46 protein-coding genes and 4 pseudogenes (1 of these 50 running past the window's edge) are annotated in these 57,671 nt (G+C 65.2%); 28 read left to right on the top strand and 22 right to left on the bottom strand.

The window, feature by feature from the left end; translation table 11 throughout:
- Positions 1-376, top strand: the 3' portion of a protein-coding gene (locus tag QOH60_RS11995) for a Zn-ribbon domain-containing OB-fold protein (protein ID WP_526420477.1). The gene continues 56 nt to the left of window position 1, outside the view; the window shows 376 of its 432 coding nt (coding positions 57-432); the start codon falls outside the window, past its left edge; the stop codon is at positions 374-376.
- A 3-nt stretch (positions 377-379) separates the two neighbouring features.
- Here the strand turns inward: QOH60_RS11995 and QOH60_RS11990 are convergent, their stop codons facing one another.
- Both QOH60_RS11990 and QOH60_RS11985 read right to left on the bottom strand, forming a co-directional pair.
- Positions 380-847, bottom strand: a complete 468-nt coding sequence (locus QOH60_RS11990; protein WP_526420475.1) for a Zn-ribbon domain-containing OB-fold protein — start codon at positions 845-847, stop codon at positions 380-382.
- Positions 848-869: 22 nt separating this feature from the next.
- Positions 870-1,691: an SDR family NAD(P)-dependent oxidoreductase gene (locus tag QOH60_RS11985; protein ID WP_526420473.1), complete on the bottom strand. Its 822-nt coding sequence runs from the start codon at positions 1,689-1,691 to the stop codon at positions 870-872.
- Between the two features lie 142 nt (positions 1,692-1,833).
- On the opposite strand from QOH60_RS11985, the gene QOH60_RS11980 reads away from it, so the two are divergent.
- Positions 1,834-3,273 carry a class I adenylate-forming enzyme family protein gene (locus QOH60_RS11980; protein WP_526420471.1) on the top strand — a complete coding sequence of 480 codons (1,440 nt, stop codon included), beginning with the start codon at positions 1,834-1,836 and terminating at the stop codon, positions 3,271-3,273.
- A gap of 30 nt (positions 3,274-3,303) precedes the next feature.
- On the opposite strand, the gene QOH60_RS11975 is transcribed toward QOH60_RS11980, so the two are convergent.
- From QOH60_RS11975 to QOH60_RS11965, 3 genes are read right to left on the bottom strand one after another with little or no spacing between them, the layout of a single operon-like run.
- Positions 3,304-4,764, bottom strand: a complete 1,461-nt coding sequence (locus QOH60_RS11975; protein WP_526420469.1) for an alpha,alpha-trehalose-phosphate synthase (UDP-forming) — start codon at positions 4,762-4,764, stop codon at positions 3,304-3,306.
- On the bottom strand, positions 4,765-4,929 hold the full coding sequence (locus tag QOH60_RS11970) for a hypothetical protein (RefSeq protein ID WP_526420467.1): 165 nt from the start codon (positions 4,927-4,929) through the stop codon (positions 4,765-4,767).
- Between the two features lie 45 nt (positions 4,930-4,974).
- Entirely contained in the window at positions 4,975-5,301 is a 327-nt protein-coding gene (locus QOH60_RS11965; protein WP_526420465.1) for an intersectin-EH binding protein Ibp1, read from the bottom strand.
- Positions 5,302-5,456: 155 nt separating this feature from the next.
- Between QOH60_RS11965 and QOH60_RS11960 the strand changes: the two genes are divergently transcribed.
- Positions 5,457-6,296: an SDR family oxidoreductase gene (locus tag QOH60_RS11960; protein ID WP_526420463.1), complete on the top strand. Its 840-nt coding sequence runs from the start codon at positions 5,457-5,459 to the stop codon at positions 6,294-6,296.
- 8 nt (positions 6,297-6,304) lie between these two features.
- Complete coding sequence (locus QOH60_RS11955) at positions 6,305-7,123, top strand: enoyl-CoA hydratase/isomerase family protein (protein ID WP_526420461.1); 819 nt, start codon at positions 6,305-6,307, stop codon at positions 7,121-7,123.
- Positions 7,124-7,125: 2 nt separating this feature from the next.
- Here QOH60_RS11955 and QOH60_RS11950 read toward each other — a convergent pair whose 3' ends face one another.
- Complete coding sequence (locus QOH60_RS11950; protein ID WP_526420459.1) at positions 7,126-7,398, bottom strand: DUF6295 family protein; 273 nt, start codon at positions 7,396-7,398, stop codon at positions 7,126-7,128.
- A gap of 2 nt (positions 7,399-7,400) precedes the next feature.
- Positions 7,401-8,195 carry a dienelactone hydrolase family protein gene (locus QOH60_RS11945; protein ID WP_526420457.1) on the bottom strand — a complete coding sequence of 265 codons (795 nt, stop codon included), beginning with the start codon at positions 8,193-8,195 and terminating at the stop codon, positions 7,401-7,403.
- 63 nt (positions 8,196-8,258) lie between these two features.
- Between QOH60_RS11945 and QOH60_RS11940 the strand changes: the two genes are divergently transcribed.
- The 3 genes from QOH60_RS11940 (at position 8,259) to QOH60_RS11930 (ending at position 10,918) form a co-directional block, all read left to right on the top strand.
- Entirely contained in the window at positions 8,259-9,041 is a 783-nt protein-coding gene (locus QOH60_RS11940) for an enoyl-CoA hydratase/isomerase family protein (protein ID WP_526420455.1), read from the top strand.
- Between the two features lie 51 nt (positions 9,042-9,092).
- Entirely contained in the window at positions 9,093-9,830 is a 738-nt protein-coding gene (locus tag QOH60_RS11935) for an Rv3717 family N-acetylmuramoyl-L-alanine amidase (protein ID WP_526420485.1), read from the top strand.
- A 137-nt stretch (positions 9,831-9,967) separates the two neighbouring features.
- Positions 9,968-10,918 carry a serine hydrolase gene (locus tag QOH60_RS11930; protein WP_526420453.1) on the top strand — a complete coding sequence of 317 codons (951 nt, stop codon included), beginning with the start codon at positions 9,968-9,970 and terminating at the stop codon, positions 10,916-10,918.
- On the opposite strand, the gene QOH60_RS11925 is transcribed toward QOH60_RS11930, so the two are convergent.
- Entirely contained in the window at positions 10,915-12,618 is a 1,704-nt protein-coding gene (locus tag QOH60_RS11925) for a serine/threonine-protein kinase (protein WP_526420451.1), read from the bottom strand. The two genes, QOH60_RS11930 and QOH60_RS11925, sit on opposite strands and share 4 nt — an antisense overlap.
- A gap of 204 nt (positions 12,619-12,822) precedes the next feature.
- Here QOH60_RS11925 and QOH60_RS11920 point away from each other — a divergent pair, with 204 nt between their 5' ends.
- Positions 12,823-14,313, top strand: a complete 1,491-nt coding sequence (locus QOH60_RS11920; protein WP_526420449.1) for a neutral zinc metallopeptidase — start codon at positions 12,823-12,825, stop codon at positions 14,311-14,313.
- A 34-nt stretch (positions 14,314-14,347) separates the two neighbouring features.
- The gene (locus QOH60_RS11915) at positions 14,348-15,115 is read left to right on the top strand and encodes a DUF4333 domain-containing protein (protein WP_526420447.1); all 768 of its coding nucleotides are present in this window, start codon (positions 14,348-14,350) and stop codon (positions 15,113-15,115) included.
- Positions 15,116-15,143: 28 nt separating this feature from the next.
- Here QOH60_RS11915 and QOH60_RS11910 read toward each other — a convergent pair whose 3' ends face one another.
- Positions 15,144-15,461 carry a hypothetical protein gene (locus tag QOH60_RS11910; RefSeq protein WP_526420445.1) on the bottom strand — a complete coding sequence of 106 codons (318 nt, stop codon included), beginning with the start codon at positions 15,459-15,461 and terminating at the stop codon, positions 15,144-15,146.
- A gap of 248 nt (positions 15,462-15,709) precedes the next feature.
- A complete protein-coding gene (locus QOH60_RS11905; protein WP_526420443.1) occupies positions 15,710-16,021 on the bottom strand; it encodes a hypothetical protein in 312 nt (103 codons plus the stop codon).
- 67 nt (positions 16,022-16,088) lie between these two features.
- On the opposite strand from QOH60_RS11905, the gene QOH60_RS11900 reads away from it, so the two are divergent.
- The 4 genes from QOH60_RS11900 to QOH60_RS11885 all read left to right on the top strand — a co-directional run bounded on the left by QOH60_RS11900 (position 16,089) and on the right by QOH60_RS11885 (position 20,295).
- A complete protein-coding gene (locus tag QOH60_RS11900) occupies positions 16,089-17,975 on the top strand; it encodes a DUF4185 domain-containing protein (protein ID WP_526420441.1) in 1,887 nt (628 codons plus the stop codon).
- 11 nt (positions 17,976-17,986) lie between these two features.
- A complete protein-coding gene (locus tag QOH60_RS11895; protein WP_526420439.1) occupies positions 17,987-18,487 on the top strand; it encodes a hypothetical protein in 501 nt (166 codons plus the stop codon).
- Positions 18,488-18,503: 16 nt separating this feature from the next.
- On the top strand, positions 18,504-18,863 hold the full coding sequence (locus QOH60_RS11890; RefSeq protein WP_526420437.1) for a hypothetical protein: 360 nt from the start codon (positions 18,504-18,506) through the stop codon (positions 18,861-18,863).
- Positions 18,864-18,987: 124 nt separating this feature from the next.
- On the top strand, positions 18,988-20,295 hold the full coding sequence (locus QOH60_RS11885; RefSeq protein ID WP_526420435.1) for an ammonium transporter: 1,308 nt from the start codon (positions 18,988-18,990) through the stop codon (positions 20,293-20,295).
- A 20-nt stretch (positions 20,296-20,315) separates the two neighbouring features.
- Here the strand turns inward: QOH60_RS11885 and QOH60_RS11880 are convergent, their stop codons facing one another.
- Together QOH60_RS11880 and QOH60_RS11875 are read right to left on the bottom strand one after the other, a co-directional pair.
- Positions 20,316-21,272: an SDR family NAD(P)-dependent oxidoreductase gene (locus QOH60_RS11880; protein WP_526420483.1), complete on the bottom strand. Its 957-nt coding sequence runs from the start codon at positions 21,270-21,272 to the stop codon at positions 20,316-20,318.
- 11 nt (positions 21,273-21,283) lie between these two features.
- A complete protein-coding gene (locus tag QOH60_RS11875) occupies positions 21,284-22,504 on the bottom strand; it encodes a cytochrome P450 (protein ID WP_526420432.1) in 1,221 nt (406 codons plus the stop codon).
- Between the two features lie 91 nt (positions 22,505-22,595).
- Here QOH60_RS11875 and QOH60_RS11870 point away from each other — a divergent pair, with 91 nt between their 5' ends.
- Positions 22,596-23,222 (top strand): TetR/AcrR family transcriptional regulator, encoded by a 627-nt coding sequence (locus tag QOH60_RS11870; RefSeq protein WP_526420430.1) that lies wholly within the window; start codon positions 22,596-22,598, stop codon positions 23,220-23,222.
- 86 nt (positions 23,223-23,308) lie between these two features.
- Positions 23,309-24,325: an aldo/keto reductase gene (locus QOH60_RS11865; protein ID WP_526420428.1), complete on the top strand. Its 1,017-nt coding sequence runs from the start codon at positions 23,309-23,311 to the stop codon at positions 24,323-24,325.
- A gap of 56 nt (positions 24,326-24,381) precedes the next feature.
- On the opposite strand, the gene QOH60_RS11860 is transcribed toward QOH60_RS11865, so the two are convergent.
- Positions 24,382-24,675 carry a nickel-binding protein gene (locus QOH60_RS11860; RefSeq protein WP_526420426.1) on the bottom strand — a complete coding sequence of 98 codons (294 nt, stop codon included), beginning with the start codon at positions 24,673-24,675 and terminating at the stop codon, positions 24,382-24,384.
- Positions 24,676-24,837: 162 nt separating this feature from the next.
- On the opposite strand from QOH60_RS11860, the pseudogene QOH60_RS11855 reads away from it, so the two are divergent.
- From QOH60_RS11855 to QOH60_RS11845, 3 genes and pseudogenes are all read left to right on the top strand, one after another.
- Positions 24,838-25,563, top strand: a pseudogene (locus tag QOH60_RS11855) (AfsR/SARP family transcriptional regulator); the annotation flags it as partial.
- Positions 25,564-25,677: 114 nt separating this feature from the next.
- Positions 25,678-25,998 (top strand): annotated as a pseudogene (locus QOH60_RS11850) (methyltransferase domain-containing protein); the annotation flags it as partial.
- Positions 25,999-26,121: 123 nt separating this feature from the next.
- Positions 26,122-26,694 carry a DJ-1/PfpI family protein gene (locus tag QOH60_RS11845; protein ID WP_526420424.1) on the top strand — a complete coding sequence of 191 codons (573 nt, stop codon included), beginning with the start codon at positions 26,122-26,124 and terminating at the stop codon, positions 26,692-26,694.
- Between the two features lie 50 nt (positions 26,695-26,744).
- Here the strand turns inward: QOH60_RS11845 and QOH60_RS11840 are convergent, their stop codons facing one another.
- Positions 26,745-27,137 (bottom strand): DUF4189 domain-containing protein, encoded by a 393-nt coding sequence (locus QOH60_RS11840; RefSeq protein WP_526420422.1) that lies wholly within the window; start codon positions 27,135-27,137, stop codon positions 26,745-26,747.
- 360 nt (positions 27,138-27,497) lie between these two features.
- Here QOH60_RS11840 and QOH60_RS11835 point away from each other — a divergent pair, with 360 nt between their 5' ends.
- The 6 genes and pseudogenes from QOH60_RS11835 (at position 27,498) to QOH60_RS11810 (ending at position 36,160) form a co-directional block, all read left to right on the top strand.
- Complete coding sequence (locus QOH60_RS11835; protein WP_526420420.1) at positions 27,498-28,634, top strand: BTAD domain-containing putative transcriptional regulator; 1,137 nt, start codon at positions 27,498-27,500, stop codon at positions 28,632-28,634.
- Between the two features lie 115 nt (positions 28,635-28,749).
- On the top strand, positions 28,750-30,585 hold the full coding sequence (locus QOH60_RS11830; RefSeq protein ID WP_526420418.1) for a serine/threonine-protein kinase: 1,836 nt from the start codon (positions 28,750-28,752) through the stop codon (positions 30,583-30,585).
- Between the two features lie 35 nt (positions 30,586-30,620).
- Positions 30,621-32,507 (top strand): serine/threonine-protein kinase, encoded by a 1,887-nt coding sequence (locus QOH60_RS11825; RefSeq protein ID WP_526420416.1) that lies wholly within the window; start codon positions 30,621-30,623, stop codon positions 32,505-32,507.
- Between the two features lie 130 nt (positions 32,508-32,637).
- Positions 32,638-33,525, top strand: a pseudogene (locus QOH60_RS11820) (alpha/beta hydrolase-fold protein); the annotation flags it as partial.
- A 193-nt stretch (positions 33,526-33,718) separates the two neighbouring features.
- Positions 33,719-35,167: a DUF4185 domain-containing protein gene (locus QOH60_RS11815; RefSeq protein ID WP_526420414.1), complete on the top strand. Its 1,449-nt coding sequence runs from the start codon at positions 33,719-33,721 to the stop codon at positions 35,165-35,167.
- Positions 35,168-35,308: 141 nt separating this feature from the next.
- A complete protein-coding gene (locus QOH60_RS11810; protein ID WP_526420412.1) occupies positions 35,309-36,160 on the top strand; it encodes a DUF6159 family protein in 852 nt (283 codons plus the stop codon).
- On the opposite strand, the gene QOH60_RS11805 is transcribed toward QOH60_RS11810, so the two are convergent.
- Genes QOH60_RS11805 through QOH60_RS11795 form a run of 3 tightly spaced genes read right to left on the bottom strand, consistent with a single transcriptional unit; the run spans position 36,093 to position 39,649 of the window.
- Positions 36,093-37,019: a maleylpyruvate isomerase N-terminal domain-containing protein gene (locus QOH60_RS11805; RefSeq protein WP_526420410.1), complete on the bottom strand. Its 927-nt coding sequence runs from the start codon at positions 37,017-37,019 to the stop codon at positions 36,093-36,095. The genes QOH60_RS11810 and QOH60_RS11805 overlap by 68 nt on opposite strands.
- A 58-nt stretch (positions 37,020-37,077) precedes the next feature.
- The gene (locus QOH60_RS11800; RefSeq protein ID WP_526420408.1) at positions 37,078-39,030 is read right to left on the bottom strand and encodes a M48 family metallopeptidase; all 1,953 of its coding nucleotides are present in this window, start codon (positions 39,028-39,030) and stop codon (positions 37,078-37,080) included.
- 13 nt (positions 39,031-39,043) lie between these two features.
- Positions 39,044-39,649, bottom strand: a complete 606-nt coding sequence (locus QOH60_RS11795) for a LemA family protein (protein ID WP_526420406.1) — start codon at positions 39,647-39,649, stop codon at positions 39,044-39,046.
- Positions 39,650-40,155: 506 nt separating this feature from the next.
- Here QOH60_RS11795 and QOH60_RS11790 point away from each other — a divergent pair.
- Together QOH60_RS11790 and helR are read left to right on the top strand one after the other, a co-directional pair.
- A complete protein-coding gene (locus QOH60_RS11790; RefSeq protein ID WP_526420404.1) occupies positions 40,156-41,430 on the top strand; it encodes a glycosyltransferase in 1,275 nt (424 codons plus the stop codon).
- Entirely contained in the window at positions 41,411-43,609 is a 2,199-nt protein-coding gene (gene helR, locus QOH60_RS11785) for an RNA polymerase recycling motor ATPase HelR (RefSeq protein ID WP_526420402.1), read from the top strand. The genes QOH60_RS11790 and helR overlap by 20 nt, the downstream gene beginning before the upstream one ends.
- Here the strand turns inward: helR and QOH60_RS11780 are convergent, their stop codons facing one another.
- The 3 genes and pseudogenes from QOH60_RS11780 to QOH60_RS11770 form a co-directional block, all read right to left on the bottom strand.
- Positions 43,610-45,217 carry an NAD(P)/FAD-dependent oxidoreductase gene (locus QOH60_RS11780; protein ID WP_526420400.1) on the bottom strand — a complete coding sequence of 536 codons (1,608 nt, stop codon included), beginning with the start codon at positions 45,215-45,217 and terminating at the stop codon, positions 43,610-43,612.
- A 43-nt stretch (positions 45,218-45,260) separates the two neighbouring features.
- A complete protein-coding gene (locus QOH60_RS11775; protein ID WP_526420481.1) occupies positions 45,261-48,302 on the bottom strand; it encodes an ATP-binding protein in 3,042 nt (1,013 codons plus the stop codon).
- A gap of 102 nt (positions 48,303-48,404) precedes the next feature.
- Positions 48,405-48,530 (bottom strand): annotated as a pseudogene (locus QOH60_RS11770) (double zinc ribbon domain-containing protein); the annotation flags it as partial.
- Between the two features lie 138 nt (positions 48,531-48,668).
- Between QOH60_RS11770 and QOH60_RS11765 the strand changes: the two are divergent.
- A complete protein-coding gene (locus QOH60_RS11765) occupies positions 48,669-50,024 on the top strand; it encodes a pyridoxal phosphate-dependent decarboxylase family protein (RefSeq protein ID WP_526420398.1) in 1,356 nt (451 codons plus the stop codon).
- A gap of 17 nt (positions 50,025-50,041) precedes the next feature.
- Here the strand turns inward: QOH60_RS11765 and QOH60_RS11760 are convergent, their stop codons facing one another.
- Positions 50,042-52,066, bottom strand: coding sequence for a hypothetical protein (locus tag QOH60_RS11760; protein WP_526420396.1), 2,025 nt, complete (start codon positions 52,064-52,066; stop codon positions 50,042-50,044).
- A 438-nt stretch (positions 52,067-52,504) separates the two neighbouring features.
- Here QOH60_RS11760 and QOH60_RS11755 point away from each other — a divergent pair, with 438 nt between their 5' ends.
- Positions 52,505-54,217 carry a PE-PPE domain-containing protein gene (locus QOH60_RS11755; protein ID WP_526420394.1) on the top strand — a complete coding sequence of 571 codons (1,713 nt, stop codon included), beginning with the start codon at positions 52,505-52,507 and terminating at the stop codon, positions 54,215-54,217.
- Between the two features lie 11 nt (positions 54,218-54,228).
- Here QOH60_RS11755 and QOH60_RS11750 read toward each other — a convergent pair whose 3' ends face one another.
- Positions 54,229-57,402: an ATP-binding protein gene (locus QOH60_RS11750; protein WP_526420392.1), complete on the bottom strand. Its 3,174-nt coding sequence runs from the start codon at positions 57,400-57,402 to the stop codon at positions 54,229-54,231.
- Positions 57,403-57,671 lie beyond the last annotated feature (269 nt).

Here is a 57,671-nt window from a genome sequence, read left to right as displayed (position 1 = left end):
TCCCGACACCGCGCCGTATTGGGAGGGCCTCAAGAACGGCAAGCTGATGCTGTGCCGCTGTGACGACACCGGCAAGTGGATTCATCCGCCACTGGAGCGCAGCCGATTCACCGGCGGTCCAGTGCATTTCGAGGAAGTCAGCGGCGAAGGCACGCTCTTCAGCTACATCGTGGTCCGCCAGGCGCTGGTGCCTGGTCGGATTCCGCCCTACGTCGTCGGGCTCATCGAACTCGCCGAGCAATCCGGGTTGCGGATCAACGCCGTCGTCGACGCGGATCCAGCGGACGTCCGCATCGGGCAGCAGGTCGAACTGCGCGTCGTCGACCTTGGGGAAAGCGGTTACCGGATACCGGAATTCGTCATCAAGCCAAGATAGAACTCAGCTTTGCGGAACTGGGCGGAACAGGGGGAGCCAGACGCGGGTGTCCTCGTCGCCCGACACGTCGGTCCAGTCCTCGAAGAACACCTCGACCCGCATGCCGACCCGGACGTCGTCTGCCGGCACTCCAACGAGGTTCGTGATGAGCCGCACGTCGCGTTCGTCGTCCAACTCGACCATCGCCACGATGTATGGAGGCTCGAAACCGGGGATCCACTTCTGCCGGTTGACCGTATACGCCGCGACCGTCGCGAGGCCCGACACCGACTCCGGTGCTACGTCAGTGCTACGGCAACGCCAACACGCCGGTCCCGGGGGATGGAAGAAGTGCCCGCACCCGTGGCAACGATTGATCAGCAACTCACCGCGTTGGCCGCCGGTCCAGAAGGCGTGCGACTCTGCAGTGGGATCGGGTGCCAAGCGGAATTGGGGCCGTTGGTATTCCGTGGAATCGACCTCGGCCGTCATGTCGTGCCTCCTGCGCCATTGATCACGGCTGCCTGCCTTGCCACTCGCACCCGGTGAGCTCGGCGGAGAGCTCCCACAGTCGTCGCGCATTGTCGGCGGCTCGTGCTTTGGCCATGAGCTTGCTGGACTTGGGCTTACCCCACTGGTGGAACAGGCCCCGCGGCGCGAGGTAGCTTCCGTTCGGCAGGGTCGTGGTGATCGCCTGGATGGTGGAGCGGGCGCCATCGGCCGGGCTCTGGGCGATGTGCGGCGAGAGCACTCGGCCCGCCCACTGCAGTGCGCCCGACCCGTTGCGAGTGATCGCGGTGTCGGTCATCCCGGGATCCGAGGCGTACGCGGTCACGCCTCGGGCAACCAACTCGCGCACGAAAAGCATGTTCGCCAGCTTCGACTCACCGTATGCGGCCCACGGGCTGTAGCGGCGCCGCTCCCAGTTGAGATCGTCGAAGTGGACGCGCGCCGTGGCGTAGTTGGTGCTTGCCACGGCGACGACGCGGTCTCGGATCCGGTCACCCAGGAGGCAAGTCAGCGCGAAGTGACCCAAGTGATTGGTGCCCATATGCGCCTCGAAGCCATCTGCCGTGCGCGTCAGGGGCAGGCCCAGTACGCCGGCGTTGTTGACCAGCACATCGACGTAATCGACGGTGTCGGCGAACTTGCGCACGCTGGTCAGGTCGGCCAGGTCCAACTCATGCACCCCGACGTGGCCGGACATCGCTGCAGCGGCTTCGCGCGATTTGCTCAGGGTTCGGCAGGCGATGATCACCTCGTGGCCGGCAGCCGCCATCGCAGTCGCCGTCGCCTTCCCGACGCCGCTGTTGCCGCCGGTGACGATGATGCGCACGTCCCGTGCCCTCCTTCACGTCGATGTCTCTAAAGAGTAAACCCTTTATCGTTTTCCCAAAATGGCGCGGCCGCCGTTACGATCGGGTGCCGGCCCCACGGCGAGCGCCGGTGGAGACCAACAGAGGTGGGCTGTCGCTCAGATGACCTGGCTGGAGCGGATTTCCGCCATCCACGAGCGCAGTCGACGGCCCGCGGTCATCGACGAATCAGGTACCGTCACGGGCCGCGAACTCCTCGGCAAGGCCGTCGGGGCATCCGAGCTGCTCGTCGGACTCGACGTCCACGCGGGTTGCCCAGTTCCGGCGTTGCTCACCACTAACGCCGATGCGCTGGCATTGCTGTTGGGTGGTGCTGCCGCTGACCGACCACTCGCCCCGCTGGGCCCTCGACAGACGCCGGCGGAGTTGGCTGAGCCGGTGCGCCGGAGTGGATCTTCTGTGATCCTTGCCGAGGCGCCGTTCATGGAGACTGCCCGCCAAGTTGCCGACCTGGCCGGAATTCGCGCAATGACGGTGCCGTCATTGCCGATATCGCATCGCCGGTTGCAGGAAGAAGGCGGTCCGACAGCGATCTACTTGCACACTGCCGGAACGACCGGGGTGCCCAAACGAATCTCGTTGAGTGAGCACGTTCTCGATGTCCGCGCCGAGCTTCTGCGCGGCCTGATCGAGCTGAACCCCGACGATCGTTACGCAACCGGGTCGCCGTTGCATCACATTGGCGGCCTTGGCAACATCATGGTGGCTCTGACCGTCGGCGCGGCCGTCATCCCCACCAACAAATTCTCCTTTGATTGGTGGGGAGCCCTGAGCCACCTGAACGCAACCCACTGTCTACTCGTTCCCACGATGATCGAAATGCTGCTAGACCGAGGGCTTCTCGATACGGTTCGGTTGAAGACACTCGTCTACGGCGCATCGCCGATCACCGTTGCGACCTTGCGGCGAGTCCTTGACGTACTTCCCGATGTCGCGATGGTCAATCTCTACGGCCAAACCGAGGGCAGCCCGATCACCAGCCTGGGTCCGGACGAGCACAGGTGGGCCACCAAAGAAGATCCAAATCTTCTGGCCACCGTTGGCCGACCCGTGCCGGGACTTCAGCTGAAGATCGATGACCCGGACGGCGCAGGCGTCGGCGAGGTGCTTGCTGCGGCTGAACATTTGTCGAATCAGGCGGCCGACGGATGGTTGCACACCGGCGATTTGGGCGTCGTGGACGGCGATGGTTACCTGCGTTTGTGCGGTCGTCGGCACGACATGGTCGTTCGTGGCGGAGAGAACATCTATCCCCTCGAAGTCGAGAACGTGCTCACCGCGCACCCGGAGATAGCAGCTGCCGGAGTCGTCGGTGTGCCGGACGCGCGACTCGGGGAGACCCTCGCCGCGTTCGTCGTGCCGACGGACTGGGCGCATCCGCCGCGGTCAGAGGAGCTGCGTTCCTTCGCCCGCGCCACGCTGGCCGGCTTCAAAGTTCCGCAGTACTGGTACACAGTCGAGGAACTACCCCTCAACAGTGCGGGCAAGGTGCTCCGCGCCGCGCTGCGCTCTATGCACGCCGACCGCCAGCGCAGTGGCTGAAATATGCAGCGGGACGGGCGTCAAGGTCATCTAGTTTATGGACGTTGCGGCCAGCGCATCGAGGAATGACCGCGCCCACTGGTCGACGTCATGGGTCAGCACCTGACGACGCAGTGCGCGCATCCGTCGGCGACCTGCGTCTGGGGTCTGGTTCATGGCCGCCTCGATGGCATCTTTGACGCCTTCCAGATCATGCGGATTGACCAGGAAGGCTTGGTTCAATTCGTATGCGGCGCCAGTGAATTCGCTGAGCACGAGTGCGCCACCCAAGTCGCTTCGGCAGGCCACGTATTCCTTTGCGACGAGGTTCATCCCGTCACGGAGCGGGGTGACCAGCATGATGTCGCTGGCGACGTAGAACGCGACCAGCTCGTCACGCGGCATCGGCCGGTGGATGTAGTGCACGACAGGATGCCCGACCTCGCCGTACTCGCCGTTGATGTGGCCGACCTCGCGCTCGATGTCCTCGCGAAGTTCCTTGTAGCTTTCGACGCGCTCCCGGCTGGGCGTGGCGAGCTGGACGAGCACGGTGTCGTCACGCTTGGCACGTCCCTCGGCCAGCAGCTCTGAAAACGCTTTCAGCCGAACGTCGATCCCCTTGGTGTAGTCGAGGCGGTCGACGCCGAGCAGAATCTTGCGGGGATTGCCCAACTCGGCGCGGATCTCACGGGCTCGATGGCGGGTGCTTCTCTGACGGCCTTTGCGGTCGAGATCGGCAGAGTCGATCGAGATCGGAAACGCACCGACACGCACTGTGCGCCCTTCGTATTCGACCTCGCCGAACCGGGAACGGATCCCCACGCTGCCCCGCGACGTGTTGGCGCCCACCAGCTTACGGGCGAGTATCAGGAAATTCTGTGCGCCACCGGGCAAATGGAAGCCGACCAGATCTGCCCCGAGCAATCCCTCGACAATTGCTGTGCGCCAGGGCAATTGCATGAATAGCTCGACAGGGGGAAACGGGATGTGCAGGAAGAAGCCGATCGTCAGGTCCGGCCGCAATTCCCGCAGCATCTTCGGTACAAGCTGTAGTTGGTAGTCCTGTACCCATATGGTCGCGTTCGGTGCCGCGGCGTGGGAAGTGGCTTCTGCGAAGCGACGATTCACGTCGACGTATCGGTCCCACCACTCGCGGTGGTAGATCGGCTTGACGATCACGTCGTGATAGAGCGGCCATAGCGTCGCGTTCGAGAACCCCTCGTAGTAGTCGGCGACGTCGTCGGCACTCAGCCGGACGGGATACAGACGCAGATCGTCCTCGACGATGACATCCTCATCGGTGTCGGGAACGCCGGGCCATCCGATCCAGGCGCCCTTGCGACGACGAAGAAGTGGTTCGAGTGCGGTGACGAGCCCGCCGGGGCTGCGCTTCCAAGTGGTGGTCCCATCGGGCAGCCGTTCCAGGTCGACGGGGAGCCGGTTGGCGACGACGACGAAGTCGCTGCCCTTTCCGCGGTCGGGTACATCAGTTTGGTCCGCGGACGGACACATCTAGGACTCGTTCTTCGCGGGTCCAATGCCGAGCATCGAAAGGAAGATCCGGCACTCGTCGGCATCGGTCGCGTAGGCCGCGACCACCCGACGAGCTTGTCGAGCGGTGCTGTCGGCCAGCGGTTCGACGTCGCCGAGCTCGGCGGGGTCAGATTTTGCGGGCATGCCTCAACTGTAGGTGAAGGCCACCGCCCAGCACACCGGCCCGAGCTACGGGCTTTGGTGCACCGTGGTGTCGGGCTTGGGGACGTCGCCGCCGGGCGAACCGTAATAGTCCTGCTCGAGGCAATTCGCCTGGTCACGGCCGCTGCACTGGGTGAGCTGCTGCTCGGTGGGTGCACCGCCGCCGCCGTTGGGAACCAGCTCGGGCACGCATGCGTAGGTGTAGGGGTCCTCGCTCTCACCCGAGGGGCACGCGGCCACCGGCTTGACCGGTGTCGGGTGGGCGAAAACGGCGATCGCCGGCGATAGAGCGATCGCCGCTGCAAAGGCGCCTGCGAAAACGAGCCGACGAGCTGGTAGATCGAGAATCGCCATGTGTTTCCTGTCTTGAGTGCCAGTTCACAGAGTCTATGAAGATTAGGAGAAGTCTGCACAACTTCGACACGCGGCAATTCGCGTCAACCAGCGTGGTTCGATTGTCACCGGCGCGTGTCAGCGGATGTGGGTCAGCGTGGACGTTAGGGGCTGTGGTGGAGCTGTCATTGACCGACCGGACGTATCTCGTGACCGGTGGCGGGAGCGGGATTGGTAAAGGTGTGGCCGTCACGTTGGTGAACGCCGGTGCGCGAGTGATGATCGTGGGTCGCAACGCCGACCGGCTCGCCGCGGCGGTGAGCGACATCGAGGCCGGTGCAGGCGACAGCGGAGGTGAGGTCCGCTACGAACCGGCCGATGTCACCAATGAAGAAGAGACGGCGCGCGCTGTCGACGCCGCGACGGCATGGAGCGGGCGTCTGCACGGTGGCGTCCACTGTGCGGGCGGCTCACTCAGCGTCGGTCCGATCACACATCTCGACTCGGAGGCGTGGCGCCAGACGGTCGACCTGAACGTCAACGGCACGATGTACGTCCTCAAGCACGTAGCGCGTGAGATGGTCCGCGGCGGCGGCGGGTCTTTCGTCGGGATCTCGTCGTGGGCGGCGAGCAACACCCACCGCTGGTTCGGGGCCTACGGCCCGACGAAGTCTGCGATCGACCACATGATGATGGTGGCCGCCGACGAGCTCGGGCCATCGTCGGTGAGGGTCAACGGAATACGACCCGGACTCATCCGCACCGAGATGGTCGAGCCGATCTTCCAGACGGACGCCGTTCGGGACGACTACCTGATCAACACGCCGCTCGCGCGGGCCGGCGAAGTCGAAGACATCGCGATGATGGCACTGTTCCTCCTCAGCGATGCCGCCGGCTTCATCACCGGACAGGTCATCAACGTCGACGGCGGGATCTCGCTACGGCGCGGACCGGATTTCAGCGGGTTGTTCGAGCCGATGTTCGGCGCGGAGGGCCTGCGCGGCGTCGTCAGCTGAGGCGGAACATGAAAGCTGATCTGACGGTTGAGGTGTCGCGAGGCGTTGCGGTGCTGACGCTCAATCGTCCCGAGCGCCTCAACGCCTACACCGGCGAGATGGGCCGGTTGCTCGGCGAGGCCTATCAGTCTTGCGACGATGACGACGACGTCCGCGCGCTCGTCCTGACCGGTGCGGGATCGGCCTTCTGTGTGGGCGCCGACTTCGGCGGCGATCAAGACCCGTTCGCGTCCCCGCGCGACGACGCGGAATTTACTGCTTCGCCAATCCGCCCGGCGGCCTTCGAGATCCGCAAACCTGTGATCGCGGCCTGCAACGGACACGCAATCGGAATCGGCCTGACGATTGCGCTGCAAGCCGACATCCGCATCTTCGCCGAAAACGCGAAATACGGTGTCGTGCAGGTGCGTCGCGGCGTGTTAGGCGACTGTATGTCGCACTGGACAATTGCGCACCTGGCCGGTCTCACCGCGGCCGCGGACATCCTGCTGACCGGCCGCAGCTTCCTCGGCACCGAGGCGCAGGCCCTCGGCGTTGCAACGCGCGCGGTCCCAACGGATTCCGTACTGCCGCAGGCGATCGCGGTCGCCACCGACATCGCCGAGAACGTGGCGCCGATGTCGGCCGCGGTGTCCAAGCGGCTGCTGTGGGACACCGTCATCAACGGCTACACCCCGCGACAAGTCGCGTCGCTCGAGACGGCGCTGCATCACCGGGTGATGGGAAGCGCGGACGCCCGCGAAGGGGTGTCGGCATTCGTCGAGAAACGGCCGCCACGATGGTCGGCGTCCGTGTCAGCCGAGTGGACCGACCTGCCAGACCCGTAGGGTCACTGCTCTTTCGACGCGATCCCGGCGGGCGCGCTGCCGATCGCCCGCCGGATCGCCTCGGCCAGCGCGAGTGCCGACTCCTCCGTGAGTTCGAGTGCAACACGCGCCGACGGCCCCCGAGACGGGTTGAGCAGGTCGATGTTGACCGTGTGCCCATACGGCGCATGCACGGGATGGTCGACGTAGACGGTCGCCTCAGTAGCGGTGAACCAGCCCGTGGCGCTCTTGCCACTGCCGTCGACGGCGATCTTCTCGGTGAGGTATGTGCACATGATCAGCCCGCCAGGTGCTTGCCGAAAAAGTCATCGATCCGCCGCCAGCCGTCCACGGCAGCCTGCACTCGGTAGGCGGGCCGGTCGACGGAGAAGAACGAGTGGCCCGCTCCGTCGTAGGAGTAGAAGTCGTGGTCCTTGCCCGCCTTGGTCAACGCCGCGTCGAGCGTGGCCACCGATTCCGGTGAGGGGTAAATGTCCTCCTTGCCGAACAGGCCGAGCAGCGGACAGCTGAGGTTTCCGACCAGCTCGAGGATCGGCTGCATCGCTTTCGGCATGCCCTCCGGCGGATCCTCGACGACGAACGCGCCGTAACAGTCGACAGCGGCGTCCACTTGCAGCGAGCATGCGGCCAAGACGGTGTGCCGCCCTCCGGAGCAGTGGCCGATGATGCCGATTTTTCCGTTGGCGCCGTCGAGCCCCCTCAGGTAGTCAGCTGCCCCGGCGACGTCGCCGACGAGTCGATGGTCGGGAACGCCACCGGCGGCGCGCACCGTCGCCGCCGCATCGTCGGGCTCGGCACCAGGGGCCTCTCGCCAGTACAGGTTCGGCGCGATGGTGGGGTAGCCCGCGACGGCCAGACGGCGAACGAATTCCTTTGTCTCCCTGTCGTACCCGGGCATGTGGTGGATCCATACGATGCCACCGCGCGATCCGGGACTCAACGGAAGCGCCTGGTATGCCTCGACCTCGTCACCGTCGTGTCCGGTGAACATGACGGTCTCTGCGCGAATCGCATCTGGGCTCACGGACGGCATGTAGAGGTCCCTTCTGTCGTGGACGGTTCTCGATGTCATCGGACACCCGCGACCCCGTCATCAGCAAGCCGGCAGCATTTTCCCACCGGTTAGTGTGATCCGGTGAGCGATTACGAGGCCATCGCCTTTGAGCAATCCGGTCCGATCACCCGCATCACGCTCGACCGGCCGGACGCGGCGAACGCGATGAACGACACCCTGACGCGCGAACTCGCCCACGCCGCAATGCGCTGCGACGTCGAGGGGACCAAGGTCGTCATCCTGTCCGGCGCGGGGCGTTTCTTCAGCGCAGGCGGCGACCTCCGGGCGATCGCGTCGTCATCCGGGCCGGCCGGCCACTACGTGAAGACCATTGCTGACGACCTCCACCGGGCCATTTCCACGTTCGCGCGAATGGATGCGGTGCTGATCACCGTGGTCAACGGCGTTGCGGCCGGGGCGGGGTTCAGCCTCGCGGTCACGGGTGACCTCGTGATCGCGGCCGACTCCGCGTCGTTCACGATGGCCTACACGGCCGCGGGCCTGTGTCCCGACGGCAGCTCGTCGTACTTCCTGCCGCGGCTCATCGGCATCCGCAAAACGCAGGAGCTGATGCTGACCAATCGGAAACTGTCAGCCGCTGAGGCATTTGAGTGGGGGTTGGTGACCGAGGTCGTCGACGCCACCGGGTTGGACGCCCGGGTCGAAGCGTTGGCGCAGCAAATCGCCTCGGGGGCAAGGCAATCCGGCTCGGCAGTCAAAAAGCTGTTGTTGTCGTCGTTCACAAGCGGGCTCGAAGAGCAGATGGAGGCCGAAGGCCGGCTGATCGCTGCATGCGCCGACGCCGCCGACGGCGACGAGGGCATCAACGCATTCCTGGAGAAGCGCAGGCCCGAATTCGCGTGAGGCGAGCAGCCGCCACATTGCTACCCTGGCGCAGTGACGTCAGGCAAGGTGATGGCCGCGGCTGTGGTCGTGACGGCCTGTTGCTCCCTCGTCTCCGTCGCCAGCGCCACGCAGGCGGTGGCACAGTCAGATATCGCAGGCAAGGCGGTCTTTCTGGATCCGGGTCACGGCGGCGCCGGGGGCGCCGCGTTGTCGCGTCAGGTCACCAACGGCCGGAACGGCACAAAGGACTGCGGCACAACCGGCACATCCACCTCCGACGGCTTCCCTGAGCACACGTTCACATGGGACGTGGTGCAACTTGTCAACGCGAACCTGCAGGCGCGCGGGGTGCGCACCGAACTGTCGCGTAACGACGACAGCGGATCGGCCCCGTGCGTCGACGAGCGCGCAAGGATGGCCAACGCCATGCACCCGGACGCGATCGTCAGCATCCACGCCGACGGCGGACCCGCGGGGGGCCGTGGCTTTCACGTGAACTATTCCAGCCCGCCGCTGAACGACGCTCAGCGCGGTCCGGCCATGCAGTTGGCTTCCGTCATGCGCAATGCCCTTGTCGCAGGGCAGTTTCAGCCGTCGACGTATATCGGCACCGACGGCATGTACGGCCGTGCGGATCTCGCCGGTCTGAACCTTGCCGACTATCCGGCGATACTCGTCGAACTCGGCAACATGAAGAACAACGGCGAGGCGGCACAGATGGAATCGCCCGACGGGCGTGCCCGCTATGCGGCCGCAGTGACGCAGGGCATCGTCGACTATCTCAGTGCGACCTCAGCCCCCGGCTAGCACCCGCAGCGCACTGCTCGCGCTTCGACGGCGTCCGACTCGTCACAAATCAGCGACATGTTCGCTCGTTCGGTCCCAAAGTCCCCGGCGGTGCCGCATCGTCTATTCGATGCCTGTCTCCCGACATCCCGAAACGCGTGTCTAGGCACGCCGCGCCCGAGGCCCAGCGATGGCGGGACCGCACCTGGCTAGTGCGGACGATCGTCGGCGTCGTGATCGTGTTGTCGGTCGCGTCGATCGTCGGCGGCGTGATCAGCCTCAATCGTCACGATGCGAAGACTGCGGTCCGCGCCGCGGAGACAAGCACGCAGACGAGCGCATTGGCCACTCCGCCCGCCACGTTGTCGGCGAGCACGGAACCACAGCCGACGCCGATCGTTCCGGCGGCACTCGAGTCGGAATTCGAGGAGCTTGAGAAGTCTCTCGACGCGAAGGTCGGGCTCGTGGTCACCGGCGTCGGTGCGGGCGGACGCTCTGTGCCGCTTGGGAACTGGGAGACTGGGGCGGCGTGGTCGACCATCAAGGTCGCCCTGGCGCTCGCGGTCTTGCGCGAGCAAGGGGATGTCACCGGTCCGATGCGCGCCGCGATCATCAACTCCGACAACGATGCTGCCGAATCGCTATGGGAGAGTCTGGGCCCCCCGGAGACGGCGGCAGCCAAAGTCGGGGACGTGCTTCGCGGCTACGGCGACCCGACGATCGTCGAATCGCAAAGAACCTATCCGCCATTCAGTGCGTTCGGCCAGACGGACTGGTCGCTGCACAACGCCGCGACGTTCGTCGCCAGCGCGGTGTGCGACGGACGAAACGACCCGATCTTTGACCTGATGCGACAGATCGCACCGGACCAACAGTGGGGGCTGGGAACACTTCCGGACACCCAGTACAAGGGTGGGTGGGGACCATCGAGGTCGGGTGGTTATCTGGTGCGCCAAATCGGGGTGCTCGAAACCCCTGGCGGGCGCGTCGCGGTCGCGATGGCGGCGCAGCCGGCGTCTGGCTCATTCGCCGAGGGAACCAGTGACCTCAACAAAATCGCCCGCTGGCTGAACGACCACACGGACGCGTTGCCGTTCAGCCAGTGCTAGTAGAGATAGACCTTCGCCTCGACACCGCCGACGCAGGTGATCCAGTCGGGCGACTCGTTGGCTGAGCACAGCATGAGGAAGTTCCGGCGATTGGCCGGATCGCATCGCGCGCCATCGGCTTCTCTCTGCGTGCACGAGACGGCCCCAGGCGCCGACACTTCTCGAAGTGAAGGCGCCGTGGGTCCCATCCTCAAATAGGCGTCGAGGACGTTGGCAGCGAAGGTGCACGACGTCGTGTTAGATCCCCGACCGGCATGGCTCACCCACGCGGTACTGCTGTAATTCGGATAGTTCAGTCCACAGGTCGTGTTGTTGGTGTCGGGTCCATCCAGCAGCGGAGGCGGCACACGCGGTTTCGTCGTCGTCGGTGTCGGCGGTGTGAACGACCGCGTCGAGTTGCCCGAAGACCCGTTCTGCGAACTCTTCTGCGATGACTTACTGGAACCGTTTGCTTGCGACGTGGAGTCCGACTTGTCGCGGTCGAGAAGCAGCCACACACCGACGCCGATCCCTGCCAGAAGCAACACCACCGCGAGGATGACCATCGCGCGGCCCACGCCGCTGCTCCCCGGGGGCGGCCCCTGCGGAGGCATTCCCATCGGCGGACCCATGGGTGGACCGGGCGGCCATGGCGGCGGCTCGGCGGCCGGCCCATAGCCCGGCTGCCCCTGCGGCGGGTACATCGGCGGAGCCGCTGAGCCCCAGGGCTGCTCGGTGAATTCCGCAGGATAGGAGCCCGTCGGCGGATACGCCTGCGGGCCTGAGTGCCCCAGCGAGCTCGGGCGCAGCATCTCAGTTTGGGCCATCTCCGGGCCGGGCTCGCCGAGTATCGGCAAGGCCACTTGGGCGGTGATGTTCGGGCCCGTGCCGGTGGACCGGCCCCCCTGAAGCGCTCTTTCCGCGGCGCGGCCCAATGCGCCCGCAGATCCGTACCGGTCGTCGGGCTCCTTGGCCATCCCGCGGGCGATGACTTCGTCGAACGACGCAGGGACACGGGAATTCACAGCGCTCGGCTGCGGCGGTGGCAGCGAAAGGTGAGCTGCGATCTCCTGCTGCGTCGTGTTGGTCGGAAATGGAGTTTCCCCGGTGAGGGCCTCGTGGAGCACGCAGGTCAGTGAGTAAACATCGACAGCCGGTGTCTCCGGAGAATTGCTGAACCGCTCCGGCGCCATGTATGCGAGGGATCCGACGCGAAACCCGTCCGAAGTGAATCGTGAGTCGCCTTTGCCCTCCGCGATACCGAAGTCGACCAGATAGGCGAAGTCTGCGGGGGTGACGATGATGTTCGCGGGCTTGACATCGCGGTGTATCAGACCTTCAGCGTGGGCTGCATCAAGTGCAGAGGCGATCTGGTTGATGACGGCGACCGCACGCTCGGGAGCGAGCGGGCCTTGCGCGATCATCTGCTGCAGATCTGCCCCCTGAACCAAGCGCATGTCGATGTAGAACTCGCCGTTGATCTCTCCCCAATCGTGAATGGGGATGACATGTGGCTCTTGAAGTTTGGCGGCGGCGTGCGATTCCCGCTGAAAACGGTTGAGGAACTCCTGGTCTTGGGAAAACTGATCGGCGAGCACCTTCAGAGCGACAGACCGGTCCTTGGTCGTGTCGTAGGCCTCGTATACGTGGCCCATGCCGCCCTTTCCGAGCAGGGCCACGATCCTGTATTTGCCGAACATCGTGCCGACGCGCGAGTCCACCCAGCCACCTTCGTCTTGAGCGAGTACTGAAGCAGTATCCGCTGCGGGGTGCAATTTTGCGGACCGTTTCGACCGGCCGAGCACCCCAGCGCCGGCCGGCGGCATGCGTTCGCGCAGCTCCACGGAAGCATCACCGAATCGCCCCTATTCTGGATTAGTTGGTTGCGGTGAGGATGCCGCACTGAGTCGAGACGAGGTTGGCGCATGCAGCACCGACGCGTCGGCCGACGTCACGTGGGGGGTGGCGGCCGGTCCATCCGTTGCGGCATCGCCGCCGTGTGCTTGGCGCTGCTGATCGTCGGCTGCGGCAACTCCACCGTGATCGGGGGCCGTGCCCTGTCGATGGCATACGACCCGTACCGGGCAGGCGGACTGCCCGCCGCGGACGGTCCGAGTGGGGTACGCCCTAATGCGCCCCGGGTGACCGGCACAGTCAGCAACACCGACAACGGCCCCATCGACCAGCTCGCCCAGTTGGGGATCAACGACATCGAAGACTTCTGGGGCAAGAAGTTCCCAGAAGCTTTCCACGCCAAGTTCAAGCCGGTTTCCAAACTGATCTCCTACGACTCCGAGAGCCGCAGTGGTCCATCTGTGTGCGGGGGCCAGTCGTATGGCCGGGTAAACGCGAGCTATTGCATCAACGACGATGTAATGGCTTGGGACCGCGGGGTTTTGATGCCTGTCGTGAAGGAGTACTTCGAGGACATGGCCGTGATCGCCGTACTCGCCCACGAGTACGGCCACGCGGTGCAGTGGTCGGCGAAGCTAGTCAACAAGCGGACTCCCACCGTGGTGGACGAACAACAGGCTGATTGCTTCGCGGGCGTTTACCTGCGGTGGGTGGCAGAAGGAAAGTCACCACGTTTCGCCCTGAGTACGGGCGACGGGCTCAACTATGTTCTTGCCGGGGTGGTGGCCTCGCGCGACCCGGTCTTGACGCCGGACGATTCCGACCTTCTCGAAGAGGGCCACGGCACCGCTCTGGACCGCGTGGGCGCGTTCCAAATCGGCTTCGACGAGGGTGCGGAGCGGTGCGCCAAGATCGACATGAACGACATCAAGACCCGCCGCGGCGACCTGCCGATGTCATTGCAGGTCGACTCTCAGGGCAGGGTGCAGTCCGGCGATGTCCCGATCACCGCCGACCTGTTGTCCGAGGTGATGAAGGCCATGGACCGCATCTTCGCTCCGGCTAACCCGCCGACCTTGACGATGGATCCGGCCCAGTGCGCAGACGCCCGTGCCAGCGACCCCGTCTCGTACTGCCCGTCCACGAACACCATCAGCGCGAACCTGCCTGCGTTGCAAGAGTTGGGCAGGGCCGCCAACGAAGTCGAGGACGAGGTATTGGTGAAGGGAGACAACTCGGCGATCTCGCTGCTGATGTCTCGATACACGTTGGCCGTTCAGCGTGAGAGAAACGTTGCACTGACCTCGGGGAGCGCTGCGCTGCGCACTGCATGCCTCACGGCGGTGGCGCAGCGCAAGTTGGCTGATTCCAACGGTTCGGGCCAAAGCTCATTGACGCCATCGGCCGGTGACGTCGATGAGGCGGTATCAGGGTTGCTCACCAACGGCCTGGTGGCCAGCGATGTCAACGGCGAAACGGTGCCTGCCGGCTTCACCAGGATCCTTGCCTACCGGCTGGGCCTTTCAGGAGAGGCCGACGCATGCTTCGTCAGATTCGCCTGAGCACCGCGATGGTCACCTGCACGGTTGAGGCGCCGTGAGCGAGCCTGTGAACTCAGATCAGAGGGCCTGGGCGCCCCCGGGGGCGGCCTCCCAAGGCCGGTCCGGTGACCAGACGATCGAGGCCCCAGCCCGGTACCAGCAACAGCGCCGGCCGTTGCCTCCCCGAACCGGCACACCACCGCGGCGCCAACCGCCGAGGACGCCCGCACCGGCGTACCAACCGCCGACCGCGCCTGCACCGGCGTACCAACCGCCGACGACGCCCGCACCGACGGCGTACCAGCAGCGTCCGCCGCAACTGCAACGACCGATTTATCAGCAGCGACTGCAATACCCGCAACCGGGACCTGCCCCGTATCACTCGTACCGCGTGCCGTATCACCAGGCGCTGTACTACCCCCCGGTGCTGCAATATCCTTCCGCCCCAACGCAATATGCGTCTGGGGCCAAGGGGCGCAGTCAAAGCAACCGCTCGACGGTCGTCCTGCTCGTTGGCGGTGGAGTGGTCGCCGTGCTCATTGCCGTGGCGCTGGGGTTGGGATTGGCAAAGTTCGTGCATTCCAACGGAAATCAGCTCGATGTCCACCAGGTCGAGGATGGGGTGAGGAAAATCCTCACCGAATCCGGGTATGGCTATGGCGTCGAGAACGTCGGGGCCATCACGTGCAACAACGGGACGAATCCACACGCGGCAACGGGCGAGGGTTTCACGTGCAACGTGGTGGTCGACGGCGCCAATCGCCGCGTGGCAGTGGTGGTTGTCGACGACCAGGGAAGCTACGAGGTAGACCGTCCGAGGTGAGTTCGCGCGGCCAAGTCACTCGTGGCCATTACCGGACGTAGATCAAGTTCCACGTTTCCAAGCGGGGATCCCAGACCATCCTGAGGCCCAGGGCGTCGGCCCACGGCGGGGCCGGTGGTGGAGGGGGTGCCCACGCCGGCGCCCACGACTGAGCGTAGGACGGGGCGGCCTGATACCACGCCGGCGCCGCCGGCGGCGGGTCACACATGACGGTCTGGGGATTCCACGTCCGACCGTCAGGGCATTCCTCTGCGCTACTGACTGCGGGAGTCGCGATCATCATGGCGGCAGCCGGTGCCAGTGCGACAGCGACCGGGGCTGCCAGCCGGCGAAGTAGCATCCTCATCGCGAAGCTCCTCTCCGCTGGCACCGACTCGTAGGGCGCCAGTTTATGCCGTGCGGCAATGCAATTTCTCTGTCTATCAATACACGGTCGATTTGAGAATAAGTGTCGCCGACATTTTTCATTTTGCCCATACGGTGAGATTTCATCGGACACAATGCGAAGTGGTGCGCGCGTCGCGTTTGTGCGCGTCCGAAGTGAACCACCAGGGTTGCCGCGGGGTCTATGCCCGTTGGTGGGTTGGGGGGTGGTCACGTAACCCGTAGACGGTCGGTCGTGTGCAGGGGAGTGAATGCAGTGGGTGCGGCAGCGTGGGTAGGCAGGGTCGGTGCATTGGCCGTCGCGTTGGGCGTCGGCGTCGCGGTGACGACGGGGGTGTCGTGGGCCGATCCCGCTGGCGCGGGACCCTCCGGCCCGGACGCCAATTCGGCCAATTCGGCTGACACGCCATCATCGGACAAGACGTCGTCGGAAAAGAATTCGAGTCCGTCGGCGCCGGAGGCGGCCAGTCCGAAAGATTCCTCTCCGTCGGTCCAGACCGGACCGGCGCCGAGCACTGGCACGCCAGTCTCCGGTACCAAGTCCACCTCAACAGGGCCGGATGTCGGGACGGCAGGAACCGGTGCAGTGGTGAGCACCGGAGGCGCGCAGCTCAGCACGAAGACCGGCGACACCGGGTCGCCGCCCGCGCTGCCCGTCGCCCAGCTCCCGAACTTGCCGCTGAAGACATCGCACACCGACGTCGATCCGTCGTCGCCCACGCACGAGAAGCTGCCCGAAATCAAGAAGCGTCAGCCGCTGACGGCACCGGCCAAACCGGCGCTCGAATCCGGTGACGCGGTAAGCACCTTGTCGCCGAGCCTGAAAGCAGCGGACCGCCAGATCACCGCCGCCGTGCTCCGTCCGACCGCATTGGCCGGGCTCACACCGACTGCGTCGACGAAGTCCGCCCTGAGCGAAGCAGACGCGGTGCCGACGGCGGCCGTGGCCGAACGTGCCGCCCTGGCGTCGCCCGTGACGCTGACGCCCGCGTCGGTGACACCGACAGTTGGCGTGCCTGGCATCGTGACCACGGTGCTGTCGGCGTTGGGCCTTGCGCCGCTTGCCACCAACAGCCCGGTAGCACCGGCTCAGTCGACGGGGCTGTGGGCGTTGTTGGCCTGGGTGCGCAGGGAATCCGAACAGGGTTTCGCCAACCTGTTCAAGCCGGCGGCGACAGGGAACTCAGCGCTACCGACCGAAACGGTCAGCGAAACATCCGGCGCAGTCACGCTGGCGGCAGCGGCTCCCGCCGCCCTCGCAGCTGCTGCCGCGTCGCCCGGCTTCCCGGTACCGGGTGCCCAGTTGAGCCCGTCGACAACGTTCGTCAACTGGGTGACCGGAAACTACCCGGTGAACAACACGATGGACCGGTTCGGCATCTCCGGCACCGACGTCGGGATCATCTGGGACAACGGCATTAAGGACAATCCGAACACACCCGTGAACGAGCACCAGGTGCTCATCGCTTTCGGTGACACCTTCGGCAATCACGCGGTCCCGGGCGAGGAATGGCGCAGCAACACACTGTTCCGAAGCTCGGATATGGTTCTCTCCGATGGCATCTCGGTGGCTAACGGGGTGTTCGTCGGAACCGGACCGGAGAGCAGCAATGTGTTCGGCGGCTCGCCGCTGGATAGGACGCAGTGGCTTCAGTTCGGTCGGCCGTTCTCGAAGAACCTGCTCGTCAACCCCAACCTGGGATCGGCTGTCACGCTGATTCCCACGGCGGCCATCTCGGTGCCGACCCCTGGAACACCCTATGGTGCAACGCAATACATGAGCTTCATGGCCGTTCAGCAATGGGGAAGCGCAGGGCAGTGGACCACGAGCTACTCGGCGCTCGCGTCATCGATCGACAACGGAGAGTCGTGGCAGGTCGCGCCGCAGACGGTGCGCTACAACCAGTGGGGTACCGGGAATCAGAACTTCCAGCAGATGGCTTTCGTCCGACCTGGTGACGGCTACGTGTATGCCTATGGCACGCCGAATGGGCGGCAGGGCTCTGCGTACGTCGCACGAGTCCCTGAGGCCTCCGTGCTGGACCTCTCGAAATACGATTACTGGAGCGCCGGGTCGCAGGGCTTCTTCGGGTTCGGAGCCACGCCCGCAGGGTGGGTGAAGAACAATCCGGCGGCCGCTTCGCCCGTCATGCCGCCTGCGGGTGCCTGCCCAGGCGCGGGGGCCGGCAACACTGTCAGCGAGATGTCGGTCCAGTACAACGCCTATCTCAAGAAGTACGTCGCCGTGTACACCGACCAAAACAACAGCGTGGTGATGCGGACGTCCAGCTCGCCGCAGGGCACCTGGTCGGATGCCAAGGTGCTTCTGTCACAGCAACAGGGCGGTATCTACGCGCCGATGCTGCATCCGTGGTCGCCGTCGACGTTGGGCACAGGAAGCGACCTGTACTGGAACCTGTCACTGTCGTCGGAGTACAACGTGATGCTGATGAAGACCGACCTCAGCAAGGTGTAGACAGAGATCAGATGAAGGCGAAGTTGGCGCTCGTCGCCGCACTGGTCGCGCTGGCGAGTGTCTGCTCTCCACCTGTTCTCGCGTGGGCGGATCTTGCGGTGCCGCAGGCGGATACGCCGTGTCCGTCGGCCTTGGCCGATGCCATGACGTCGCTACCGGATGCCAAGGTGCCTCTGGTGTGCGCCGCGCAGCCGAGCGGGGGCTACGAGTGGAAGACCGTCACGACGCCGTATCCCGTCAGCGACCGGTGGCTGAGCTACGGACCCGAACTGAAGCTGCACGGCGAGGGACTGCGGGACGGCCGTATCAAATCAGGGGATTGGGTTGCGACCCCGCAGGATGCCGACGCGGTATGCCGCGCAGAGCAGATCGCTGTGGTCGACGCCGGAGTTGTGGGTCCCCCGCAGATCGACGCTGGCGCCAAAGGCAAGCCGCTGGTGTTTCGGATTGTGCCGCAACTGTTCTCGATACAGATGACTGGCTATTGCCTGTGGACGAAGGTGGCCGGGTAGGCCCGAAGGAGGAGCAATGGCGGAAGCCGGCCTGTGGGTGGTCTGGGGAGTCCCGGCGCGCGGCCGCGAGCGGGAGGCTCTGCAGCTGCTCAGGGACACGATGCATCAATACCTGGAGGGCCTGCGCCGCGACGGGCGGATCGAGCGCTTCGACGTCGCAGTCCTCAAGCCGCAAATTACGGACCTTGGTGGGTTCATCCTGATCCAGGGCACGCGGCGGCAGATCGAGCAGCTTCGTGGTGACGACGATTTCCAGATCTGGGCGAACCAGGTCCAGATGGTGGCCGACAAGATGGGCCTCATCGACGCATGGGTCGATCAGGGGCTGTCGCACGCATTCGGTCTCTACGAGGAAGCGATCAGACGGCAGAGCTGACTCAGAAGAGCGTGAGGTTTCGGCAACGCCGCCGAAACACGAAACATGCCGGAAATATGTTCGTCGCGCAGCTGAAACGTGCCACCGACATCCTCGTCGGGATCATCGAAGGAGCTGAGTCGCCATGATCGATGCCGCCGCCACCGCGTGGCTGCTTGCCAGCACCGCCCTTGTTCTGCTGATGACCCCGGGGCTCGCCATCTTCTACGGCGGCATGGTCCGCGCCACCGGCGTCCTCAACATGATCATGATGAGCCTCATCTCGATCCCGCTGGTCACGATTGCCTGGCTGTTGATCGGCTACACGCTGGCATTCTCTGAGGACGGCGGCGGGGGACTCATCGGGAACCTCGCCCACATCGGGATGCTGGGTATCGACCCGGGCACCGCCCACGGCAGGGTCCCCGAGCTGCTTTTCGCCACCTTCCAACTCGGGTTCGCGATCGTGACCGCGGCGTTGGTCAGCGGTGCGATCGCGGACCGGGCCAAATTCGCTGCCTGGTTGATTTTCGTCCCGGTGTGGACGATTGCGGTGTATGCGGTTGTGGCGCACTGGGTCTGGGGCCGAGGCGGCTGGCTGTCGAAACTCGGGGTGCTGGACTACGCGGGCGGCCTTGTCGTCGAGATCGTCTCAGGTATGTCGGCATTTGCGCTGGCGCTGGTGTTGGGCCCACGCATCGGCTTCGGAAAGGAAGCCATGCGCCCGCACAATCTGCCGTTCGTGCTGCTCGGTGTCGGATTACTGTGGTTCGGCTGGTTCGGGTTCAACGCCGGATCGGCACTTGCTGCCGACGGAATGGCGGCCGCGGTATTCCTGAACACTCTCGTCGCCGGGTGCCTCGGCATGCTGGGCTGGCTCACGGTGGAGCGGATCCGCGACGGCAAGCCGACGACATTCGGCGCGGCATCGGGTGTCGTGGCAGGGCTTGTCGCGATCACGCCGTCGTGTGGGACCGTGAATACTCTCGGCGCCGCGGTCGTCGGACTGGCGGCTGGTGTCGTCTGTTCGTTCGCCGTCGGGGCGAAGTTCCGGTTCGGCTACGACGACTCGCTGGACGTGGTCGGTGTGCACTTCGTGGGCGGGATCGTCGGCGTGCTGTTGATCGGGTTGCTCGCCACCCAAGTCATGACCGGTGGGGCCAATGGATTGTTCTATCATGGCGGCTTCGGGCAGCTGGGTAAGCAGGCGCTGGCGGCAATAGTCGTGGGCGCGTATGCCTTTGGGGTGTCGTATGTAATCGCCAAGGTGATCAACATGGTGGTTGGCTTCCGGGTCAGCGCGGACGACGAGACGGCCGGCATCGACTTCACCCAGCATGCCGAGACCGCCTACGCCGAGGGTGTGCACGGGCATCAGCCGCTGCGCCGGCCCGTGCCCTTCGGTGATCTCGGTGCCACGCGTCCCCGGCCCGGGGCTTCTGAAGAAGGCTGAGCCGCTGGCGGAACGACACTCTAGTCGCTTTGGCTCGCAAGGATCGTCGAGAACAGCTCGCCCATCTCGTCGGCGGTCCCGCCAGGCACGGTGTAGCCGGCTTCGTCGCGGATCTCGTCGAGATGATCACGCACATCCTCGACCGACAGCGCAGGGTTGTAGAAGCCCTTCGTCCTACCGATGAACAACCGTGCGACGTGTCCAGCGCCGACGGTGTAGATCTCACCGGAGACGGGGCAGTCTCGATGCGTGAGGAAGGCGACGACGGGAGCGACGAGCGCCGGGTCGAGCTTCTTGAGGTAGGTATTCATGAGGTCGTCGAGCACCGCTTTCGCGGCCGGGTCGTCCTGGGCGCCGGCGCCGTCGATCGAGTGAGACAACATGCGTGTCAGGGCAATTGGCGCGACAGCGTTGACCTTGATGTTGTGCGCGGCTCCTTCGGCGGCCAGCACGCGCGTCATGCCGATCAGCCCGGTCTTGGCCGAGCCGTAATTACTCATGTTCTCATTGCCGAGGATTCCGGCGGCCGACGAGGTGTTCAGGATGCGGCCATACCCGTTCTCCTGCATCACTTTCCACGCTGGCCGCGTCACGTGGAACGCACCTTTCAGGTGCACATCCAGCAGCTGGTCGAGCCGGGCGGCGGTCATGTCCTCGAAAGGGGCGTCGCCGACGATGCCCGCGTTGTTGACCACGATGTCCACGCGCCCCCACGCGTTAAGTGCGGTGTCGACGATCGCCTGGCCGCCCTCTGGGGTGGTCACGCTATGGCAGTCGGCGACGGCCTCGCCGCCTCGGTCGCGGATCTCGTCTGCGACGATGTTCGCCGCGTCGTCACTCGAGCCGTCCCCGGTCACCGATCCACCGATGTCGTTGACCACGACACGTGCGCCCCTCGACGCGAGAAGCAAGGCGTGCTCCCTGCCGAGGCCGCCGCCTGCGCCGGTGACGACGGCGACCTGTCCGTCGAATCGCATTGTCATCGACGTCACCAGCTGACCGGCAGCTCTTGCATGCCGTAGATGCCCGATGCGTCTTTGAATTTCATCTGCTCAGGTGCAACGCCCAATTCAAGGCCGGGCAGCCGCCGCGCCAGTGTGGAAAAAGCGACCTGCATCTCCACGCGGGCGAGGTTTTGCCCGATGCACTGGTGTACGCCATAGCCGAAGCCCAAGTGCCCGCGGACGTTTCGGGTCGCGTCGAACGCTTCAGGACAGTCGACGAACTGCGGGTCCCAGTTTCCGGCCGGGAGATTCATCAGGAAGAAATCGCCGGCGTTGATCGACTCGCCGGCGAACGTCATGTCCTCGGTGGCTACGCGATCCACTTGGCTGTGCACAATCGAGAGATAGCGCATCAGCTCTTCAACGAGGTTGGCGATCTCAGCACGGTCCTCGGTTCGCCCGAGCCGCTCGTAAACCTCCCGATGCTCCAGCAGCGCAACGGTTCCCAGCGCGATCATATTGGCCGTCGTCTCGTGACCAGCCTGCATCATGATCACGGCCGTCATCGCCGCGGTTGCCTTGTTGAGCTGTCCCGTCGCAACGTATTCGGTGACGAGGTGACTGATCAGATCGTCACCGGGTTCGTGCTCTTTGCGATCCACCAGTTCGACGATGTAGAGATACATCGCACCGAAGGCGTTCGCCTTCACGTCGTCGGGAGACCTCTGGTCGAGTCCGACTGACGTGTGGTACTGGAACAGCGCGAGATCTTCGGACGGAACGCCGAGCATAAGCGAGATCACTAGCGAGGGCACCGGGAGCGCGTAATCGCGTACGAGGTCGGCGGGCGACCCGTTCGCGATCATGCGGTCGAGGTGATCGTCGACGAGCTTTTGAATCTGTGGCCGCGCAGCTTCGGCGCGCCGGAACGTGAACCTGCTCGTCAGCATCCGTCGCAGTCGGTGATGTTCGGGATCGTCGACTCGTGCGAACATCACCGGAATGTTGTCATCGGTGCCCTTCGGCGTGACCGTGTCGGGAATGGTCTCGGCGCTGAGTCGCGGATCGACCAGCGCGGCCCTGATGTCCTGGTAGCGGCTCACTATCCAGGTCGGCTTGCCCTGGTACATCGCTCGGCGAAGACCTGGCTCGTCGCGCCAGCCTGCGAATTCAGCGGGCGGCTTCAGCGGGCAATGCGCTGCGCGCGGAGCCGGGATGACGGGAAGGTCGGTTTCGGAGCTGGGATCGGAAGTTGTTGGTATCACCAGAGTTTCCAATTAAGTGTCAGATGTCTGCCAGTTGCCACGAGCCTAGAGGCGACAGGAGTGGCAGTCAACTGTCGTTTAGACTGTGACGATGACTGCGGTCGCTGACCGGCCGTTGCGGGCCGATGCCGCGCGCAACGCCGAGCGCATTCTGCGTGCCGCGCGTGAGGTGTACGGCGAGGTGGGGCCCGAAGCATCTATCGAGGCCATCGCCCGGCGCGCAGGTGTGGGCGAACGCACGCTGTATCGCAGGTTTCCGACGAAGGCTGATCTGGTCCGGGCTGCCCTGGATCAGAGCATCGCCGAGGATCTGCTGCCCGCGATCGAGCACGCGCGTCGCGCCAAGGACCCGCTGCGTGGCGTCGTCGAACTCATCGAGGCGGCCCTCTCGCTCGCGGTCCGCGAACACCACCTCCTGACCGCGGCGCGCAAGGCGGGTTCGCTCACGTGGGATATCTCTGCCCCGTTGGATGAAGCGCTGAATGATCTAGTCCGGCGCGGCCAGCAGGCGGGTCTCGTTCGCGCCGACTTGGTCGACGACGACCTCCCTCGCCTCATTGCGATGCTGCACAGCGTGCTGTTCACGATGGAGACGACCGGTGACGGCTGGCGTCGGTACCTGGCACTGATCCTCGACGCGATCTCGACCGGCGACCGGCAGTCACTTCCTCCGGCGGTACCTCTGGAGTTCGCGCCGGCATCAAGCACCTGGATGTGAATTACCCCGAATCCCGGATCGGGGCATAGCCACGGCGGTGCGCCGGTTGTTACGAAGCGTTGGTCATATACGACAAGGAGAACAACATGGCGACTGCGGTTCCCGCGGTAGACCTTGGTGACGGCCTTAACGTCAGCGCGATCGGGTACGGCGCGATGTCGCTCGCGCCCGTGTACGGCGACGTTGACGACGCTAATTCGCTTGCGCTACTCAATCATTGCCTCGACGTCGGCGTCACCTTCATCGACACCGCGAACGTGTACGGCGCAGGAAACAGTGAGCGGCTGATCGGCCAGATATTGAAGAATCGGCGTGATGAGGTGAAGCTGGCGACGAAATTTGGCATCGTCGGCAATCCCGCAGACCGCAGTGCGGGGCAGCGGCCCTCAGCCCGCGGGGACGCCGCCTTCGTGCACCAATGCGTCGACGAGAGCCTGGAGCGGCTGAACACCGACGTCATCGACTTGTACTACATGCATCGCCGCGACGTGAACGTGCCGATCGAGGAGACCGTTGGCGCAATGGCGGAATTGGTGGCAGCCGGTAAGGTGCGTCACCTCGGTCTGTCCGAGGTGACTGCCGACGAGCTTCGGGCCGCGGTTGCGGTGCACCCGATCGCCGCTGTGCAGAGCGAGTGGTCGATCTGGAGCCGTGACGTCGAGCGCAAGGTCGTGCCCGCCGCCGCGGAACTGGGCGTGGGCTTCGTTCCGTATTCGCCGCTCGGGCGCGGTTTCTTGACGGGAACGGTCCGCTCTGCAACCGACCTGTCGTCGAAAGACTTCCGCCGTCACATGCCGCGATTTGGCGAGGGAGCACTGGAGGCAAACCTCGCGGTGGTCGACGTCGTCACATCGGTGGCCGACGAGCAGGGCGCCACGCCTGCACAAGTCGCGCTGGCGTGGTTGCGTCAGCGGGGCGAGCAGCTTGGCGTCTCGACCGCGCCGATCCCGGGGACGCGGCGAGCTGAAAGGGTGGACGAGAACGTCGGCTCCTTGTCCGTCACGCTCACGTCCGAGCAGATCAGCGCGCTCGACGCGGCCGGCGGCGCCGTGTCGGGCGGACGCACCGCGGACCTTAGCTGGGTGTCGGCCGGTAGGGAGTAGGAACGTCGGCCTGCCGCCTCGGGCGGCGGCAGGCCGCGTGCCGGCTGTCGTCGCGGCTACGTGATCGCTGCTGTGCGCGAGTCGGCAGTGTGCGGGCCGAATTCGTTGGCCACGACCTTGATGCTGTTGGCCGGGAATCCGCCGCGGTGCGCGTGTTCGCGGATCGCTTCCTCGTTTTCGGCCTCGTGCACGCAGTAGATCTTGTCTCCAGCGACGTAGCTGGTGATCCACCGGTACGGCACGTCCAGGGATTGTACGACGTCGTTCGATTTCGCCGCAATCTCTGCCAGCTCGGCCCCGCTCAGTTCAGTTGCTCCCGGGATTTCCCGTTCGATCACGTAACGCTTCATCTGGCACTCCTGTCGGGTTGTCGGTCCGCGACGCGTGTGTCGCGGCTGGGGGCAACACTGCGCGGCGTGGGTTCCGCGATCCTGACGTGATTGTGAAATGCGCACCTCAGGACCGTTTTGGCGGCCTTCTGAGGGCAATTGCCGGACGCTGACCGGTTCCTGATGAAACCCTGTATACCGATGACGGTCGAGTTTCGGTTACTGGGCGAGATCGAGGCGTTCGCGGACGGGAGGCGTCTCGATATCGGCCACGCGCGTCAGCGGTGCGTCCTGGCCTGTCTGCTAGTCGACGTCAACAGCGCGGTCTCGGCGGATCAGCTCATCAATCGGGTATGGGCAGACGAGCCGCCGCTCCGCGCACGGAATGCGTTGGCCGCATATATTTCTCGGCTGCGACAGACGCTGGGCGGCGCCCTCGGACCCGAGATCGAGCGAAGATCAACGGGCTACCTGCTGAGCGCGGGCACGCAGTCAATCGACCTATTCATGTTCCGGGACTTGGCTTCCCAAGCGCGCGCGGCCCCCGAGCCGGCTGCGGCCGCGGCGCTGTTCGATAAGGCACTCGCTCAGTGGCACGGCGAGGCGGTTTCGACATTGGATACGCCGTGGGCAAGCGATCTGCGTTGTTCTCTTGATGCCGAACGATTTTCGGTGACCCTGGACCGGAACGACGCCGCGCTGGCCGCGGGTCGTCATGCCGAACTGCTTGGCGACTTGACAGGGACCCTGCAGACGCATCCTCTCGACGAGCGGGTGGCTGGACAGGTGATGCTGGCTCTCTACCGAAGTGGGCGTCAGGCCGAAGCGTTGGACGTGTACCGGCTGATGCGCGAGAGGCTGGTGGAGGAACTCGGCGTCGATCCGAATCCAGCGCTTCAAGCCGTTTACCAGCAGATCCTCGGCGGCGATTCGACGTATCCCGTCTCGCAATCAGCACCGCACCCGGTTGCGGCCGCCGCACCCCTTTCGGCAGTCGTCGACCCAACCAGAAGGAGAATCGAGATGACCACCGCAGAAGTCGCCCGCGAACTCAAGGCCAAGCACCGCGCCCTGTGGGCCTCGGGGGACTACCCGGCCGTGGCCGCTGAACTCATCGCAGAACTCGGCCCGGAGCTGGTCCGCGCCTGCGGAATTCGCGCAGGGGACCAGGTGCTCGATGTCGCCGCCGGCTCGGGCAATGCAGCAATTCCCGCAGCGGCCGAGGGCGCCATTGTCACCGCGAGCGATCTGACGCCGGAATTGTTCGATGCCGGGCGCAGCATCGCCGCCGAGCACGGCGTCACCTTGGAATGGGTGGAGGCTGATGCGGAGGCAATGCCATTCGCGGGCACTGAGCCCGGGCGCACCGCCTATCCGGCCGAATATCTTCTGGTTACGGCCGTCAAGCGATAGTCGCGAGTCCCGATCCTCTAGCCGCGGGCGGCGAGAACAAGGGAGGATTCGCTGATGCAGCGAATCGAGATCCTGATGTTCAACGGGTTTGACGAGCTGGACGTCGTCGCGCCCTTCGAGATCTTCGTCTCGACGGGGTTCGACGTCGAACTCGTCACACTGCAACAATGCACCAAAGTTGTTGGTTCGCATGGCCTGAACGTGATTCCGAGCGGACAGCTCGGGGCTCGCCCGGACCTGCTCGTCGTGCCCGGTGGCGGGTGGGCGGCGAAATCGCCCGTGGGCGCGCGGGCGGAAGTGAGCAGCGGGCTGATCCCGGCCGCGATCGCCGAGCGATACGCAGCAGGCAGCACGGTGGCGGGAGTCTGCACGGGGGCAATGCTGTTGGCGGCCAGTGGAATACTCGCCGGGAGACCGGCAGTGACGCATCGCTCGGCGATCGACGATCTCCGTCGCCTAGGGGTCGATGTCCGGCCCGAAGCGCGCGTCGTCGATGACGGCGATGTGCTCACTTCTGGAGGCGTCACGTCGGGGATCGACCTGGCGCTTCACATCGTTTCGCGAGAACGTGGCCAAGAAGCGGCACGGGCAGAGGCGGCCCGCATCGAGCTTCCTGGCGCCCACTGAGCCGACCGCCGCTTCCATCGTCTGGGCGCGGCGGCCGACTGTGGGCTCGGTCAGCTCGCGCAGCGAGACACGGCGATGACCCCGCCCCCGTTGCGCTGCAGCGCTTCCTGTTCGGCCGCCTGCAGAGTAGGGCCGTGCCACCCGTAGTAGTTCTCGCCCTTGACGGCCAGCGCCGCACACGAGTTTTGGGCCCAAGTCACTGTAACGCAATGACTGCCACCCGCTTTCGAACATTCGGTCAGTGCCCGGACGTGTGCGGCGTCCAGGGTCGGCTGATTGCGGCCGTAGCCGTAGGCGTAAGTCACTGGCGAATATGCAATGGCTACGTACTTGCTCGCGGCGGCGGCAGGCGGCGCGGTGGCCAAGCCGCCAGCCGCCAGGGCACCCGCCACCACCAGCATGACGGAAGCCGTCAATGAGCGAGCGGTCGTATGGGTATTCATTGATTTCTCCTGGCTGGTTGGTGTTCCGCGGCGTGTGCCGCGTGACGCCCCAACAGTCCCGCGCGGGATTTCGGAGAACGTGACGCGATCGTGAAATACTCTGCTGGCAACGATGTTTGCGCGATCTGTGCCCGTAGGATCCGGCCATGGCAATGAGCGATGGCGCCGATCCGCACCTCGTGTTCGACAGCGTCACGTCGCCGACTAGCGTGATGTGGTGGTGTTGAGAACGGATGTGCGATCGGAGAACGATGGTGAGGCGACACCGAGGTTGCCCCGATCGCCACGGAAATGGGTCTGGCGGCGTCACAATAGAACGCGGCATAACCTGATCACCTGCTGACTCGGGAGGCGAAGAGGATGGGGGAAACCAGCCTCAGGTTTGGTGTCCTGGGGCCGCTGCTGGTGACTGTCGACGGCGCGCCCGTGCCGTTGGGCACGCCCAAGCAGCGGGCTGTGCTGGCCATGTTGATCCTCAACCGGAACCGCCCGGTGGGGACGGATTCCCTCATCAACGCCGTGTGGGGCGAATCGCCCGTACCGGCGGCACGGACCAGCCTTCACTCGTATGTGTCCAACCTCCGTCGCTTGCTCGGCGAGGCGGGCGTCGACACCCGCCAGGTGTTGGTCAGTGCTCCCCCCGGCTACCAGCTCACCACCGTTGATTCGGACTGCGATCTGGGCCGCTTCGTCGCCGACAAGTCCGAGGGACTTCAGGCCGCGGTCGCGGGCAAATTCGACAAGGCGAGCAGTCATTTGGCTGCGGCGCTCGGCCAGTGGCGCGGAGAGGTTCTCGCTGATTTGCGCGACTTTCCGTTCGTCGGCCCATTCGCGACCGCGGTGAACGAGGACAAGGTGTGGGTGCACACTGCCTGGGCGGAAGCCGAAATCGCGTGCGGACGCGCTTACGCCGTCATCGGCGAGCTTGAGGCGCTGACCGCCGAACACCCCTACCGCGAGCCCCTGTGGGCGCAGTTGATCACCGCCTATTACGTCACCGAACGCCAGTCAGACGCCCTTGACGCTTATCGGCGGCTCAAGACCACGCTGGCCGACGACCTCGGCATCGATCCCGGCCCGACAATCAACACGCTGTACGAGCGGATCCTGCGCCAGGAGCCGCTGGACACGAAAAAGGCTGCCCAGAACACAGCAGTGGCTCGCACCATCACCTCGCTGAGAGAACGCTCAACCATTGACGGACAACTTGCCGTCGCGGGGCTGCGGGATTCTGCCGGAAAGGTTCACTGGCTGCGCGCCGCGGCGACTCGGATCGGACGAGATTCCGACAACGAGATCGTGATCGACGATGCTTATGTCAGCCGCCACCATGCCGCGATCGTGGACACCGGAGCCAGTTTGGTCATCATCGATCTCCGTTCGGCCAACGGCGTCGAGGTCGGTGGCCAACGCATTCACACCAACGCGAACCTCGCCAACGGAGACCAGATCCGGATTGGCGACCACGAGTTCACCTTCGAGTCCGATCCGCGCTGAGAAGGGTTGTGCCACAACAATACTAATGTTCAGCGGGTAGCTCGGAGAAGTCGACGCCGCCCCAAGTCGCTCCGTTAACGTAACTTACGGGACGGTTGGCCGTTATCGTGAGCTGGTGGAGGGCACGCCCTTTGGTCGTTACCGGCTGATCGAATTGTTGGGCCGGGGCGGGATGGGCGAAGTGTGGCGCGCCTACGACACCGAAATCGATCGCGTGGTGGCGATCAAAATGCTGCTCCCGCACTTCGCCCAAGATCCCGATTACGAACGAAGGTTTCGCCGCGAAGCCCGTGCCGCTGCCCGACTGGACGATCCGCATGTCGTGCCGATCCATGACGTCGGAGAGATCGACGGTCGCCTCTATGTCGCGATGCAGCTGATCAACGGCCGGGACCTGCAGTCAGTATTGAGGGCCGGACCGTTGGAGCCCGACCGTGCGGTGCACATCGTCGAGCAGATCGCATCGGCACTCAACAGCGCGCACCACATCGGGCTTGTGCACCGCGACGTCAAACCGTCCAACATCCTGGTGACCCACAACGACTTCGCGTACCTCATCGACTTCGGGATCGCCCGCGCCGCCGACGACACCGGCTTGACCTCGGCCGGCGCCGCCATCGGCACGTGGGCTTATATGGCCCCCGAACGGTTCAGCGCCACCGACATCGAACCCAGCTCTGACGTCTACGCCCTGGCCTGCGTGCTCTACGAGTGCCTGACCTGTCAAACACCCTTCCCGGGTTCGGCCCTCGAACAGATCGCGGTGGGTCACATGGTTACCCCGCCGCCCAAACCTTCCGAGCAGCGCGACACCATCCCCGCCGCGTTGGATGAGGTGATCGCCACCGGCCTCGCCAAGAAGCCCGCAGAGCGGTATCCCACCGCGGTCGAGATGGCCGCAGCCGCACGACAAGCCCTCACCGGCACCACCGGCCAACCCGCTGCCATGCCATCGGAACCGCTGAGCGAGACCAGACCACGCCCATCCGAATCGAAGGTTCCCGCCAAGACGGCGCCGCGGCGGCGTCGGCCGGTTCTCATCGCTGCCCTGGTGGTCGTTGCCTTGCTGATCGCCGGTGGTGTCGTGGCCGCAGTGAGGCTCATGCACGACAACCCGGCCGCGGGTGGGTCATCAGCCAGTGGTGCCCCGTTCACCGGGACCTTTAAGGCCGATTTCGGCCCACCGACCGCGATGAACGGCAAGCCAACCGGAGATGCGGCGCCGCAGGCGATGACGTGGGGGGTGCGATCGGCGTGCCATCTCAACAGCTGCTTGGCGACCGCGACACGCCGGAGCCCGGAAGGCATTATGACTCTTGCGAATCTGGTGTTCGACAACGTCGGCGGTCGATGGGTGGCTGCGGGCGTGGCCACCGACCAATGCCGAGGCGCCCCGGTTGAAGTCTGGCAGACGTTCACACTTGAACCGCGCCCTGACGGCACGCTCGCCGGCCAGTTCACCGCGACCAGCCGCGAAGGCTGCTCAGGAAAGCGAACGCTGACCTTCACTCGTACCGGAGATGTCGACCTCAATACCCTTCCCGACCCGGCCACCCTGACGGCGCGGGTGGTATCGCCAGCCGAAGCGCTTCACGGCCGTTATCACGAGGTGACGGCCTACGCGGACGGGCATCCAAAAGACGAGTACGACCTGGCCGTCACCACCTATTGTCTGCGCACCGGCGATCGATGCATGAGCTACTTCACCTCGGCTTCCATCTCCCAGCCGCTGGTGTTCAGCGATGGGCAGTGGACGTGGAGCGCCGAAGGTGACGACACATGCGCGGGCACCGACCTGGACACGCACATCACTCAGTCCGCGGAGTACCTGCTGCCTGATCCAGTCCAGGATCCGATCGCGCTGCTCACCGGCAAGGGACGCTGGGAGCAGACGGGAACGTGCTCAATGAAGACCGACATCGTCCAAACATTCACCCGCACCGGCGATTAGCCCCGCTCGGTGGGAGCCGACGTTATCGTGGGTTGGTGGAGGGTACGCCCTTTGGTCGTTACCGGCTGATCGAGTTGCTCGGTCGTGGCGGGATGGGCGAGGTGTGGCGCGCCTACGACTCCGCCATCGATCGGGTGGTGGCGTTGAAGATGTTGCTGCCGCATTTCGCGCAGGACCCGGCTTACGAGAAGCGGTTCCGGCGTGAGGCCCGCGCGGCCGCGCGTTTGGACGATCCGCATGTGGTGCCCATCCATGACGTCGGCGAGATCGATGGCCGGCTGTATGTAACGATGCGGCTGATCGACGGCGTGGATCTGCAGACTTTGCTGGATGCAGGCCCGTTGGAAGCCGACCGGGCGGTGTCGATCATCGAGCAGGTGGCCTCGGCGTTGAACAACGCACATCAGAGCGGACTCGTTCACCGCGATGTCAAGCCGTCCAATATCTTGTTGGGGCACAACGATTTCGCGTATCTCATCGATTTCGGCATCGCGCGTGCTGCCGATGACACCGGGTTGACGTCGGAAGGGGCGGCGATCGGGACGTGGGCCTACATGGCTCCTGAACGGTTCAGCACCGGTGAATCAGAACCCAGCGGGGACATCTACGCATTGGCGTGCGTGCTCTATCAGTGTCTGACCGGTGAGCCGCCGTTCCCGGGCTCCGCGTTGGAGCAGATCGCGGTGGGCCATATGGTCACGCCACCGCCCAAGCCGTCCGAAAGCCGCGACACTGTTCCAGAAGCGCTGGACGATGTCGTCTCCACCGGCCTGGCCAAACAACCCACCGACCGCTATCCGAGCTCGGTCGCGATGGCCGCCGCTGCGCGACAGGCAATCACGGATCCGTCGATCGCACGCAAAGTAGCCCCGACCGACCCCACTCTGGCCAAGCCTCAGCCCGCCTCCAGTGCTGTATTAGCAACGTCGGCAACGCAATCCGAGGCACCCGAGGTTTCTACTGCACCAACGACGCCAGTTCAGGTTCCGTTATGGCGTCGCCGTCCGGGTATCTTGGTCGTTGCCTTCGTAGCCGTCGCGCTGCTGGTCGCCGGTGGCGTCTTCGCCGGTATCAGGCTCACGAATAAGAACCCGGCCGCCAGCGCGCCAACCCCGGCGGTTCCCCCACTCGCCGGGACCTACACGGCCGACTACGGCGCGCCCACCAACATGAATGGCAAACCGATGCCGGGCCAGATCTCGACGTCAGCTTCTTGGGCGGTGCGCTCGTCCTGTGGCGCCGCCGGGTGCGTTGCCACGGCGTCACGCGTCAGCGGCGGAGGGATGGCCGTGACGAAATTGGATTTCGACCAGATCGACGGCCGCTGGGTGGCTGTGGGTCTCGGCTCAGAACAGTGCCGAAACGTCTCTGTCGAGGTCTGGAACGTCATCACGCTGCAACCACATCCCGACGGCTCCTTGACCGGCGAATACAGCGCGCTGAGCAGCAACGGCTGCTCAGCGCAGGGAACCGTGACCTTCAGCCGCACCGGAAACGTCGACGCCAGCAGTGCTCCGGACCCAGCCACGCTGTCACCCCGGGTGGCGTCACCGGCCGAGACGCTTCACGGCCGCTACCACCTGACGCGGACGTACATGAACGGCCAAGGACAAGATCAGTTCGACTATGCGGTCACTACCGACTGTTTGCGCACTGGCGACCGGTGCATGAGCTTCTTCCACTCACCTTCGGATTCGCGGCCATTGGTGTTCGGCAACGGAAAGTGGCTCTACGACATGCAGATTGACGCGCAGTGTCCCGCCGGCGGCCCCACGCATCTGACATCCACCGCCGAATATCCGCTGCCGCAACCACCGCAGAATCCGATCTCGGTGCTCACCGGGCACGGGCACCAGGAGCAGACCGGGTCGTGCGCGGTCGTCGAGGACATCGAAGATACTTTTACGCGCACCGGCGATTGACGTGCGGCGCCGTGGTGTTGCCGTGCTCGCACGGTGCTGAAATCCTGACAGGAATTCCTACGAACGGCAGTCAAACTGGCACGGTGCCGCCGCCCATCGGCCCTCCGACACCTGCGCCCCGGCTCCGATAATGATGCCGAGCCTGCCCGATCCGAACTTCGGCAGATACGGGCACGGCAGCTCGCTGTTGAGCGGTTGGTTCCCGATTGTGGTCGAGATCGTCACGGTCGTCGTAGTTCTTGTCGGCATCGGGTGGCGCACCCGGCGCTGGCGGCTGGTGTGGATTCCTGTGAGTGCGGCAGTAGGAGTCGTTGTGTCGCTCGGCGCGAGGACCTACATGAACTCCGAGGGCCTTGCGTCCGACCCGGCCCCGTTCGAGCTGTGGGTGTGGACGGCCGTGGCGGCGGCGTCGGTTGCCGTGGCGATACTGGGTTTCCGGCACGCGCCGTGGTGGCGACGGGCACTCAGTGTGACGGCCATTCCGCTGACATTGGTGTGTGCGTTGCTAGTACTCAACCAGTGGGTCGGGTACTACCCGACGCTGCAGAGAGCGTGGGGTGACCTGACGTCAGGACCCCTGCCGGACCAGATCGACGCGAAAGACCTTGCGGGACTGCGCAACACACACCCGGACACGGGAAAAGTAGTGCCCGTCGACATCCCCGACAGCGGAAGCGGGTTCAAGCATCGGCAGGAATTCGTCTACCTTCCGCCCTCCTGGTTCACCGGCCCGACGCCTGCCCGGCTTCCGGCGGTGATGATGATCGCCGGAGAATTCAGCAACCCCACCAACTTGACGAAAGAGGTTCGCCCATACGTCATTTCGCAGTTCGGTGTGTCACCTGATCCCGCGAGCTGGGCCGTCGTCGGCTGGTCGGCCGGTGGGACCTGTGCAATCGATCTGGCGGTCGTCTACCCGGAATTGTTCACCACCTTCGAGGACATCGGCGGAGATCGCGGCCCGAATTCCGGTACCAAAGCGCAGACGATCGAGCGCCTCTACGGTGGCAACGGGGCAGCATTGCATACCCCGGGTGTGCAGGGCCCGTAGTCGGCCGTTGGCCCTTGCCAATGAGCGCGCGGGTTGCGACGCGGTCACAGATGAATACCGACCCGCTGATCACTGGTCACAAAAGCCACACGGATAACTATCGTCACATCAGCAGACTGCCGACGTCGATGCGACGTCTTGCCCGCTGGAAAGGTGTGACATGTCGCCGCGACCTCGAATCGCACCGGTATCGCTGGCGACGGCGGCGGCCCTTGGGTTCAGCGTCGTGATCAGCGCCGCGCCGCCCGCGTCTGCCGACCCGTGCACGGGCGCTGCGGCGGCGGCGCAGCCGACCCCGGCGCAGAACGTCCAGATCCCGAATCCGTCCAAATTCCGGCCGTATCTCCCTCTCGGTCACATGCCAGCCGGGGCGAATCCCCAGGCGCCACTGCCGCGGCTCGGTCAGCTGCCGCTGGCGATCCTCAAAGCGCTCACGCCGCAATCAGCCCCGGTGCAAAAGCAGGCGGCGGTCGCACCGCCGCCTAATCCTCCGAGACCTCAGCAGCCCGCCAACGCGCCTCCGGCCGCGCCGCCTGCTCAGCCAGACGCGGCGCCTCCGCCTGACGCGATCGGACCCCCGGCCACGTCGATCGTCGGCTGGGTCACCGGACCGGACAGCCCCACCAATACGATCCGGCGTTTCGCGATCTCCGGCACCGACCTCGGGATCATGTGGGACAACGGCGATCCCGCCAACAACCAGGTCCTCATCGCTTTTGGCGATACGTCCGGCTATTGCAACATCCCCGGTCAGCAATGGCGGTACAACGCGTTGTTCCGCAGCTCGGACCGACAACTCTCTCAGACCATCAACGTGGCCGATGGCGTTGTCAACAACAAGTATTCGGGTTCACCGGTGTGGCGGCCGGGCATTTCCAAGCAGATCGTCAACCCGATCAACTGGACGGCAAGCGAGACAGGCATCATCCCGACAGCCGGCATCGCCGTCGGGAGAACCCAATACCTGAGCTTCATGTCGATCAGGTCATGGGACAACCCGGGCAGCTGGACGACGAACTTCTCGGCGATCGCGGTGTCCCCGGACAACGGACAGAACTGGGGGATCTACCCGGGCACAATTCGCCCTGCATCGCAAGGTGCCGTCCCACGAGTCCCGTTCGTCGCGGGCAACGAGAACTTCCAGCAAGGCGCATTCCTCAAGGGCAGCGACGGATTCGTCTACTCCTACGGAACTCCGACCGGACGAGGTGGTCCCGCGTTCGTCTCGCGCGTTCCGCAAAACATCGTGCCCGATCTGACCAAGTACCAATACTGGAACGCCGACCGCGCAGCGTGGGTCCCAGGCAATCCGGCCGCCGCGACACCGGTGATCCCGGGTCCGGTGGGCGAAATGTCGGTGCAGTACAACACCTATCTCAAGAGATTCCTGACGCTGTACTGCAACGGCGCCAACGATGTGGTGGCACGGACTGCGCCTGCCCCGCAAGGACCATGGGGCCCCGAAACCCTGGTCGTACCATCGGGGCAGATCCCCGGAGGGATCTACGCGCCGTTCCTTCATCCTTGGTCGACAGGCAAGGACGTGTACTTCAATCTGTCGCTGTGGTCGGCATATAACGTGATGTTGATGCACTCCGTGCTGCCCTAACCCGCAGCAACGCAATATTCATGAGCAGGTTCAGAATTGGCCCACATCTGAGGTTGCGCCGCATTACGATGCCGCTCACAGGGCCGTGACTGCGTGCTCGTCGAGAGCGGGAAGCGGCGAACTTCGGATCAGGGAGCATCGATGGGCAGGATCTCGCGCGGTTGGGCGCTGACGAAGCAGAGCTGGGACGTCCTGAAGAAGGACAGTTCGCTCTTGGTCTTCCCGATCCTGGCAACCATCTTTTCGATCATCGCTGCCGCAGCGATCTGGGTGCCCGCAGCGATCGTGCGGGGAGTGTTTGCGGGCGAGGCAGTAAACGTAAACGCCCACGATCCCGTCATCTATATCGCCGGTGCCGCAACGGGTTACGTGTCGACCTTCTTCGCTATCTTCTTCAACGTGGCGCTTGCTGCGTGTGCCGCACGTTCGCTGCGCGGCGAGGACACCTCGGTCGGCGAAGGGCTCAGAGCCGCCATGCAACGCCTCGGGCCGATCATCGGCTGGTCGCTAGTGGCCACCACCGTCGGATTGATCCTGCAAGCGATCGAAGAGCGCTTACCCGTCGTGGGCAGGCTTCTGGCGTGGTTAGGCGGACTGGCGTGGGCTATCACGACCTTCTTCGTCGTGCCGGTCGTCGCACTCGAAGGCACAGGGCCGTGGCAATCGCTGAAGCGCTCGGCGTCCATCATCAAGCAAAAGTGGGGCGAGGGCGCGACAGGCGCGGCGACGATAGGCGTTGTCACCTTCTTGATCAGCTTTGCGATCATTGTCCTCGGCGGCGTCGGCGCCGCGATGCTTTTCTCGATCGGCCTGATTCCGCTGGGCTTCGTGGTGGTGGCCATCGCGGTCGTGGCGGTCATCGTTGTCGCGCTCATCTCGAGCGCGCTGAGCCAGATCTTCCGGGTCGCGGTCTACGAGTACGCGGTCAGCGGCGTGGCTCCGAGCGGCTTCGACGGTCAGGCGTTGGAGAACGCGTTTGTGTTTCGCCGCTAGGAGTAGTCGAACCCGAAGCTGGAAGCAGCATGGCGACAACAGCTTCCACAGCAGCCGGGTCACCGACTGGGTAGGGGAGCCCCGCACCCGGTGAACGGCCCCAAAGCATCAAGGTCCTTGCCGCGGGATGACATTCGACGATGGGGTATGAGTGATCGCGTGGTGCGAGCGCAATGGCGGTAGCCCTCGGGCCGCCGGTCACGGCAATGTCGGGGCCACCGGCTGCGCGCAGGACTACGGTTTCGTGGTCACCGCTGCGCGGTGGAAAAACGTTGGGCGACATGGTCGAAACCGTTGTGGCTGCGTGCACGGCAAGGCGGGCGTCGCTGAGCGCGGCGATACTGGCCGGATCGCTGCCGACGATGTCCCAACAGTGAAGCACCAGCTCACTTTCGATGTGCAGAATCACCGTGTCCGCGTCCATGACGACGCCGGTGAAGGCGACGCACCGGCGGCTTGCGGCTAGCTGGTCGACCGCAACTGTGGCTCGGAGGGCTTCCTCGAAGAATGCTCGGCGCAGCTTGCTCGAGCAGAGCGCCCGGTAGGGCGCCTCTCGCTCCTCGAAGTCGCGTGTCGCCCGCGAGGATGCCGACGAGAGTTCGAGTTCGATCAGATCCGCGAGCTCCGCAGATCCCGCCGCCAGGTGGGCGGTGAGCTCGTGCACTGTCCAGGCGTCACACTGCGTCAATTCATTTGGTTCCGTTGACCGCAACGCGTCGACGAACGCGATGAACGGCTCCTGCGCGGGAGTGCGAGCGACTCTGAGCGCGGTGTGGGAGCCGGGAAGCGCGGCAAGGGCGCGCGCGCTCGTCGCGCGGACGGTGCGTTGTCCAAGGGCGGACGATAGGAGTCGGTTCATGGGTGCAACAGAACACGCACAGGCAGACGCACGCTGGCGGATTTCCGACGTCCCAGTGTCAGGCGAGCAGCGCGGGCAGTGGGACGTGCATCAACGCGCATGCCGCACGCAGTAATTCGGCCTCGGACGTCGTGACAGTCCCGTCGATGAGCACGGAGGTGACCATCGCTTCTATGAGCGCCTTCTTGGCATTCGGCTCCAGCCCGTCCAACGCTGGCCAACCCTGGTCCAGCCGGGTCTGCCAGGTGCCGGTGCGCGACTGGTCTGGTGTCGGGGAGCTGTCGGGATACAGGCGGCGCACCGCGGTGTCGAACGCGCGACGAGTCGTGGCCTGGTCGGCGCCGCCGGCGACGGCAAGTGTCGCGAGCAGCGTCGTCACCTGCGCCTGCACCTGGCGCAGCGAGCCGGCGCCGATCTTGCTGCGGCGGGATGGATCGGCCAAGTCCCGCAGGTAATTCCAGACCAGGCGTGTCACGCAATACTCGAACGTCGATACCTTCTCGTCGGCCACCGCGAGGTCGTTCAGCGCTGCCATCAGTGCGTCCTGGTAGGCGCGCGTACGGTAGGCCAGCTGGGGGACGGCCAGCGCGACGAACGGAAGGCGAAGCTGATCGGGCAGCGTCGCCATCCGGTCGGCCAGCCTGGCGGCCTCCTCGGCGTCGGCGGGCCCGAGTCGGTGCGCCACGGAGGCGAGTTGGCGAGTACGCAGCTCCCCGTCGGACCCAAGAAGCAGCGCGATGAGCGCGCCTGCGGCAGTGCTCGGCTGGGCGGCAAGCTGACGCAGCTCGACTGGCAGCTCGGCGTGCAGGGCCGCGCCGTAGCGCAGGTCGGCCGGGGTGAATGTGCCGGCGCGAGCGGACACCTGCTCGGGGCTGACCGCCCGTTGGCCAGGCCCCCACTCCGCGGCGACCGGACCGGCCGGCGGCGCCGCGGGGGCCGTCGCGAACCCCGCGGTCACCCCTACCAGGCCGCCCACAACGCCGTCTTCGATCAGCCCGTTGGGCGCCTGCTTCGCGTACTGCGTCTGCAACTCGGCCACCTCGCGCGGATCGAAACTCGGGTTGAGAGCCTTGATCCGCTTCATGAGCGGAGGATGCGTCGCAAACAGTGAGCTGAACCTCTTCGACCCCTCACCGAACAGCATGTGGCTCACCTCGGACGCACTGCGGGAGTCGCGCAACGCCGAGCCGGTGGGCACCCCGGCGATCTTCTTCAGCGCTCCCTCGAGGCCGTCGGTCTGCCGGGTGAACTGCACGGCGGAGGCGTCGGCCAGCCACTCGCGCTGCCGCGACACTGCCGCCTTGATCAGGTTCGCGAAGAACGTCCCGACGAAGCCAAGGACCATCATCGCCAGCGCGATCACAAATACCGGCGAGGCCCCCTTGCTGTCGCTTCGACCGCCGCCGAACTGCAGGACACGCAATCCGATCATGCCAAGCAGCAGGATGCCCGCGAGCAGGCCGATGAGGCGGATGTTCAGCCGCATATCGCCGTTGAGGATGTGACTGAACTCGTGCCCGATTACGCCCTGCAGCTCGTCGCGCTTGAGCTGAGTCAGCGCTCCGCTGGTGACCGTGATCGCCGCGTCGGCTGGAGTGAACCCCGCCGCGAACGCGTTGATGCCGGGTTCCTGCGGCATGACGAACAGGCGCGGCGCGGGGACACCCGAGGCCAGCGCCATTTCTTCCACGATGTTGACGAACCGCCGCAGTTGCGGGTCCGAAGTCGTCGGATCGACCGGGACCGCGCCGACCGATGCGGCGACGGCCGCTCCGCCCTGGCGCAGTGACAGCGTCTTGAAGATCATGCCGCCGGCGATGAGCAGCAGCGTGAACGCCGTGAGCGCGATCACCGAAGCCAGCATCGAGGACGCCGTGTAGTTTCTGCTCTTCATCGCGAGCACAGCGGCGGCGTCGATGACGGCGACCATCGCGATCACGGCGGCAGCGAACAGGAATACCAGCTTGAGCGTGGTCCCTTTGGCCCGCCGCTGGCTCTCGAAGAAGTTCACGCCGGCCGCTCGCTCAGAATTGCACCTTCGGCGCGTCGCGCATCTCGGGGTGCTCCGGCGGGATTTCCAGCAGGGCAGCAGGTACGAAGTTGAACATGCCGGCATAGATGCTGCCGGGGAACTGCTCGCGCCTGTTGTTGTACGTCATCACGGAGTCGTTGTAGGCCTGCCGGGCGAACGCAACCTTGTTCTCCGTCGACGTCAGCTCTTCCGACAGCTGCATCATGTTCTGGTTCGCCTTCAGGTCCGGGTATTGCTCGGCGACGGCAATGAGCCGGCCAAGCGCACCGTTCAGTTGCGCCTGCCCGGCCGACAGCTGTTGCATCGCTGCCGGATCACCCGGGTTGGCCTGCGCGGCCGACAGGCCGGCCATCGCGGCGCCCCGGGCTGCCACGACGGCTTCGAGGGTCTGCCGCTCGTGTGCCATGTATGCCTTGGCGACCTCGATCAAGTTGGGGATGAGGTCGAAGCGGCGCCGCAACTGAACGTCGATCTGCGCGAAGGCGTTCTTGTAAGCGTTGCGAGCGCGGACAAGGCCGTTGTATCCGACGATCACCAAGATGATGAGCAGCAGGACGACAACGGCCACGATGATGCCGATTACGGCGCCGGTCCCCATGAGGTGTCCTTCCTTTCGGGACTGCCGCAGAACGCGGTCAGGCGGAGCCTAACCGTCCGCCCAGACGTTCGTTGCTTTTTGTGGCGACCGATGCGGGAAGTGGGACCAATCACAGGGAGATTCGCTGCGGCTGAGCATGTTTGCACCATTTGCTGTGCGTTGATTCTGCGCCCACGGCTCAGAACTGCGAGTGGCTCGCTTTCTCAGCGCAGAGTCAACGCATCCCGCGCAAACGCAGCGCTCCCGGCGATCGCCCCGCGTGCTTCTATTCCGGTGGCAGCCAAGCGGATTCGACGGACGCGGGAGTGTTCATCGATTGGCTTCGAGCACCTGGCCTCGATCTGTTGACCACCGCAAAACGACTGCCGCTGAAAGCAGAATAGGAAGGGCAAAATCTCCCTTCCATTCTCAACATATATCGCACCGGGGGGCTTGCGGCAAGACCCCCGTGATGCCGCACAATCGCGTGGCTGAAGCCAGAACCTGCGGAAATTGGGGGTAGCGAGATGCGGGTCTTGTTGACGACCTGGGGATCACGGGGGGACGTCGAGCCGATGTTGGCGCTCGCCGTGCAGTTGCGCGCGCTGGGTGCGCAGGTGCGTATGTGCGCACCGCCGGACTTCGTGGAACAGTTGGCCCGTGTCGGCGTGGAGATGATTCCGTTCGGGCGGTCGGTGCGCGCGCTTGTGCACGGCGTGAAGCCGTCGTCTTCGGACGACGGTGTGAAGCCATCGACTCCGGCGGACGCACCGCGGGTCGCGGCCGAATTGGTCGCAGCGCAGTTCGACACTGTTCCGGCGGCAGCCGAGGGATGTGATGCGTTGGTGGCGACGGGCTTGATGCCGGCCGCTCAGCGAACGATTGCCGAGATGCTGGGCATCCCGTACATCTGCGTGGCATTCATGCCTGGCGTGCTTCCGTCGCCGCATCAAACGCCGCTGCCACGGCCGGGCCGCCCGTTCCCGCCAGGAGAGAAAGACAACCGAGTGCTGTGGGACGTCGACGCCGAGAGGGTGCAGGCGCTGTACGGGCCGCCGCTGAACGCGCATCGGGCTGCGCTGGGCCTGCCTGGAGTGGAGAACGTCCGCGATCACGTCCACACGGACCGCCCGTGGCTCGCGGCGGACCCGATCCTGGCCCCCTGGCCGGGATCCCCGTGGCTCGACGTTGTGCAGACCGGCGCGTGGATCCTCGTGGACGACCGTCCACTGCCTGCCGACTTGGTGGCGTTCCTGGATGCCGGCACACCGCCCGTGTACGTGGGGTTCAGCAGCGTGCGGGCCCCCGACGACGTCGCGCGGGTGGCCATCGAGGCGATCCGTGCACAGGGCCGTCGCGCCATCGTCTCCCGTGGCTGGGCCGAACTGGCTCGAATCGACGACCAGGACGATTGTTTCACGGTGGGCGAGGTCAATCTTCAGGCGCTGTTCGGCCGGGTCGCCGCGGTTGTGCACCACGGCGGCGCAGGCACGGTCACGACGGCCGCTTGCGCTGGTGCGCCTCAGGTGGTGGTGCCCCAGATTGCGGATCAGCCCTACTGGGCCGGCCGGGTGGCGTCCCTGGGAATCGGTGTGGCACATGATGGCCCGGCCCCGACCGTCGACTCGCTGTCGGCCGCGCTCGCTACGGCGCTGACTGCGAAGACACGCGCACAAGCGAAGGCCGTCGCCGGGGCGATCAGCACCGACGGGGCGACGGTAGCCGCGAGGCGGCTCGTCGAGGCGATCAGCCACGAGCATCAGTCCAAGAACAAAGGGGCACATGCCAACTCAGGAATTTGACGAGGAACTTCAATCCGAGCGCCGCTATATTGGCGGCCTGTACAGAAGGCTCGACGACGAGCGCGCACGAGTCAAGGACAGGTACAGGGCGACCTTGCGGGCCCCCGTCGACCTTCAAAATGGCGGGACGCTCGTCGAGCGGGATGCCGAGGTACGTGCGCTGGCCGGCAGGATGGCGCGGCTTGCCGTGTCGGACAGCGGGCTGTGCTTCGGCCGACTGGACACCCTCGCAGACGAACGTCTGTATATCGGCCGCATTGGGTTGCTCGACGACGACAGCGAACGCGAACCGCTATTGCTCGACTGGCGCGCGCCGGCGGCTCGCGCGTTCTATGTCGCGACCGCCGCCAGCCCTGAGAACATGCGCAGGCGCCGCCAGTTCCACTCCCGCGGGCGTCACGTTGTCGATTTCACCGACGAAACACTCGGGCGGCCCGACAGTGAGGCGCGGGGAGACGCAGCACTGCTGGCGGCGGTCAACGCGCCACGCGGGAATGGCATGCGCGACATCGTGGCGACGATCCAGGCCGAGCAGGACGAGATCATCCGGCTCGACCACACGGGCGTGCTGGTGATCGAGGGCGGTCCGGGCACCGGGAAGACGGTCGTCGCTCTGCACCGCGTCGCATACCTGCTGTATACGCAGCGCGAGCGTATCGAACGTCACGGCGTGCTCGTAATCGGCCCCAACGCAGCGTTTTTGGACCACATCGGTCGCGTACTGCCGTCGCTGGGCGAGACGAGCGTGGTGTTCATGACCACCGGCGACCTCATGCCCGGCTTGCACATCACCGCCGAGGACACTCCGGAGGCGGCGCGGCTCAAGGGCTCGTTGAAGATGCTGGATGTGCTGGCCGCAGCTGTGGCAGACCGGCAGCGGCAGCCGGAGCATCCGCTGCCCGTCAAATTGGCGGACCTCACGATGCGGATCGACGCCGAGACAGCGGAGTGGGCCATCGAGGAGGCCCGTGCGAGCGGGCTGCCGCACAACGAGGCCCGCGCGGTTTTCAGTGAGATCGTCACGTGGGTGATCACCGAACGGGCGATAGCCCGGATCGGCCGGGGCTGGCTGACCCGGGAGGACAAGGATGCATGGGAGCAGATGCGGACAAACCTCCTCACGGAACTCGCGGACAACGAGATGTTCATCGCGGCCCTCGACGAATTGTGGCCGTTGCTGACACCGGAAATGCTGCTGGCACAGCTGTATACGTCCTCAGAACGGTTACGCGCGGCGGGTGCTGATCCGGCCCTGTGGCGCTCAGACGGTGACGCCTGGACGGTGTCGGATGTGCCGTTGCTCGACGAACTGGTCGAATTGCTCGGCCGCGACCAATCGGCTGACCGGGCCGCTGAGCGCGAACGCAGTGCCGAAGTGGCGTACGCCGCCCGTGTGCTGGACCTCCTCGTCAGCCGTGAGGATCTGATGGATGACGAGGACCACCTCCTCGCCCAGGACATGCTCTACGCCGAGGACCTCGCTGACCGATTCGTCGAACGCGACACCCGCGAACTCGCCGAACGCGCTGCCGCAGACCGGGATTGGACCTACCGACACGTTGTGGTGGACGAGGCGCAGGAACTGTCGGAGATGGACTGGCGCGTGCTGATGCGGCGCTGCCCGGGCCGGTCCTTCACCGTGGTGGGCGATCTCGCTCAGCGGCGGTCGGTGGCCGGCGCGACGTCCTGGGACACAATGCTCGAGCCGTACGTGCCGAGCCGCTGGGTGTACCGGTCACTGTCGGTGAACTACCGGACCCCGGCGGAGATCATGGCCGTTGCCGCGGCTTTGCTCGCCGAGTTTGCGCCCGGGGTCCAACCCCCCGAGTCGGTCCGTGCGTGCGGCACCCAGCCCTGGTCGAAGCGCGTTACAAAGGAGGAAATTCCCTCTGCGATCGAGGAATTCACCCGCAGCGAAGCGGGCCGCGAGGGCACCTCCGTCGTTATCGGGCCACCGGGTTCGCCGGGTGCTGTGCTGCCCTCGGAGACAAAGGGTTTGGAGTTCGACGCCGTGCTGGTTGTGGAGCCGGAACGGATCATCTCAGGCGGCCCGCGTGGCGCGGCAGAGCTCTACGTTGCCCTGACCCGCGCGACCCAACGCCTCGGCGTCCTGCACGTGGGCCCGTTGCCACAGGCTTTGAGCGGCCTCACCGAACTGGAGCCATCGAGCCTTCGGTGATCACATACCGAACATCGACTTCACAATATCGGCGACGTTGAAGTTGATGCCCGGGAACATGATGTTGTACATGGCCAGATAGAAGACTCGAGCGGTGATCGCCCGGGTGTCCAGCGGCCAGGTCTTAGCGAGGACGTACGACTGAGCATCTATGTTGAATGCATAGCGGCCCAACGCCATTGCCGAGACAAGCGCCCCTTCCTCCGAGTCCATCGTCAGGTTGTTGCCGGCGAAGTAGACGCCCGTGTTCTTTTGCAGCGGCAGCGGTCCGACGAACGGGCTGATGCCTTGCGCGTTGCGCATCTTCATCTTCTGGTTCCACATGAACGTCGGCAGCCACATCCCGTGGACCCAGTTCATGGGGGTCGGATCAATCGGGTTGGCCGGCTTCGGAATGTCCGCTTCGTTCCTGGGGTCGAAGCCGTACATCGTGAGGTAGTAGTCGAAGTCAGGATCGTCCACACCCATGAGGTTCTTGTACGAGTACGTTGTCCAGGACTTCTCCAAGTCGAAGGGCTGCTTCTGCGTCGCCCAATAGGCCGTGAACTGAAGAGTCTCCTCGAAGGGGGTCGGCGTGCCAGGCGCGAAGATCGATTCGTCTTGGTGCAGATAGCAGAACCCCGGAATGAGGTGCCACACGTCCTGGCCCACGTACTGCTTGTAGAAGTCCTTCAGCGGATTGTCATCGCGGATGAGGATATCGCCGTTGGCCTGCATGTCGGTCGTCAGCACCACACTGTCGAACACCTCGGGGCCGTGGGAAGTTCCGTTGATCTTCCATACGACCGACGGTTGAGGGGGCCCTGGGATTACTTCGGTGACCTTTGCGCCTGTGATGATCTCGACGCTGCCGGGGGGCATGAGCTTGATCGCGTTGGCGGCCATGGTTTGGACCCACTGCATTGAGCCGTAGTGGAACCGCGCGAAGTTGCTCGACCAATCGGTGAAGCTGGCGTAGTCGTGATTCCACAGAAACGCCGCCTCGGGAACGTAGATCTGATCGAGTAGCGCGGCACCGTAGCCGTTCATGATGCTCAGGTACGGACCCAAGAAGTAGTCCTCGAATGCCTTGTAATTGCCGAAGTGGCTCTGCTGTGCGTCCAAAAGCGTCTTCAACGACCCTGGATTCAGTTGCTGTTGCTTCAAGAGTGCTTCGAACTTGCCTGCGTCGGCGGCTCGCTGCTGATAAAGCGGTGTCGTCTGGTATGACGGGAAGTTTCCCCAGTAGACCGGATTACCGTGAGTGTCCGGTGGAAACGTGCACGAAACCCGCAGGGGCACGTCATCCATCTTCACGCCGCGAAACTCGTCCAACTTCAGCATGCACATCAAGTTGGGATACATGTCAGGGGCGATCATCTGGACGCCGAGATCAATCCAATACTCGATACCGTTGACCTCCACCGCTACCGAGCGGGAGTGCCCCCCGAGGCTGCCCACGCCGGGCTGTGGTTGGCCGTTGCGATTCTTGACCACATCGTCGTGCACTAACGTGATTTCGAATTGTCTGGCCGGATGCTTACGTTGCTCTTTTGCCAAGAGCCACAGCAGCGCGACGCCTGCAGCACCTCCGCCGACGATGCAAATTCGCTGAGGTGCCATGGTCATCTCGCTTCCGTCGGCGCATCCGGCGCGGTGTCCGGTGCGGGTGCTACGGCTCGGCCGTGAGCAAGTCCAGAAGCTCCCGCCCGATGCGGATGTCCCACGAATCCTCGTGGTGGCGTTCAAGAATCGGAGCTAGGAGACGGTGTGCTTCGGTCCGTTCGCCGTGACGAAATAATAACTCCGACAGGCCTACCGCCGTGCGCAATTCGAGAAGTGCGGCTCCCATGTCAACCGCCATGTCGAGGGCCGCCGCGAAGTCGTCGCGCGCAAGATCTTCCTTGCCCACCATGTCGTGGAGCACCGCCCGAATACGGAGCAACTCACATGTGTGTTGGCGCTGCATGGCGAGATCGCGCATTTGCAGCGCGTCTGCGACGGTCGCCAATCCATCTTCAGGGCGCCCGGCTACCGCCTGAGCCTCCGCCAAGAGGCCGAATGAATGGTTCAACCCGAGACGCTGATTCACCGCGATGTGCTTCGCGACGCCGCGAGACGTCCGCTCCACACCCGCCTGTGCGTCTCCGGTCATGGCTTGTGCCCAACCGCCGTACATCTCACTCCACCCGATGAGGATCGCGCTGTCGAGCTGATTGCCGATCGTCTCGAGTTCGTCACAGGACCGCTGAACGACTGCGAAGTCCCGCATCCACACCGCAATTACCGACGAGCTGAGGACAGCAAGGACGCGTGCCAAGAAGTCCGCGTCGCTACGGCGCAGAGCGCGATCGATCTCCGCCAGACAACCTTTCGCCTCTCCGATGAGGGCAAGCCCTGCCGCGGCGACACCGCCGTAGAGGCAGGCCTGGACGAGCCCGGAAGGAGGGAGCACGGCGTCGAGTTCTGGCGACGGCCGATTCAGGACGAAGTGTGCATGCTCGAGCGCCTCGGTGAGGTGGCCTCTGTTGTAGAGGGATGCCGCCTGCGCGATGTGTGCTTCGCACAGAGACTGATCATCTGCGAGCTCGACTGCGACTGCCAAGAGTTCGTCGGCGAGTGTCTGGCCGCTCATCACGGCGCCGCTGCTGATGGCGCTGCCCCACAGGTTATACAAGGTGCGCATGCGGACACGCGGGTCGCCGAGCAGCTCGCCGAGTTTGCGGGCTCGGTCGGCGGCGGCCATCGTCTCCGGTGCACCGAAGCCGCGAACCATTTGCAGAGCATCGGTGAGCCTCAGTTGGAGCTCGAGCTCGCGTTGAATGCGTTCCGGCTCAGGCTCATCGATGATTTGAGCGTGCAACGCCAGCGCCCGTTCGTAGTCGGCGACCACCTCCGCATAGGCCGACCGGGCTGCTGCTTTTTGGGCAGCGGTGACCCAGGCGGTAATTGCCTGTCGTGGATCGCCGGCCTCCGCCCAATGGTGTGCAAGGAGCTCGGATGCGACCGCATCTCCCTCGTCAGCCCGCGATGCAAGCGTCGTCGCGATTTGGGCGTGCAGACGGGCGCGGCGCCGGCGCAGCATCGAGTCGTAGGCGGCTTGTTGGACAAGGGTGTGTTTGAATTGGTACGTGGCGGAGATGCTGCCGTGGGGGCGGACGAGGTCAGCGTTCACGAGCTGCTGCAGCGCCGCCGCCAGGTCGTCGGGTTCTTGACCAGACAGTTCCCGGAGCAGATCGAATGAGAATTCACGTCCAATCACTGAAGCGATCTGAGCGGTGGACTTGGTCACGCCGAGCCGGTCGAGACGGGCCATCAGCGAGTCGTACAGCGATACGGGGATTTCGGACCCGAGCACGTCTGCGATCCGCTCGTTGACTGTGCGGGCGAGTTCCTCGGCGAAAAGTGGTACCCCGTCGGAGCGCTGCACGAGTGCCTCGATCAGCTCGTCTGCCGGGTCGATGGGTCCGATGCGGTCTCGGATGATTTCACGGGTTTCGTCACGCTGCAGCCGGCTCAGAATGATTTGCGTGTGCCGGACGCGAGTCGGCCATGTCGGGACGAAATCCGTTCTGGCAGTGAGCAGTACCAGACACTGCACCGTCGTGATCTCGTCGATGGTGGCCAAGAGGACTTCCAGCGACGATGGATCGGCCCATTGGAGATCTTCGGCGATGACTGCGCAAGGTTGGCTGCTGGCAACCGATTTCAGCCATCGAATCATCCACGCCATGAGACGCCGCCGTGCTTCGTCGGGCGAAGCCAGCAGCGGCGGATAACGGTCGCCCAGATCGATCCCCAACAGGCCGCACACCAGCTGCACCCCCTCGTCGGGGGAGTCGCTAACATGAGCCAGGGACTGTTCGACGTCAGCGATGCGATCCTCGACGCCGAGGTCAGCCGGCCATGCGAACACCTGATGTAGCAGTTGCTTGAGAAGTCCGAACGGCTGCGTGCGCTCTAGTCGGGAGGCAGCCACCTCGGTCCATACCCCGTCGGGCTCGATCTCGGACCGCAACTGCTGAACGAGCGCCGACTTTCCGATTCCCGGCTCGCCGACCACCAAGACGGTCTGGCCTTCGCCGCTGAGCGCAGCCCGCCACCGGCTCGAAAGCAAAGTCAGCTCGCCGTGCCGACCAAAGAATCGGCCGCCCGACACGTCTGTCACCGAGCCTCCGGCGGTGCCGAGCACGCTGTACAACGCGACCGGGGAACCCACACCCTTGAGGGGTCGGGCACCGAGTGCCTCGAGGTTGAACTCGGAGCCAACGCGATTCGCCACCGCGCTGGTCAGGACGATCTGGCCCGAGTCGGCGGCAGTTTGGACCCGCGCGGTGACGTTGACGACGTCGCCCAGCACGTGCGTCTCGCGGCGACCATGAGCGCCGACCTCTTTCACCACGACAAGGCCGTGGTGGACGCCGATCCGGGCAGAAACGTCCTCGTCGCTGATCCCTCCGTGACTGTTCAGATCGTGCAGCGCCACCTGGATATCGAGAGCGGTCGCGATGGCGTCTCGAGCCGAGGTTTCGCTGGCTTCGGGGTGACCGAAAAGCGCGAGCACGCCGTCACCCAGGTAGTTGGCGACGAACCCGTTGCGGCGCGAAATCGCTTCACCACAAACGTGATAGAACGTGTCGACGAGCTCGCTGAATGTTTCCGGGTCGAGGCGGCCACTGATCTGGGTTGAATTCGCCAGGTCGCAGAACATCACGGTGACCCGCCGGCGCTCTCCCTCGAGCTCGACGACACTGGGCGGGTGAGGAGACTCGACGACACTGGGTGGGTGAGGAGATATGCGGCTGCCGCACGACGTGCAGAAGGCAGCTCCAACGGAGAGAATAGTGCTGCACTTGGGACAGCGAGGACCGAGGGCGACACCGCAGGTCGCGCAGAATTTCGCACCCGCGATGTTCTCGTGGCGACACCCGCCTTCGCCCATCCCTCTCCTAACCGTCCGTTAGACGCCCCAGGCTATCTGTTTGAGTCGCACATAGGCCCAGGCGCGGGTACCTCACCATTGATTGTGAGCCAACCGCCTGCCGGTTGTGGCCATTACACCTCGGCTTAACGTGACCGCATGAAGGAATTACTGGAGGACGTTTCCAAGCGTGCGGTTCGCTACCTGGACGGTCTTGATGACCGACCGGTCGCACCCCGGGTCGAAGACGTCGAGCGGCTCGCTGCGCTCTACGAGGTGCTGCCTGATGAGCCGACGGACCCGCGCGCCGTGCTGCAGTTGCTCGACGAAATCGGTTCGCCTGCAACGGTGGCCAGCGCCGGCGGCAGGTACTTCGGATTCGTCACCGGTGGCACCCTGCCTGCCGCCCTGGCGGCCAATCTCCTTGCGGGAGCGTGGGATCAGAACGCTGCGTACCGGTCGCAATCTCCCGCGGCCGCAGGGTTCGAAGACGTGTGCATCGGCTGGTTGCGCGACATTCTGAAATTGCCTGCCGACGCGGGCGCAGGAGTCGTCACCGGTGCGACGATGGCCAACCTCGCCGCCTTGGCTTCTGCGCGACATGCATTACTGCGCAACGCGGGGTGGAACGTTGAGGAGGACGGACTATTCGGGGCACCACCTCTCCGAGTCGTGGTGGGCGACGACGTACACGCCAGCGTCCTCAAGGCGTTGTCGATTCTGGGGTTTGGACGCGGGCGGGTGGAGCGGACGGCCGTCGACGATCAGGGCCGGATGCGGCCGGATAAGTTGCCGAAGTTGTCCGATAACACAATCGTCTGCATCCAGGCGGGCAACGTGAACACGGGGGCATTCGACCCGGCCGGCGAAATATGTGCCACTGCCCGAGAGGCGGGCGCCTGGGTGCACGTTGACGGCGCCTTCGGTTTGTGGGCGGCGGCCACACCGCGCCTGTCGCATCTCGTCGGAGGGTTCGCCGACGCGGATTCGTGGGCCACAGACGCGCACAAATGGCTCAATGTGCCCTACGACAGCGGGATTGCTTTCGTGCGCAACGCCGAAGACCTGCGCGCGGCGATGACTGTCGGCGCGGCATACCTGATTACCGGGTCCGAACGCGAGCCGTGCCAATTCACACCCGACATGTCCCGTCGCGCGCGCGGGGTCGAAATATGGGCCGCACTGCGCTCTTTGGGCCACAGCGGCGTCGCGGATCTCGTCGACAGGTGCTGTCGGCACGCCACGCGATTCGCCGAGGGACTGCGGGCCGTCGGCTACGAGATCCTGAACGACGTCGTCCTCAACCAGGCATTGGTCTCCTTCGGCGACGACGGGCAGACTTGGCGCGTCATCGAGGCGGTTCAAGCCGACGGGACGTGTTGGTTCGGTGGCACTGTATGGCAGGGGCGCGCGGCGATGCGGATCAGCGTCTCGTCGTGGGCTACCTCCGACGAAGACGTCGAGCGCAGCCTGCATGCGGTCATCTCGATCGCGCGCGAAATCCGTGGGAACTGAAGGGGTTCAATATCGATTCACGCCGATGGCGTTTGGTTGGCGTGCGCGTCGGCGGCCTGCTCCGTTGCAATGCCGGCAAGGCTGGCGACTCCGTCGTCGGGTACCAGGCGCAGGCGTGGCAGCGGACCGGGTACGTTGGTCGTTCTCAGAGGGTTGTCACCCGACCATGATGTGGCCAAACCGATCAGCTCGGCGGTCAGGTCGTTGACTACTCCGCGACTAGCCTTCGGTATGGGGTAGGAGGGCAAGTCGGCGTGGGCGTCGGGGCCAGCGAACTTGTCGTAGGGCTGTGTCGGCGGATTTTGCGCGGCCTTGTAGTTGGCCTCGAATTTCATCAGCCACGCGTCGAGTCCGGCGGTCGCCGTCCGGAATCGCGTCCACCGTTGGTTGTTCCAGCCCCAGCCTTGGGGCATCTTCTTCTGATGCTCGTCCGTGGGTGCGCCGGTGAACTTCTCGACGAGCTCAGCGCCCGCCGCCCCGCCGCGCTCGGCGAGCGCGGTGACGATCGAGTCGGTCATTTTGAGGTTCATGCCGCCCTCGGTGTCGTCGTGGTAGATGGTGACCACACGGTCGCGGTAGCCCGGCATTGCTAGTTGCGCGGCATCCACCCAGCCGCGGGCGGTGTCGACGATCTGCGAGATGAATCCGCCGAGCGCCTTGATGCCGTTGATGGTGGTGCTGGTGCTGGTCGATAATGCGGTCCAGCGTTGGTGCAGCCCAACGTCGTTGGCGATCGGGAGGAAGCAGTTCTTGGACTGATCGTTGGGATCCTTGGTCTGACCGTCAGGAAAGCTCTCCAGGTCGATGGCGAAGGTCGGGCGGCCGGGCAGTGGCGCGTCGAAGAAGTGCACAGGGAGGTTGGCGCAGATGCCGCCGTCGGAGAACCAGTTCCGGTCGAACCGGGGCTTGGGGACGATCTCGGCGGCGCCCTGCGGCACGGGTGTGTCCGGGTGCGCGGCGAGCCACGCGCGGGCAGCGGTGCGCGCGTCCTTATTCACCTGCAGTGAGTAGTCCACGGCGTACAGCCGGACCGCGGTGATCAGCAACGGAAAACTGAGGCTCATCCGCGTCGCCACGATCACAGGGACGTGCTCGGGGGCGGGCCACGGACACAGCGGCGCGGCTTGTGCCCGCAACAGTGCGCGTTTGCGGGACTCGCGTCCAGACTGCGGTTTTCCGTCCTGGCCCCCTTCGGGCGCGTGTTCCTTCTTCATCATCCAGTCCACGACGTCGGGCGGGAACACCGTGCGCATCTCGTCCGGGTCGAAGAAGTACTCGTGCGTCGACCATGGCATCGGCATGGGTTGGCGGCGAGTGAGATTGGTGGTCATCACTCGCAGTTCGATGCCCTTGGCCGCGAGATCACCGAAGGTGAGCACGGGTCCGTCCGGTCGTCCGGCCATCTCCTGAAATCGCTTGTGCAGGAACGGTGTCAGGGCTTCGGCGTCTTTGGCGCCGACGCCAGGCATTCCAGTACATAGCCCGAAGCCCACACCGGCCACGCCGGCGAGCATGGCCGCGGCTCCCCACACGGCACCCAGGGCGGCACCGAGTAGCGCCAAGGCCAGCCCGCCTAATACGCCGGCGACGACCGCAGGCCCACTGCCGAATGCGCCCAGGATGAGGAGCGCGATCCCGGGCACGGCGCAGGCCAAAGCCCGCGGCCAGAACCCGGCCAGCAATGCCGCGAACGTGCGGATCTGCTTGGCGTCCTTGCCCATTCCGGCGACGAAGGCTTGGTAGAGGGGACGGGTCTTCGGTGTGGGCTGGAACAACCGGAAGAGCACCGTGTCCCCGGCGGGGGAAACCTCGGTGATGTCGTCGGGGAGTTTCTCAAGCAGTTCGAATCCGCCTGACGCGCGGCCGAATTCGGCGGCAGCCGCTCCGGCGGCTGCGATCGCGCCTGCTGAGGACCCGCCGACCGACCTCAGCCGGTAAGTCTTCGCGAGTGTGCACACGGTACGGGGATAGATGACTCCACTTGTGATTCCGCCCTTCATGACGATGTCGCATTCGAGCGGTGGATCTTGGGGGTAGGTCATCGAGCGCTCCTCCTGCCGCACGGGTGCACGGATGAAGGCCGGAGGTCGCCTCCCTCCCCAGGCCCTCAGGCGAGCAGCATCCCACTGAATGGGGCGGCTCGCCTGAGTATTCGACTACTTGACCGGTGTTGTTTGTTGGGTCGCAAATCGGTCAGTAATCCCAGACGGCCGGTACACAACGAAAGGCGTCGCCTGCGACTGCCACGTACAGACCGATGGGAACGCGCGTCGACACCCTCCCTCGCGTCCTTGACAGTGCGTGGGCAGTGCCGTGGTGTGCGTAGTTTTCGCGGCGGCTAAGTAGTAGGCGCAAAAAGGGGAGCGATTAGCAGTACGTCGCTACTGAGTTAGTGACGCCGAGGCCAGGTGACGATGTGGATCGCGGAACTCGAACCGACCCAGCGGATTCACTCCGCCCACATAGAGCGAGGACCGACTATGAGTAAAGCAAAGTACGCCGCCACGCGGGTAACGATGTCGATCGGAGTCGCAATGCTCGTGGTGATGGGCCCAGTTGTGCCGGTGGCGTCGGCGTCATCCCCGGACGTACCCCCGTTCGACAGGACCGCCTTGATGATGGGCGGGACCGGCATCCCGACCTGGAACGACGCCGACGTCGCGGTCATCATGGACCAGTTCATCGCGCCGACATATCCGGGCCAGACGATCGAGCCCGTTGCGGTGACCACGCCCGAGGAGCTTTGGCCTGGGGGGCGGTGGGAGGGTCCCGTCCTCTGCATTGCGCTCTGCCCGACAAGCGTATTCGGGCCTGGTCACTCAGGGGGGTGGCCGGACGAGCCGTTGCCGTTGTGGAAACTGTCGGGGCTCTTCTCCCGCACCTTCGATAAGTCGGTAGAGGCCGGGCGGGTAGATCTGGAGACGGCGATGGCCGAGTATGGCAACGACCATCTGGTGATCTACGGCTACTCCCAAGGCGCGACGGTCGCGAACCTGGAGAAGCGCAAGCTCGCCGAGCAGTACCCGGCGGGAACCCCAGCTCCCGATATCGACTTCGTGCTGGGCGGTGACACCAATCTGCCCAACGGCGGCTTTCTCGCCCGGTTCCCCGGCCTCTACGTCCCGATCCTCGATTTCTCGTTCAACGGCCCGGAACCGACCGACACCCAGTTCGACACGACCGTCATCAACCGCCAGTACGACTTCATGTCCGATTTCCCGCTGTATCCGCTCAACCCCGTCGCCGACCTGAACGCGGTCCTGGGCTTCATCTATGTACACCTTTACCCCTTCGACGTCAGCCTGGCGCCCGACCTGTCGACATCGCCCCCTACCGTGAGTCAGCACGGCGATTCCACCTACTACTTCTTCGAGACGAAGGACCTGCCGTTGTTCGCACCGCTGCGCCAGCTGGGGGTGCCTGAGGCGCTTATCGACGTGGTCGAGCCGGTCTTCCGGGTCCTCGTGGAGCTGGGCTATGACCGCAACATCCAGCCGTGGGAGCCCACCCCGGCGCGGCTGATCCCTACGATCGACCCGGCGAAGGTCACCGCAGACCTGGTCAGCGCGGTCGCCGAGGGCGTCACCAACGCCCTCTCCATCGTCGGCTTACCGGTCAGCGGCCCCGCGCCGCTGGCCAGCGCGGCGGCACCACTGCAGGCGAAGGTCTCCCAACCGGCGCCCGCCGGCGACGCGACGGCCGACACCGGGAAGGTCTCCGCGCCACAACTGAGCCAGCCGACGACAGGCGTTGACGTCGCGTCGTCGACCGAGCCAGCGACTCAACCATCACGTAGTGCGGCGCCGCCAAAACCAGCGGTCTCCCGCGAGACCGTGACGACTCTGACCGCACCGCCCGCGACCGGTTCGCCGAGCGAACCGACGACCGAGCCTTCGCCTGGTTCCTCGCCGCGCCCGCCGGCGCGGCCCGCATCTCGGCCGGCGAGGCCGACTCTGCGGCCGACGACACCTCGGCCCATAGTGCGCGGCTCGCTCAGGGCCGGGGAACAGTCGCGCGACGTGTTGCGCCGCGGCAACGGCGACCGCCTGCCAAGCCCTGCCACCGTGACAGGCGACGGTCGGCCGGCAGTCGGACCCTCGTCGGTCGGATCAGTAGCGGCACTGTCGTCCTCGACCGGCAGGACCGCCTCTGGCGGCGACTCATCCGGCGGCGATGCCGGCGGCTCGGTATGAGCTTCAAGCGCTCACATCGCTTGTGCCCACGCGATGTGTCCCTCGAAGCCAAGCGATTGCGCCATACCGCGGTAGCGATCCACCAAGTCCCGGTAGGCGTCGTCGTCGTCGCCGCGGGCGCCAGCTAGCAGCGCCCGCAGCTGCAGCAGCGTGATCTCGACTATCGCCGAACGGCGCTCTCTTGGCAGGGTGGCCAACCAGCGGATGGCATCTTCGGCTTCGGTCAGGTCGCCCTCGGCGCCGCGTTCCAGCAGCGTTTCCGCAAGAACGCCGGTGCCCCAAACGCCATAGAAGAGCCGTCCTGCCTGGTGCAGCTCGTCCACGGCTTTGCGCATTACCGCAATGGCAGCATCGCGGTCTCCGCGCCTGGCCCTCTCCCGGGCGGCCAACAAATCGACGACCGGGATCATGAAGAGAGCATGCTCGCGCAGCCACATGTCGCGGTTCTGCACCACAACCTCCAGCCCGCGGTGACGGTCGGCCGAGGCGTCCCGACTCAGCAGCGCGACTCCCAGCGTGTACTGGGCCAAGCTCAGCGAAACACCGTTGCTGGATTCCTCGGCGGCCTGCACCGCCTCCTCGACGGCGCGCATCGCTGACTCGTCGGCCACAAGCACCCCATGATGTATCGCGTAACTGTAGGCCCAGGTGACGACACCGGCGAAGGTTGCCTGGGTGCTGCGTCGGGCCATCGCGACGGCGTCGTTCAGGTCCTGCCGCCACCCCGACTGCCCCAGCCACCACCGAGCCGCGCCGCGATATACCAACGCGGCCGCCAGCGGTGATCCCACGCCGAAGCCGGCGCCCGTGACGGGATCACCCCCAGCCAGGTCGACGACTGTCTGCGACCACTGCAAGACGTCACCGAATTCACCGGCATCCCCCCAGACGCAGAACGCTCCGAACGCCAACCCTATGGTCGGGGTGGGATCGCCGATCGACTCGAGCAGCGCCATCTGCTCGGCTACCAGACGCGACGCCTCACTCGAACGCCCGGCGTACAGGAGCTCGGCGGCCGGCCCGGTCATGGCGATGGCGAGCGCAACCTTGTCCCCGGCCGCGTTGCACAATTCCCGTAACTCCGCGAAGCGGCCCTCGCCTTCCTGGACCGCTCGGGCCAACCCGCCGGTGGCGCACAGCATGGTGCGGGGGGCGATGCGCATCGCCAGTTGGTCGGGGTCCTCGGCGGGCAGCGCGTCGGCGATGCGGCGTGCCCGCTCCCAACTGACCCGCGCAGCGCCGAAATCGCGGTCGGTGGACCACGCGGCGGCGCGCATGTGCCAGCCATATGCGGCGCGGTCCTCGCCAGCGGCTTCGAGGTGTTCGGCGATCAGCGCCGCATTGTCGTCCATCGAGCCGGGCGCACGCTCTTGGATTGCGGCGGCCAGGCGCCGGTGCCAGTGGGCGCGATCGGATTTCAGCTGCGATTCATAGGCCACCGCGCGGATCAAAGGGTGGCGGAAGGCGTACTCCGCGCTGGGGGTGAACCGCACCTGATCGATCAGCTCAACGCCGAGCAGCTCGTCGAATACCGCGTCGATGCCCAGCGCCGCGAGCAGATCGACCCCGAAGCGGGCTCCGATCACCGACGCCGCATTGAGCGTGCGCCTGGCCGGGGCGCTCAGGCGGTCGATGCGCGCCGCGATGGCTGCCTGCACCGTGGCCGGCACGTTCACGTCTGCAATGTTCGCGCGGCAGATATAGTTACCGTGCTCACCGCCCAGCACCCCGCGCTGGGCCAACTCGCGCACCATCTCCTCGGCGAAAAACGGGTTCCCGGCGGCCCGCTCGGCGATAATTGCCGCTAGCTCCCCGACCGAGGGATCCGACCCCAGCAGCTCACCGATCAGCGCCGCGATAGCCGAATCACCCAGTGGGCCGAGCGCGATCGTCTGGGCGCCGTGCACCCGCGTCAACGTCCCCTCATACTCCGGGCGCGAGGTGATCAGCAACAACGTGGGAGTGCGCGCAATGACGGGCAGGAGGTCAGCGACCAGCGACTCGCTGACCGCGTCAATCCAGTGCGCATCCTCGATCACGAACAATGCCGGCGCGGTACGGGCCAGCTGCGCGCTGTTGACCAGAGCGGTCAACCGACGCCGCCGGGCATCCGGGTCGATCTGGGGCAGTGGTACGTCGGGGTCGGCGATGCCGAGCAGATCATCAAACAGCAGCAGATCCTGCGGATCGGCGTCGGGAATCTGTGTCCGTACTTTCGCGCGAGCGGCGTGGCCATCCAGATCGGCCACGCCGCTGCCCGCGCGCAGCAGCTGCGCCGCGGTATGGAATGGGACCTCACGGGCGTGGGATTCACAGAAGGCCCAAAACACCTCGACCCCGCGACCGGCCGCCAGCGCCGCGGTCTCCCGAGCCAGTCGGCTCTTGCCGATGCCCGGCGGTCCCACCACGTTCACCACACCGCCACGGCCACCGATCGTGCGGTCCACAAGCGCGTCAACTGCGGCCATTTCCCAGCCTCGACCAACTAGACGCGCGTCGGCGCGCACGACCAGACCACCGCGCGGGCCGATCCCGACCAGCCGGCGCGCCTGCACCGGTTCCTCGGCGCCCTTGATGTGCACCCACTCAGGCTCGGCCAGCATCACGAGGTGCTCAGCCAGCCGCGCGGTCGACTCCGAGAGCATCACTCCGCCCGGCGGGGCCACCGATTCCATCCGCTGCGCAAACCCCACCTGCTGCCCGATGGCGCCATAACCAAACGCCCCCGAGCCGATCTGCCCGGCGATCACCCGGCCCGAATTCAGGCCCACTCGCAGTCGTAGGGCAACGCCGTCGTGGGCTTGGACTTCGACGGCGAGCCGCTTCGCCTCGTCCTGAATCCCCAAGGCCGCAAGACAGGCGCGAAAAGCATGATCCTCCAACGCAACTGGAGCACCGAACAGCGCCATCACCCCGTCGCCGGTGTACTCCACGCTCCCGCCCCCGTAGCGGCGCACCACCGCCGCCGACCGCTCCACCAACTCGGTCATCACCTCGCGCAACCGTTCGGCGTCCAGCGCCGCCGCGATGTCCATCGAACGCACCACATCGGCGAACAACACCGTCACCTGCTTGTACTCGGCGTGTTCGGTGGCCGGTGCAATGGGCGAACCGCAGGCATCACAAAACCGCGCGCCCTCCCGCGGTTCGGTGCCACACGTTCGACATTCGCTCACTGCGGTCATCAGATCCTCCGCAGCCCAGGCCACAGCGTCTCGAGGATTCTTCGAGCATAGGACCCTGGCCCGGATGACGAGGCGAGACGCCTAATCCGACATCGGCCACCGCAATGCGGGCGGTGTGCGTGCACCGTGTCTGGTGCTCACACCCCTCCTTCGATGGTGGCGGTGATGGTGATGTTGCGGACGGCTTGGGTGTTGCTGAGTCCGCCTGTGGCGGCGCCGAAGCCGACGTAGGCGAAGTTGGAGCCGCCGAGGTATTGGGTGGCGATGTT

The organism is Mycobacterium sp. (genome assembly GCF_032159765.1).
Classification (GTDB): Bacteria; Actinomycetota; Actinomycetes; order Mycobacteriales; family Mycobacteriaceae; genus Mycobacterium.
This window is presented reverse-complemented; position numbering and strand designations above follow the sequence as displayed.

What these genes read in the sequence shown, in the direction of transcription:
- helR (WP_526420402.1), top strand. Translation starts at nt 41,411, where the DNA reads ATGCCAACTCAGGAATTTGACGAGGAACTTCAATCCGAGCGCCGCTAT.
- QOH60_RS11895 (WP_526420439.1), top strand. Translation starts at nt 17,987, where the DNA reads ATGAAGGCGAAGTTGGCGCTCGTCGCCGCACTGGTCGCGCTGGCGAGT.
- QOH60_RS11885 (WP_526420435.1), top strand. Translation starts at nt 18,988, where the DNA reads ATGATCGATGCCGCCGCCACCGCGTGGCTGCTTGCCAGCACCGCCCTT.
- QOH60_RS11975 (WP_526420469.1), bottom strand. Translation starts at nt 4,764, where the DNA reads ATGTGTCCGTCCGCGGACCAAACTGATGTACCCGACCGCGGAAAGGGC.
- QOH60_RS11860 (WP_526420426.1), bottom strand. Translation starts at nt 24,675, where the DNA reads ATGAAGCGTTACGTGATCGAACGGGAAATCCCGGGAGCAACTGAACTG.
- QOH60_RS11765 (WP_526420398.1), top strand. Translation starts at nt 48,669, where the DNA reads ATGAAGGAATTACTGGAGGACGTTTCCAAGCGTGCGGTTCGCTACCTG.
- QOH60_RS11945 (WP_526420457.1), bottom strand. Translation starts at nt 8,195, where the DNA reads ATGACATCGAGAACCGTCCACGACAGAAGGGACCTCTACATGCCGTCC.
- QOH60_RS11890 (WP_526420437.1), top strand. Translation starts at nt 18,504, where the DNA reads ATGGCGGAAGCCGGCCTGTGGGTGGTCTGGGGAGTCCCGGCGCGCGGC.
- QOH60_RS11780 (WP_526420400.1), bottom strand. Translation starts at nt 45,217, where the DNA reads ATGACCATGGCACCTCAGCGAATTTGCATCGTCGGCGGAGGTGCTGCA.
- QOH60_RS11990 (WP_526420475.1), bottom strand. Translation starts at nt 847, where the DNA reads ATGACGGCCGAGGTCGATTCCACGGAATACCAACGGCCCCAATTCCGC.
- QOH60_RS11815 (WP_526420414.1), top strand. Translation starts at nt 33,719, where the DNA reads ATGTCGCCGCGACCTCGAATCGCACCGGTATCGCTGGCGACGGCGGCG.
- QOH60_RS11845 (WP_526420424.1), top strand. Translation starts at nt 26,122, where the DNA reads ATGCAGCGAATCGAGATCCTGATGTTCAACGGGTTTGACGAGCTGGAC.
- QOH60_RS11865 (WP_526420428.1), top strand. Translation starts at nt 23,309, where the DNA reads ATGGCGACTGCGGTTCCCGCGGTAGACCTTGGTGACGGCCTTAACGTC.
- QOH60_RS11935 (WP_526420485.1), top strand. Translation starts at nt 9,093, where the DNA reads ATGGCCGCGGCTGTGGTCGTGACGGCCTGTTGCTCCCTCGTCTCCGTC.
- QOH60_RS11810 (WP_526420412.1), top strand. Translation starts at nt 35,309, where the DNA reads ATGGGCAGGATCTCGCGCGGTTGGGCGCTGACGAAGCAGAGCTGGGAC.
- QOH60_RS11840 (WP_526420422.1), bottom strand. Translation starts at nt 27,137, where the DNA reads ATGAATACCCATACGACCGCTCGCTCATTGACGGCTTCCGTCATGCTG.
- QOH60_RS11955 (WP_526420461.1), top strand. Translation starts at nt 6,305, where the DNA reads ATGAAAGCTGATCTGACGGTTGAGGTGTCGCGAGGCGTTGCGGTGCTG.
- QOH60_RS11965 (WP_526420465.1), bottom strand. Translation starts at nt 5,301, where the DNA reads ATGGCGATTCTCGATCTACCAGCTCGTCGGCTCGTTTTCGCAGGCGCC.
- QOH60_RS11950 (WP_526420459.1), bottom strand. Translation starts at nt 7,398, where the DNA reads ATGTGCACATACCTCACCGAGAAGATCGCCGTCGACGGCAGTGGCAAG.
- QOH60_RS11880 (WP_526420483.1), bottom strand. Translation starts at nt 21,272, where the DNA reads ATGCGATTCGACGGACAGGTCGCCGTCGTCACCGGCGCAGGCGGCGGC.
- QOH60_RS11790 (WP_526420404.1), top strand. Translation starts at nt 40,156, where the DNA reads ATGCGGGTCTTGTTGACGACCTGGGGATCACGGGGGGACGTCGAGCCG.
- QOH60_RS11805 (WP_526420410.1), bottom strand. Translation starts at nt 37,019, where the DNA reads ATGAACCGACTCCTATCGTCCGCCCTTGGACAACGCACCGTCCGCGCG.
- QOH60_RS11870 (WP_526420430.1), top strand. Translation starts at nt 22,596, where the DNA reads ATGACTGCGGTCGCTGACCGGCCGTTGCGGGCCGATGCCGCGCGCAAC.
- QOH60_RS11750 (WP_526420392.1), bottom strand. Translation starts at nt 57,402, where the DNA reads ATGACCGCAGTGAGCGAATGTCGAACGTGTGGCACCGAACCGCGGGAG.
- QOH60_RS11970 (WP_526420467.1), bottom strand. Translation starts at nt 4,929, where the DNA reads ATGCCCGCAAAATCTGACCCCGCCGAGCTCGGCGACGTCGAACCGCTG.
- QOH60_RS11920 (WP_526420449.1), top strand. Translation starts at nt 12,823, where the DNA reads ATGCAGCACCGACGCGTCGGCCGACGTCACGTGGGGGGTGGCGGCCGG.
- QOH60_RS11795 (WP_526420406.1), bottom strand. Translation starts at nt 39,649, where the DNA reads ATGGGGACCGGCGCCGTAATCGGCATCATCGTGGCCGTTGTCGTCCTG.
- QOH60_RS11910 (WP_526420445.1), bottom strand. Translation starts at nt 15,461, where the DNA reads ATGAGGATGCTACTTCGCCGGCTGGCAGCCCCGGTCGCTGTCGCACTG.
- QOH60_RS11755 (WP_526420394.1), top strand. Translation starts at nt 52,505, where the DNA reads ATGAGTAAAGCAAAGTACGCCGCCACGCGGGTAACGATGTCGATCGGA.
- QOH60_RS11835 (WP_526420420.1), top strand. Translation starts at nt 27,498, where the DNA reads ATGGGGGAAACCAGCCTCAGGTTTGGTGTCCTGGGGCCGCTGCTGGTG.
- QOH60_RS11980 (WP_526420471.1), top strand. Translation starts at nt 1,834, where the DNA reads ATGACCTGGCTGGAGCGGATTTCCGCCATCCACGAGCGCAGTCGACGG.
- QOH60_RS11760 (WP_526420396.1), bottom strand. Translation starts at nt 52,066, where the DNA reads ATGACCTACCCCCAAGATCCACCGCTCGAATGCGACATCGTCATGAAG.